Source organism: Sphingobium sp. SA916 (genome assembly GCF_002894065.1).
Taxonomy (GTDB): domain Bacteria; phylum Pseudomonadota; class Alphaproteobacteria; order Sphingomonadales; family Sphingomonadaceae; genus Sphingobium; species Sphingobium fuliginis.
Map to the genome: position 1 here is coordinate 1 of NZ_LXYF01000031.1, position 56,920 is coordinate 56,920.

Here is a 56,920-nt window from a genome sequence, read left to right on the forward strand (position 1 = left end):
GGAAACGGCGACACCGCCATATCCGGCCTCCGGTTCCGCTTCGCTCCACCTCCGTCCGGATATGGCGGCGATGGGCTTAATACACTAACAAACCAATCGGTTCACTCGGCGGGGGCAGATCAAGGCCGTGATCGGGCGCTTCGCCAAACTCTTTGCCGGACGGGGCTATCTGGCGCTGACCCTGCGCCGGCGGCCGGGCGATCAGTTGCGACTCCATAATCTCTCCAATCTCGCTGCACGGCATGCGGTGCCGACAGTGATCACCGGCGATGTCCTCTATCACCATCCGCATCGCCGTGTGTTGCAGGAGGTCATGACCTGCACCCGTCATCGCTGCACCATTGATGAGCTTGGCGCCCGGCGTGAGCTTTATGCCGACCGCTATCTGATGCCGGCTGCAGAAATGCACCGCCTCTACGGTCGCTATCCCCAGGCGCTGGCCCGGACGCTGGAGATTGCCGAGCGCTGCCGCTTCTCACTCGACGAGCTCAAATATCAATATCCGCAGGAAGTGAGCATCGCGGGCCAGACGCCGCAGGCGGCGCTGGAGCAGATGAGCTGGGAGGCGGCAAAGGCCCGTTATCCGGAGGGCGTGCCCGACAAGGTCGCGCGCCTGCTGCGCCACGAGCTGGGGCTGATCGCCGAGCTTGGTTATGCGCCCTATTTCCTGACGGTGAACTCCATCGTCCGTTTCGCGCGTAGCCGGGACATTCTCTGCCAGGGGCGGGGCTCGGCCGCCAACAGTGCGGTCTGCTATGTGCTGGGTATCACCTCGATCGACCCCGAACGCTCCGACCTGTTGTTTGAGAGGTTCATCAGCCAGGAGCGCAAAGAGCCGCCCGATATCGACGTCGACTTCGAGCATGAGCGGCGCGAGATCGTCATGCAATGGGTGTTCGACACCTATGGCCGTGACCATAGCGCGCTCTGTTCGACCGTCATCCGCTACCGCGCCAAGGGCGCGATCAAGGATGTCGGCAAGGCGCTGGGCCTTTCCGAAGATCTGATCAAGGCGCTGTCGAGCCAGGTCTGGGGCTGGAGCGAGGAGGGGGTTCAGGAGCGCCATGCCGAGGAATTGAACCTCAACCTCTCCGACCGGCGATTGCGGCTGGCGCTGGACCTCGCGCGCGAGTTGATCGGCACGCCCCGCCATCTCTCTCAGCATCCCGGCGGCTTTGTCCTTACCCATGACCGGCTCGACGAATTGGTGCCGATCGAGCCCGCCGCTATGGCGGACCGGCAGGTCATCGAATGGGACAAAGACGACATAGATGCCTTGAAATTCATGAAGGTCGATTGCCTGGCGCTGGGCATGCTGACGGCCATGAAGCGCGGGTTCGATTTTCTGGAGCAGCATAAGGGCATCCGCATGGACCTGGCCTCCATTCCACCCGAAGATCCGCGTACCTATGCCATGATCCGCGCCGCCGACACGCTGGGCGCGTTCCAGATCGAGAGCCGGGCGCAGATGGCGATGCTCCCCCATATCAAGCCGCGCACCTTCTATGATCTGGTGATCGAGGTGGCGATCGTGCGGCCCGGCCCCATCCAGGGCGATATGGTCCATCCCTATCTGCGCCGGCGGGCGGGGAAGGAGAAGGTCGAATATCCCAAGCCCGAACTGGAAAAGGTGCTGGGCAAGACGTTGGGCGTCCCGCTGTTTCAGGAACAGGCGATGCGGGTAGCAATCGAATGCGCAGGCTTCACAGCGTCCGAGGCCGATCAGCTGCGGCGCGCCATGGCGACGTTCAAGTTCACCGGCGGTGTGTCGAAGTTCAAGGAAAAGCTGGTCAGCGGCATGGTCGAGCGCGGTTACACCGCCGAGTTTGCCGAGAAGACCTTCGGTCAGCTGGAGGGTTTTGGCAGCTATGGCTTCCCGGAAAGCCATGCGGCCTCCTTTGCGCTGATCGCCTATGCGTCCTGCTGGCTCAAATGCTGGCATCCCGAGGTGTTCTGCGCGAGCCTGCTCAATTCGCAGCCCATGGGTTTCTATGCGCCGGCCCAGATTGTGGCCGATGCCCGCGCCCATCGGGTCGAGGTGCGCCCGGTCTGCGTCAATGCATCACGCTGGGATTGTACGCTGGAGCCGACCACTGGCGACCGGTTCGCTGTGCGGCTGGGCATGCGGATGGTGCGGGGGCTTAAGGAAACAGACGCCGCCCGAATCATCGCGGCGCGGGCGGATGAGCCATTCATGAGCGTAGAGGAGCTATGGCGCCGGGCAGGCGTGGGATCGGGCGCCCTCAATCGACTCGCTGAAGCCGATGCCTTTCGGGGCGCCATGCGCATTGCCCGGCGGGAAGCGCTCTGGGCGATCAAGGCGCTGCGTGACGAGCAACTGCCGCTGTTTGCTGCCGCTGACACGCGGGAAAACGGGTTCGTACAGGAGATTGTCGAGCAGGCCGTTGCCCTGCGGCCGATGAGCGAAGGGAGAGAGGTGGTCGAGGATTATGGCCATGTTGGCGTTACGTTGCGCCAGCATCCGGTGTCGTTCCTGCGAGAGGAATTACAGCGGCAGAAGATGGTACCGTGCAGCACGCTCGATACGACCAAGGAGGGCCGCTACATCTGGCTGGCCGGGCTGGTGCTGGTGCGCCAGCGACCGGGGTCGGCCAAGGGGGTCATGTTCATTACCATTGAGGATGAGAGCGGGATCGCCAATCTCATTATCTGGCCGCGCATGTTTGAACAGAACCGGCGGATCGTCATGGGTGCGCGTATGCTCGGGCTGTACGGGCAGGTGCAGCGGGAGGGCGAGGTTGTGCATGTTATCGCGAAGAAGCTGGTCGACCTATCGCCATTGCTGGGATCTTTGGGGCAAAGAGGGGAGGCGTTTCCTCTTCCCTACGGCCGCGGCGATGGGGCGCGGAGCGGCGGAGGACCTGATCCCAGGGATAGTTCAGCAAGGCAGCCAGCCGCGCGTGATATTCTCGTGCGCGACTTGCATATCGATCATGTGCGAGAGCGACCGCTGGTGAAAAGTCGGAATTTTCAGTAACCGCCAAAGTTGCACCGGCCTTGCGATATCCTCACGGGCGGACTATATTTGGTTCGAATTTAGTCCACGAAGGTCATGCCATGCGATATTCGAGCCAGGTGAAGCCGATCAGCTATCTAAAGGCCAATGCTGCTGAGGTGCTGCTTGACCTCGCAGAACGGCGTCAGCCACTGGTGATTACGCAGAATGGCGAAGCCAAAGCCGTCATCCAGGATGTCGCGTCCTTTGAGGAAACGCAGGAGGCGTTGGCGCTTCTCAAGCTGCTCGCGATCGGTAACCAGGATATCGAAGCAGGGCGGACAAAGGCTGCGCGATCGGTGATTGCCCGGCTTAAGAAGAAGGCAGCGCCCAATTGACGAAGGCTGGGAGGTTTGAGGTTGAACTCACCCGGGGTGCGGAAGACGATCTCGAAGCCATTTTCGATTATCTCTCCGAGCACCGATCGCGTGCTGACGCCGACGCGCTCCTTGATGCATTTGCGGGGAAGATCGAAGCGCTGAAACAGTTTCCGATGCGCGGCAGCGTACCGAAGGAATTGGAGGGGTTCGGGATCAAGGAGTTTAGACAGCTTCTCCTTCATCCATATCGGCTGATCTACCGAGTGGCTGGGAACCGTGTATTTATTCTCCTCATTGCAGATGGTCGGCGGGATATGCAGGCCCTGTTGGAACGCCGACTGTTGGGACGATAGGTCCATGAAATGCGTAACCTGGAGGTCTGATTTCAGGTCAACATGGGGACCTTCGCGACGGTCGGCTTCAAAACGCGGCGCCCTCGATTGCAGACGTCAGGCGAGAGCGAACGCGCCGTCCGTTCAAGCCGACAAAGTAGTCCTTGGCGGCGTGGACTTGCCTTACCGAAACCGGTCATCCATCCATCGTTGTTTTGTGGGGTTGGATCGCAGCTTTCGGGGGAAAGCCGCGCGGAAAGACGGCGAACGCCAGATGAACCAGCATAACCTGATGGTTTCGGTGCTCACCGCCGCGGGCGGTGAGCCGATCGAGAGTCACACGAGACCCGGCTATACGGGCAAGATCGCAGATATCCTGTTCCCGGCGGACGATGTGATCGTCGAGGTTAAGTCGCTCACCACAGATCGGGCCGCATCGGACGAGACGTCGGAGGCGGTTGGCGAGATGTTTTTGCGCAATACGCATATGGGAGCACCGGTAATATCCGGCACTGTGACGGTGAGGTTGCACGATCTGCCGCCCGCGATCGCCATGAACACGCTGCGGATCGCTGGCAAAAGGGTCTTGGCGGAGGCGAAGGCCGCGAACGCGCAGCTCAAAGCGACGAAGGCTGCGCTGGGTCGGCCAGAGGCGATGGGGCTGCTGGCACTGATCACCCCGCCTTTTCGGCTGGATCGGCATTCGATCGTGGCCCTGGTGGGAGACGCGATGCGTGACAATCGGTGCCGCTCCATCGATCAACTCTTCCTGGTCGAAACCCCTCTCGCGGCGCCGGAGCCTTATCGGCGGTGGGGAAACAGCTTCATGTCTTTGCATTCGCGACCCGATGGCGATCGCATCCTACCGCAGCATCTCGCCGAAGCGATCGGACGCGCCTGGGGCGAGATCACCGGACAACCGGCGGGCCCGGGGAATGAAGAGGACTATCACCGCTTCGGAGCGACGTCCTGAACCGCCGACAGAGCTGACATTCAGGGCATTCGACGCGCGCCCTGAAAGCGGTCCCCTTCATAAATCTAGCTCTTAAAACACCATGCCTCCGGTAAATACGGTTCCATCCGAGGTGTTGGCGATCCTGTCTATGGCGTGCGGGGTCAGCAGTCCCAAGCAACTGTTCAGGGTTGTGACCGATGCGGAAGGGGCCCGTGCGCCCTACAGGCTCCAGACCCTCAGGGGGGGGGCTCCCTTCCACAGCCTACTTCATATCATCATATCATCAGACAGGGGGAACGATCACCGCCCGCTGGAGCGCAGTCGCCCAGCCTGCCACGCGAGAGTTCCGGTCGACGCTAACGGCTTTTCCACACTTATTTTCCGTGCTTTAACGCAGAATCCGCTGCTTGGCGGTTCCTTCAGCACGATGTCGTCCGGTTGCCGCGACATAAAAGAGAGTTCGAAGATGCTTGAGCGACTGTCGGATCTGGACGAGCTAATCCTGCGGTGCCGGACGGATGAGGCCCGGGAACATATCGCGGAAGCGGTCGCGTCCTATCGGGGCGGCGCCTATCGCGCGACGATCGTCATGAGCTGGATCGCCGTGGTCTTCGATCTGATGGACAAGGTCCGAGACCTTAGTATTGGCGGGGAGGCGGCGGCGAGTAGGATTCTCGAAACTTTCGAGATCTACCAGCAGCAGATTCATTCGGGCGCGCAGCAGGCGACGAAGCAGGCGCTAGAATTCGAACGGGAGATTCTGCAAAAGGTTTTCAACGACCTTTCCTTGATCGACGCGCAGCAACTGACAGATCTCGAGCGTCTGCGTGAGGACCGCCACCGCTGCGCCCATCCATCGTTCAACCGCGTCGGTGAAGCCTTCCGCCCTCCCGCTGAACTGGCGCGGCTGCACCTGCGTAATGCGATCGCGCACGTACTCAGCCAACCGCCCGTTCAGGGAAAGGCGGCGCTTGAGGCCCTCAAGACCCTCGTCTCGTCAGCCTATTTCCCGACCGATCTCGCCAAGGCAAAGACCCAGCTGGCCAGCAGCGCTCTGGGCCACCCGACGCCCACGCTGGTCAAGAATTTCATCGACGCCCTGATCTTCGGCTATATCGAACTCGACGATGGCTTCCACCAACTGCCGCAGGCGCTCACCGCCTTGACCATCGTGGCCGACACGCACAGGGGTATTGCGGAACCCAGAATTGGCCAGCAGTTCCGAAAGATCTTTCACAAGGCCAATGACGAGGAACTGCCGACCGCTGTGGCGTTCGTTGCCGCGTGGCCGGCAGCATGGGATCTGCTCGATGCAGCGAATCGCGACCGCGTGACTCATTTCATCGAAGGCGCCGACTACAATGAAATCGAGCCTAGTTTTCCGTTTCTTGTGCATATCCCAGACCTGGTGCCGCAGCTCAAGGAGCGTCTGCTGGATTTCAACACCAACCAGCTGGCCGCTTTGCTGGCCGAGGAAGGCCTGCGCCCCATCGTTGTCGATGCGATTATCGCGCGTTATCTCAAATCCAACACTTACAACCACGCCAGGATCAGGCGGACAAGGCTGCTCCTGCCAGTGCTCGATCATCTGACGCCCGACCATATCGGCTACCTCGTCACCAAGGCCGCCGAGAACGACCAAGTCTATGATGAGACCGGCTTTCCACGGCTGCTCAACCGCATCGCGAAACTGAACATAATTCCCTTTGCCGCTTACAAGGTGCTCGTTGAGGGAAGCGGCTTCACGGACGTACTCGACGAGGAAGAGGAGAGCGACGAAACCTAGGTCAGACGACCGGATCTAGGCGGCCAGAGTACGACGTGTATCGCCGACACAGCGGACGTTGAGCCTAAAGATGAACGTCCTCGAAAGATGGCGGCGTACGTACACTAGAAGCCGATGCCCTAATCTCCTGATGAGATCGATGAGAATTGCCTATGTGGGCTCTTTGGCTGCCTTGCGCAATGCGGCGAGCGTATCTTCTGTCGCCATCATATCGTCGACCCGAAGACGGCGGGCTCGCTCGCTGAAGGCCGCTTCGGCGCAAGCGACCCGCGCTTAGTTGGCCCGAACCTTGAGATCGGCGATCGCATCCAGCATGCGGGAGATAACCTGCGCGCCCTCGGGCGTGTCGTCCCATATCTTGCGCATGCTCGACATCGCCTGCGCCCATTCCGGCGCCATGCTCGACTGTTGTGGCTCCAAGCGCGGAACCCGGATTTCCAGCGCCTTGCAGACTTGCACGACGTTGTGGCTGAATGTCTTGAAATGCCCCTCGCAGATCCGGCTGACCTGACTCGGATGGACGAGCGAAATTCTCCCTAATTCCGCGTAGCTTAGTCCTTTCTCTGCGCGCGCAGCAACGATTTTCGCCTTCAGGTCATCAAGCTGCTTGATTGTCGGCTTCATGCAAATTAGCATGCATATAACAAATTAAATTTGCAAGGAGGTTTCGAGTGGACGAAATTCGGTTCTACCGGGCCAGCGAGAAGCCCTATGGCGCCTTCAGCAACCTATATCGTCGCGAGGTGGAATTCGAGGGCGAGGCGTTCGCCACCAGCGAGCATGCGTACCAGGCGGGCAAGGCGCGCAAGCCTGAGGTCCGTAAGTGGCTGCTGGCGGCGCCGTCGCCAGCGCTGCTAGCAATGGCGGCGCACGGCCTATATTATTGGGATGTGGCCCCTGGCTGGTCTACCTCGAAGTTTGACCGCATGCGGGCTGTGCTCAGGGCGAAGTTCACCCAGCACGCGGATCTTCGCGACCTGCTGCTATCGACGGGCGACGCCCGCCTTGTCGAATCGGCTACGGTGGACAATGACGTCAACCGGCTCTGGGGCGAAGTAAACGGCGCGGGCAAGAACATGCTCGGCGTGCTGCTGATGGAGATACGGGACGAACTCCGTCAGGAGGACGAATGTTGCCTCGTCGCCGCTGAATAGGCCTTTGACGGCACGCGCAGGACTTCGCGGGCATAGTTGGGGCCGCAATGCTTGAAGAGGCCGCGTGCGCCGACAAAGGCGCAGTTTTCGGCGGCTAGTCGTTGACCAGCGACTATACCCTCGATCAGCACTGTAGTGCTGAGGTCGTTCGCTTGGAGGCCGGACGAGAGCATCCAGTCGATGACGCCAACGCTCACCATGTCGCCCGAACCGCAGGTATCGAGTACCGCTGGCGCACTTATCGCCGAACACCACACGGCCTGGTCGTCATGGCGGATTTCAAGACCTGCTGCACCGTGCGTGACGATCCGCACACAGTCATGATGCAGGTCCGCCAGGCGCTCGCCAAGCCTGTCGACAGAATATTTGAGGATGGAGACGAGGCCTAGCGCCTCATCGAACAGGTCGTCTTGCTCGACGTCCGAGGGCTCGAAGAAGATGATTGCACCTGAGCGCCGGGCAGCCTTCATGGCTTCCAGGATGCTCTCCGACAGCCGGTCGGCGTAGAAGACGCTGCACTGGGTGAGGATGTGGAGCGCGGAGGCCACCTCGCTCTGTCCGATCGGAACGTAGCGCGGAAGATCCTCGCTCGTCTCGGGGCAGACGAAGGTGAAATCGTGATGGCCCGACGCCGTGTCCAACTCCTGGGCGATGATCGGCGAGCGCGTGCCCGATTGGCGATGGATGTGATCTACGACCGCGCCGGCCTCGACGAACTCCGCGAGCAGTTGCCCGCCCTCATCGTCGTCGCCGAGCATCAGCAGCGGAACGACATTCCGATGCAACATCGCGAGCGACAGGAGTACATTCCCGCATGAGCCTCCCAGCGCTTCGTCGGTCAGGTCGCCATCGGCGTAGATCCTGTCTAGGACGGTCAGTCCTGTGCCAGCTACGTCGAAGCGGTACTGAAGAGAAGTCGCGGTAGTCATGTTCTTGCTATGTACTCCTTGGGTCATCGACTGTCTAGCGACAGCGAAGCTGTGTCGAGGCGAATCTCGCCAGACGTACATTGTACCAGAGCGGCCAACAGTTTGAGAAGGGCCTCCGGTCCCGTTATAGTGCCGCCGAACAGCGACCAGCAACCGTTTGGCGCGCCGCAGACTTCGCCGACGCTAACGCCGTGCGGATGCGAGAGCAGCGCGTGGTCGTTGCCCGAAGCGGCGCCACTATCCCCGAAGCACAGGATTGCTGTCCCTGGGCGTGCCACGTCGCGGACCGCCTCGACGACAGCCGCTTTGCTCGATGACGAGGGAACGATGTCGAAGCTGTGTCCGGACGCCGATATCCTTACCTCGCCGGTCGCGATTAGGGGGCACGCAGCAAGATCGAGCGCGAATCGGTACGGGTGTTTCAGGCGGTGCATGTCCACACTGATCTGCACTGGCCCTGCCTTGAATTTTTTCTCAAGGAAGAGGTCGTTCCGTTTCTCCAGCCACGAGGCGGTGGCGGCGATAGCTGCGCTCTGCGCGGGCGGATCCAGCTCGATCTGGACGTCAGCGGTGCTGATATATCCGCCGTTATAGTAGCCGATGACCATTAAGGAGAGGAGGTCTGCGGGAAGTACCTTGCGAAGATCGTCTCCGACAGAGCCGCCTCTCCCGGTTGCGATCCCCAGTTTCAAGCCCGCCCGGTGCAGCCGGACCAGCTCGTCGACAATTCTCTGATCGGGCAAATCATATCGCCCGTCGGTCGTCACTATGGTCCCGTCATAGTCAAAGACCGCACCGCCAATGTCCGCTTCTTCGAGTGTTCGCAACCGCTCGCTGCCAATTGACGCAAGGCTGGGCTGTTCGGGATACGACGCATCGGCCTTCGCCATTGCCGCGCGTTTGTGACGTAGCCGAGGCGGAAGGTTATGGGCCAGCTTTTCGAGGGATCGGTCGTCGTAGATCGCACGGCCAAATTCGCCGATACCGGGTTTGCCGGGATCGATGCCCAGGGTTTCGCCGATGGCCTCGACCAACGAGAGCCCGTCGATCAGGGCGAGCAGGTTCTCGAGCCTACCGCAACGGCCGTGGTCGACCGCCGTGCGCCGCAAACCATCTGGAAGCACATCGTCGATCGCCGCCCAAGACGCGCGGGACGTACTCCCTGTGAGCGCAAGTACGACCGTGTCGTTGGCCCGATGGTGAAGCCACGCATGCCGTCCGTGGGCGAGATTGCGAAAGTCGGTCGTTTGCACGGGGCAGAGCGTAGCTTCCCAAAGGGACGTGTCGAGCAGCGATGCGACGGGCCGCAACAGCGGATCGGCGGCGATGATCAGGGTGTCGCTGGTCCGAAAGCCCGCCCATTGGTCCACAAGATGGCTGCGTTCACTAATGTCGCGAGCCCCGGTCAGTCGGCCCGCGATCTGTTCGAGGGGCGCAGGGCTTGATGCGGGTTCGCGAGACGCCATCGCACTGGCGAGCAGAAGGCCGACGGTCATCGCAAGAAGCGAGTGCGTCGCGAGATATCCATCCTTGAGGTCTGCGACTGGAACAACATGCACCGCACCGCCGACTTGCCTCACGATCGCCGCGGCGGCGCCATCAGGGTTGCGCGTAACGAGGTTGAGATCAACGCAGGCGCGGTCGATGACCGCCTGCGCCGCCGCGGTCACATCGGGGTTGTCTCCGCCAGCGCTGAAGAGCCACACTTGGGTGGACTTGAGAGAATGATGATCGGTAACCGCGTGCATAGGCGTGGCGACCGACGTCGGCCCCAGTCCGAGCGAGTCTCGGCATCGTACGAAATATTCGGCTGCGACGACCGAACCGCCGGATCCGATCGCCAAGGCGTGACCACAGTTTCCCCGCATGAGCGATGTCGCGATCGGGGCGGGATCGAAATCGGCAAAAAGGTCGAGAGTGGCGGGCAGCGCATCGAGCTTGGAACTGAACCTGGGCGTGCTCATTCTTCGCTATAGCCCGCGTACAAGGGCCCCGACAGGACGAGGTGCACCATCATGTCCGGAGGATCGCTTGGTGACGGCTTCGCCGCGCTGAAGTCGTAGCTTTCCGTCTCGACATATTGCACCGACATGCCGTGTTCGATGGCGGCCATCATCGCCCCTGCCGCCAGCACCTTGCTGCCCAAGGGCGAGAGTACCATACGGGGGTCATAGGTCCCTTCCATTGTCCGGTCGATCCGTTGCTTCAGGGTGGACAGGGTTCGGTAGCAGTCGAGAGGGTTCTTCTCGGACGCGTAGACGATGTCGCGGGGGTCTATCTCCCATTCATCGACGAGCTCGGTCTGGAACTCGGTGAGGAGATCGTCGGCGCGGCGCGGATTCCGAGCGGGAAAGGGCAGCACCGGACATATCTTGTACCAGTTCCCGCTCGATGCACCGATCTGCGTCAGGGTGGAGGCTCTGCCCCGCGCGAGCTGCGGTATCCAGACCGGGGCAACTTCGAGCGCGCTCATCCCGACGTCGGGTGCGAAGCCCTTGACCGGACTAATGCGGCTCGACGGGACGCTGGATATTTGGTCGTCCAGTTCCGGGTTCGACACGATCATCAGGTGGAAGGCGCGATTGCCGTCCTCCTCGCATTCCTCGAGGAGGAGCTTGGCTGCCGGAAAGCCAATTCCGATGGAAAGCGCGCTAAGATCCAGAATTACGTCCGTGACGTCGGCCGGGATCGGGTTGGCAAGAATCTCCGAGACCAGTCGGGCACCCCCAACAGGAGCACCGTCGTCTGCGAATACCGGCAGCACGAAAACCTTGGAGGCCGGAACAATGGCCTTTAACGCCGTCTCGTTCGCATCCGCGCGTTTTACGAGCTCGTCGGTCGCGCCTGGACGTTCCTCACGAATGTAGTAGGCGGATAACCGCTCGTCGAGCGTGTCCGCTAGCAACTGGGACACGCGCTGCGAACGCGGATCGAACCCGGCGGCTGCAACCAGCAAGACGCGGCGTGATGGATCGGCGAAATAATCCCGGATGAACGAAGCGACGTCGTCGTCGAAGTTCGTGATGCAGTTTGACCAATGTTCACGCATCGGCCAGCCCCGCTGCGTCGCGTAGATATCCCACTCGCCTTTCGAGGAATCCGCCTCGATTATAGGTCAGGCCGTGGACGAGGCTCACCGTGCCGGTCAGCTCGATCAGCGTCCAAAGCTTGCCGCCCTGACCGTAATCACGTTCGATCGTTATCGCTCCGTTCGCGATGGCGTGCTTCAGCACCGCGCCCAACTCATCATCCAGCGACAGGGCCTGCATTTCGTCTTCCAGGATACCGATCGCGTTGGCGCCGGCCCCTAGGGGCGCGTTCGGGAGCAGAGATTCGGCAAGGCAGTCCTTCGCGATATGATCAACCATGGCGCGCACCCGGGAGGCGTGCGGGAAAGCCCAGCCATCCATGATCGCGCGCGCCTTGTCGGAGAGCACCTTCTGCTGGGTCTTGGCTGGCAGAGGAAGATCTTCGTTGCGGATCGCGCGGGTCTCGATGTTCGCGACGAGCGCGCCGGCGAACTGCAGAAAGATTTCGGCATTTTCGTTACTGGCGTCGCAAATATCATCAATCCCGAAATGGAACGGACGTCCTAGTTCGTGGTAGAGGTGCAGGCGGGCGCCGTGCGCGACGTCTGCGTCTGCCTTCAACGGTGTTTTCGGCTCGGGATCGAAATCTTCGAAGAGGGACGGCGCGGACCGTGCAATGCGCACAGCATAACGGTGGATAAGGATGCGCACCATCGCGAGCGCCACCTCCGGCCCATGGTCGTATGAGCGCGAGCGTTTCAGATAATCGGCGACGATTGCGTCGATCTCCTCCCGACGGGAGGCGGCAACGCCACGTTTGGCCTGCTCGCGTGCGATTTTCTCAGTGAGTGACCGCAATTGAGCCGGGGTTACGGTTGGCGGCTCGGAGGGAAGAAGGCGCTCGATGTCGGTCGCCCCCCGGTTGCGAAGCGCCTCGACAAGCGGGAGGTACCGCTTCGCCATGTCCTTGGCCATCGTTCGGAACTGCCGCCGAGCGGCATCCTTCTTGCCGTCTTCGACCACCTGCATGCGGATGTCGACGAAATCGCGGCCCTGCGAGCGCCCGTGGGATGGCTGCGCGCCGGGAGAGCGGAGCACCGCGCCGGGACTCAGGGCGTCGAGGCGCATCATCATCCATCTGCCGAACTTCATCTCGCGATGCGACAAAGTCTCGAACATCTCCTCAAGCTGATCGTGATGAAGCGCGTGAACGTCGTCCAGCATCACCAGCGGCGTCACTTCGATGGGCTCGCCGTCCCATTCGATTCTGATCCGTTGAATGGCGTCGAACGGCGCGTAGGGGGCTGTTGCATCCTCTGGCAGATCGCTGAGCTTCGGTGGCCGCAGGCCAGCGCCGATCGAGTAGATCGCCCGCTGGACGGCGAGGGCGCGGTCGCGGACGCCCTGGGCAGTTAAGCCGCCGATTTGCTCAAGATGAGCCTCGTACGAAGCCCGCGGCACGAAGGTTATACCATCGAGGTCTCGGGTTCGGTTGGCCGTGAGGTTCCGGATGAGGCCGAGCATCGCGCGGGCCTGGACTAGCCAGAAGGCGAGCTTGGTCTTTACGGCGTTCTCGTACGGCAGTTCCCAGAACTCGCGATACTCGGATTCCATCGGTACGCGCACGGCGGCGATATGGGGGATGGCATTCTGGAGGAAGCCAGCCTCGGCGAGAGCGGCAGCCAGGGTACGATTGGTGGCGTTCGTTCTGTCCTTGAGGATCGCCTCGACCATCCTGAACTCGGCGAGCGTCGCAAGCATAGTCTTGCCGCTTCCGGGCGAGCCGATGATGCGAACCGGCACCTCGAACATATCGTCCTTATGCTTGTTCTTGGCGAGGAACGTCGTGAGCGGCGACGGGCTGACGATTGACAGGAACGATGCGTCGTCTCGGACATACTCGGTTGCCCGGCGGAGGAAGGGGTTTGCCATTCTGCTTATCCGTGGCGATCGCGGCGCAGGAACAAGGGCCGCATGGGCGGGCCCTGCGTTCCCTCGGTGTCGGCCCAGAGGATGGATATCGAATTGTTGGGAGTGTTGTGCTCGAGGACCAGGGGGAGCGCGCAGTTCGCATATCCGTACTTCATGTCGGTCTGCCCGGCCTCCCTGCAGTGTTTCTCGAGCCGCATGAAGAGCTCATCATCGTAGTAGGTATCGCACAGCCCGAGATAGGATGTGTCGCTTGAGTTGGCAGCGAGCATTGTGCCGGTCGCGGCATCTGCAGCGCCGATGCGCAGATCGCCCGGTAGCCTCAGACCCTCCGTTATGAACGCTGTCCCATAGCTGCGACTGGAAAGTTTGATCGCTGCCTCGGCGATCCGGCCTTCGAGCGCCTCTCTCGCCTGGGCGGTGGATATATAGTGATGGATATGCAGTGTATAGCCGTCTGCCAGCGGGAAGTCGTTCTTGAGTTGGGCTCGCGCGTTTGCGACGATCTTTTCGAACTTGGCGAGTTTTCCCTTCGCTTCCCCGCCTTCGGGAAAGCGTATGAAGGTGGTGCCCGAGGCGGTGAAGTCGTCGATCAGATAGACATCGTCGAAGCGGGCGTCCGCGGACTTAAGGTCGTCCTTCAGGTCTTTGCCAAGGCCCCGCCATTTTTCATCATCGACGTTCATCATCGGCACGACCTGTTCCTGGGACAAGCGCCCGGAGTTGGCGCGTCGCAGGACGTCGATACGGCTTCCGTCGCTCAGCCCGACAAAGAGACAGCGACGCAGTCGATCGGAGAATGCGTTCGCGCCCTCCTTCGTCGCCCAGACCTCGTAGGGCTTGATGCCCATTGTGTTGGCGACTGCCTTGCGCAGATAGGGCGTCACCACCTCGGGGATGAAGGTCTCGATCACGCGCTGCATCTCGGCGGTCGAGATATAGACTAGGCGCCGCCGAACCAGGGCGTAAGCTGTCTCGCGGTCCGCCGGGTCGAAGTGGCGCAGCCATGAAACTAGGCTCTCCAGAAACCGTACGCCTGCGCGGAAATCGGAATAGCCGTCATACTTCATCGAGGACATCAGGCGCAACCAGGCATATTCCCTGGTCGCGCGCTCATTATCCCAAGCCATGACGGTAGCGATCAAATTGAGGGCAAGCGTATTGATCATTGGGAGGCGCCCGCGCTCGCTTCAAAATGAAGAACGGCCCGTCGCTGCGCGCTCGTGAACTGAAACTGGTTGATAATCATTGCCCCTCTAGCAAGAAACTGCCTCGCCGATCGCGCCCGATCAAGCGTTACCATCACGAGATCAATCAGATTCGCCAAGATCGCTCATTTTCTCCTCGATTTCTATCACGTAGCCGTCGCCTTGGTTGGCGCGGGATGACAGCACGACAGATTGAAACCGATCAATGTCGGCGTCGGAATCTCTCACGGGCCGAAAAGACGCTCTGCCGTCCCTGCGATCCACCCGGAAATTGGTGTTGTCCTCGATCAGATCGCCGATGTGGCTCAACCTCGTCCTCCAGTTTCACGCGCAGATTTAAGCGGGCGCAATGATATTCCTTCGGTCGGCAGGTCTCACCCGGGCGTCAGCCGCGCGGTCCGCGAGCAGACTATGAGCCTTTTCGCGCCGCGCGTCATCGCGACATAGAGGTGTCGTCGATCCATTTCGCCGGGATCGAGGATGACTGCGGTGTCCGCCTCCAGCCCTTTGAGCAGCAGAGTGCTGCCGACGGTGCGTTTTGCGAGCGGCCTGCCGATCAAGCGCGATCGCTCACGTTCCTGAATGGCTGCAGCGGCGGGCGAGAGGCCGGGGTTGTCGCCGCAATTCTTGAGCAGGCGCAGGGCGCCGCGCAGGATCGCGGGGCGGTGGGTGCGGACCCCCTGTTCCCGCCCAATTTCAACGAGCAGGTCTGCCGCCGTTCGATAGCACGGCGTTTCAGCTAATCTAATGGCTGCCGATTCGACAGCTGAAGCTGGCTGCCGCTCGCGTCCCGCGCGCAGGGTGACGACCCGGTTCAGCAGGTTGGTACCGCCGGTATTGGTCATGACCGATCCCGCAAATGATATAAGATGCTGCAGCAAACCCGCGGATGTAAAGTCGAGGCCATCCCCAAATGTAATGAGATCGCGCATGTCGACATTCTCTACCGTGACAGCACCGTGGATCTGACTGGCAAATTGTCTTTGGCCGGCAGGGTTTCGGGAATCAGCGATAATAAGAACCTTCTCTCCATCTGCTGCGGCTACGGCACCCGCCCTTAGGCGGCGCTGGTGGTCCTCGCTCCCATCGAGGTGAACCCAGGACACATTGGCGGGCGCCGCAGAGAGATCGACTCCGTGCCCGGCGATCAGGGCATGGCGTACATCGAGGAGGTAGCGTCCGAAGGTTGCCTCGCCTGCATACATCCAGCGCCAGGGGGCGGTGAGCTCAGCTGCGATGGGAAAATGCGCGCAGACCTGTTGTTCCCAGTTGGCGAGAGCATTGCCCTGAAAACCGAAGATCGCCTGCATGGGATCGCCCAGGACGCAGGTGCGCAGGCTTTGCGCTGCATAGTAGACGATCGCGTGCTGGACCTCGGAGCAATCCTGATACTCGTCGACGATCATGCGATCGTAGGTGGCTGCCAGCACGTCGTTGATATGCCCATCGCGCAGCAAGGTCCCCGCCGCCTGCCTGATTGCCGGATAATGTAATCTTGGGTTTGCAATCGTGAGAATGGCCGGGTCGTGTCCGCCCCGCTTGGGGAACAGCGTCAGGAGCCGCATGCACCAGCCATCGATGGTCGCCAGGCGATAGTGTGAGGGGACAACGCCAGCTTTGTCGAGGCGGGCCCGCAGAGCAGCGACCCCTGCATTCGTATGGGTGAGGACAAGAATGGGTTTAGCGCCGACATGCCGGGTCAGGGCCTGCGCGATAAGATGGGTCTTGCCGCAACCAGCGGGCGCGGTGACCGTGCCGCGATCGATTGCAAGGAGGTCGATGTCAGACACCATGGCACCAATCGAACAAGGCCGCGATGTTGCCGCGGAAGTCGGCGCTCATGTTCTGGAAGTCGGGACCGATGATGTCGCGGGCGGCATCCTCCATCCAGCTTACTGTCTTGAACCAAGCGTTCTTTTTCCCCTTTGCCGCAGTGGCTAGGGTCTGGCGGCTCCACGGCGTGACCGGTCCTCGGCAAACCGCGAGGGCAAGCGCGTTCTGCGATGCGGCGCGGATATGTTCATCGATCAATCCTTCGCCGTGGAGTTCGACCGCGCGCTCGAGGAGTTGATGGACGGCGGTATCGCTCACACCCAGGAAGATCGCCTGTTCGAGCGCTTGCCCAGCCGCCCATTTGAAGAGCCGCCCGTTCTGAAACGTAAACAGCGCTTCCTCGCCGACATCGGGCTGAACGTCGTCGTCGCGCAGTGTCGCGATACGGAAGCCAAGGTTAAGCAGGACGTTGGCGCGGCCATAGATCTTGTTGACGCCCCCGGCATCGACCAATGCTACGCCGCGGGCATTGAGCGAGGTAGCGCCCTGCGCTGCAAAGCACAGATCCAATCCGCGCATCAGCCCAACCTCGCTGGCGCCTTCGCAGACGAGCACCGAATGCGAGAGAAAAGCTTCCGGATGCACGCGGATTGTCCCCTGGATCTGGTCGCCGGCGCCGACCAGATCCAGCTTGTGGCCGGCTGCGAGCTTGCGCAAGACCCACAGCTGGTCGCCTCGCAGCTCGCGTAGCGCTACGGGAGAATGCGTCGTCAGGAAGGCTTGGATGGGCGGCGGGTTTTCCTTCGCGCCGATCGACCCCAGAAGGCGGATGATCCGGTGGGGCTCCAGGCCATGCTCGAGCTCGTCGATCAGGAGTACGCTCGACTCTTGGGCCGCCCTGCGCTGAAGCCCAGCTACCAGTAGGCGTGTTGATCCTACACCGAGCGCGCGCAGCGGTATGCCATCGTCACCGTGGAGGGCGACAGTACCGCCGCTAAAGGACACGGAATGGGCATCGAGCATCGCCTTCAACTTTTCGCCGGCGGGAATGCCGAGTTCTCGGGCGGTATCGGCGACGATCTTCAGCGTCTCGCCAAGCTGGGCATCGGCTAGATCGCCAAAGGCCTTGCGGGCGTCTCGCGCAGCACTAGCGAGGGCCGCTGACGTATCGGCCTTTTCGTCGGTGAGGCGGTTGAGTACCGAACCGCGCCGCCAGGCCAAGTTGCTTTCCGCGAGCGCGCCGATCCGGGTGGGCGACAAGCGCATGCGGTCGCCCCAGGTCAGATTCCGCGAGAGGCCTTGCGCGTGGGCGCGATCGGACACGAGCGTCCAGACGGGATCGAGATCACTGCCGACCGACAGCTTGATCGTCAGGACCGTTTCCTTCCCGGCTTCGGGTTCATCGTCGATGATCCCGTTTGCAGGATCGAAGCTACGAACATAGGCGCCGTATGTGTCGATGCTCTTCAGGGCATCGGATAGGTCGCCGATCGTGATGCTGATCGAAATTGGCGCTGTCACGTTGAGGGCGTGGAAATCGGCGTCGGTGAACGGCGCACTCCGACGCGCTCCGAGACACAGGTCGATCGCGTCTAGGACAGAGGATTTGCCTCCGTCGCCCGGGCCGATCAGGCAATTGATCCCGGCGCTGGGAAACCAATCCAGCTTCTGGATGCAGCGAAAATTTCTGATTCCGATGTGGCGAATCCGCGCCATTGCTCCCTCCTGCAATTGAGAAGGCATTAACCCTTGAAGTAAATGCTGGCCAGTGCGACCAGCCAAATACAATTCAGAAAAGACACGTTGCAACAGTGGCTTGCATTCTGAAACCCGTTGCGCTGGCTGCCGGCGGCTACACCTTCGGCAAGGAAAACGGTGCCGGGATGCGTCGAAGATCGCTGACCGTCAGGGCTTCCCTCCAGATTCATCACCACCCCGAAGCGGAGGCTCCCGATTGCACGCCAGGACAGCCGAAATTAAGCTCTGCGCTGATTACGCGCCCCTTCTCGCAAAATCGCGTGATAAAAATCACCCACTAGGATGCTATAACAAACTGAATTTTTGTAAAATCTTCGGGCGAGGGATCGAACCCTCCACCCAACCTTGACAAGGTTTCCGCCCAAAGTCTGCTTCGGGTGCCAGGATCTAGGGCGCTCATACCCGCTCGGGCGCGGATGCTGACGTTCGGCGTCGATCAGCTGGAACGGCAGATGTCGCTTCTCCGCGCTCCGAAGGAGACGTTCCGGATCGTCCAACAAAGCGGACATGATGACCGGCCTGAGCGCGGCAATGAGATGTCCGCTACCGGCGAGCGAAATTTGGCACTTGAGCGGCAAGGAAGGGTCGACCTTTGCACATCGCTCCGTGCAGAAATAAGCCGACGACAGAGCAAGGGCTGCGTGAAATTTCCTACAGACCGGCGATACCTCTAGGGTGAGGCCCCACTATTTTCGTTAGATGGGGTGGGGACAGTGACGTAGTAGCCCGTGGATCTCGGTCGAAGGTATGTCGGCTCCGACGGTGCGCTCACCGGGTTGGGAAATTGCGGCTTTTGCACGGTTCACGCTTGTGGCTCACCGACTCTCCCCTTGGATCTTTCGAGAGGGTTCGGGATGCGATCGTCAAACTTAGGTGCAGCAATGTTTCTGGCTGTATTCTCATTTCCAGCAGCACACGCAGATCAGGGCGCGCCCTCCGGATCGAATGCTTCGGCCTATGGTACTTACGGGCTTGATGAAGATGGCATGGACCATGAAGCGTCGCCGGGTGAGGATTTCTCCCGCTATGCGAATGGAAACTGGGATGCGCGCACGGCGATCCCGGAGGACAAGGCCAGCTTCGGCATGATCAACCTTCTGGAAGACCTCTCGCGCGAACGCACAAGGGCAATTCTGGACGCGGCCCGAAAAGACCCTTTGAACAAGATTGGGGCAGCGTATTCGAGCTATATGGGTCGTGCTGCCGTTGAGAAAGCGGGTCTAACGACAATCGCACCATGGCTCCGGGAAATCAGCGAATTGCGCGACAAAGCTGGCCTGGAAAACCTCGTTGCGAAGGCCAATCGCATTGGTGTTGCCGGTCCTTTTCGCCTCTACGTTGGGCAGGACGATAAAAAGCCAGACAGCTATATCATCAAGCTGAGTCAGGGCGGCTTGGGCCTGCCGGATCGCGATTATTATCTCGAGCAAAGCGACAAAATGGCCGCGATCCGGACGGCATATCGTGCGTATCTTACACAAATGCTGACTCTGATTGGGGAAACTGACGCCGGCAGCCGAGCTGACGCTCTGATGACGTTTGAGACGGCAATAGCGAAGCTGCATTGGTCACGGGTCGAAAGCCGCGACGTCGATAGGGTCTACAACAAGACCACACTCGCCAAATTGACGGTGGACGCGCCCGGGTTCGACTTCCCTGCCTATTTTGCCGCGAACGGCATCAAACCCGCCGAGATGATTGTCGCGCAGCCCAGCGCCATTGCGGGGGAGGCGGCGCTCATCGCGAAGACTCCGCTTCAGGTTCTGAAGGATGCTTTGCTCGTGCGAAGCATCCATACCTATGCCGATTTCCTGCCCGACCATATCGGGGACGAGGATTTCGCCTTCTACGGTACAATCCTAGCTGGTACGCCAATGCGGCCGGAACGTTGGAAGCGTGGCATCGATTTTCTCAAGGGCGCTTTGGGAGAGGAGGTTGGGAAGGCCTACGTCGCGCGATATTTCCCGCCTGAAACGAAGGAGGCGATGGACGCACTGGTCCAGAATGTGATCGCGGCCATGGGCCGCCGGATCGATAAGCTGACCTGGATGAGTGATACCGCGAAAATCAGGGCTCGCCGCAAGCTGGCCGCGTTTACGGCCAAGACCGGTTATCCAGACAGATGGCGCGATTATTCGGGTCTCATGATCAAGGCGGGCGATCTGTTCGGCAATGCAGTTCGCGCCAACCAGTTTGCCTTCGACTATCAGGTGGGAAAGCTTGGCAAGCCGATATATCGTTGGGAATGGGGCATGACGCCCATGGAGATCAATGCATATGCCAATTTCGGCAAGGTGGAGATCGTCTTTCCCGCTGCCATCCTGCTACCGCCCTTTTTCGATCCCAATGCCGACCCGGCGGTCAACTATGGCGCGATCGGCGCTGTGATCGGCCATGAGATCAGCCATCATTTTGACGATCAGGGTTCAAAATATGATGAGACCGGGAAGCTCAACCCATGGTGGAGTGAGGCCGACGTCGCCACCTTCAAGGCGCTCAGCGGACGCCTTGTCGATCAATTTGATCGTTATGAGCCTTTCCCCGGTGTGCATGTGAAGGGGGCCATGACTTTGGGTGAGAATATCGGCGATCTGGCAGGCTTGGCTGTTGCTCTCGATGCCTATCATACTTCACTGGGCGGTAAGCAAGCTCCGGTCATAAACGGAAAGACCGGCGACCAGCGCTTCTTTCTCGGATGGGCGCAGGTGTGGCGGATCAAATATCGGGAGGCCGCCCTGCGCCAACGGCTCGTCACGGATTCCCATTCGCCCGCTCAATACCGCATTTCCACGGTTCGAAACTTTGATGAATGGTATGCCGCGTTTAAGCCTGAACCCGGTGAGAAGCTCTATCTTCCGACCAAGGATCGGGTCAAAATCTGGTGATTGAATCTAAGGCCGGGGTGAAGCCCGGCCTTGTCATGGGAGGGTGTCAGCGGCGCTCTTAGTCACGATCCCAGTCGCTCTTGGCAAATGTCCTTTACCAATCCTTGGAGTATAGTAATCCGCTCACAAATCCATTCCAGTTCCTCGGCAGTGATTTTATAATGCTCTGAGTAACGTGCGTTGACATAAGCACCGCGCAGCAGTTCGAAACAACGCTGCGTGAATTTTGTATCCCGCGGCCACGCTTGAATCAACCTTGCATCCAACTGTTCGCACTGTGACCTGAGCAAATTAATCTTGTGTGATTTTGGTGCGTACAACGTACTAACGAGGAGAAAGCAGTCATAAAGTCGTTCAGTGGTCTGGTGCAGAACGAACGCGGCTTCGTTTTCATTTCCTTCCGAAAGTGCGTGTCGAGCCATGCTGAAAAATGCTGTTGCGCTCGGAAACCATTTGTCAAAATGCTTTTGTGCCTCTGCTCGTGCTTCGTCCGGCGGCAAAGTAACTGGCTGATCGAACGGATTGTCAGGTGCTTCATAGAGAGCAATACCATCACGGAGGATGTCTCGAAAGAAGGGGCGACCCTTCTTCAGTTGTTTATTCACGTCGGTCAGGCTGTGGGTAATGATGTGCGCCGGAACACTGAGCTTCTTTGAGATGGTGTGGGCCCGGAGTAGATGGTCCTCGGCCTTGCTCCAATATTCGATCGGATCCGCGAGTTCCTCATGGTTCACAACGACCAGCACGTCATAATCGGAGAAATAACCACCGACCGGGTCTTCTACCCAGTCGCCGCGCGCATGTGATCCATAGAGGATAACCTTGAGGATCCGACCGGCCTTGCGATGAGGGGCATTACGCCCGGCGATCGTGTCCTCAAACTCTTCGAACAATATGCGACGGATTTCGCCGAGCTCCCGCTGTTTACGTTCGGGCAGATGATCGAGAGACGTCTCCATTCCCCCAGATTCCCCCTTTGGCGTAGAAAAGCCAAGAAAAATATGTGCCTTGTATCAATCAGGCCGCTTGGTAATCATCGCATAAAAGCGGATCGCCGCATTCGAAGCCTCAGTGTGTCGGACAGTTCGCGCGTATCGAATCATTCGCGGATCGGGAGAGCTTTTCGCCGCAACTCGGCATTTAGCCGCGGAGTTTCCGCAGCTAAATGCCGAATCTCCGCAGCTAATTGGCGAAGAACCCGCAGATTGCTGCGCAGGAACAGCTCAGCCATTATTTTTTCTGCGCTTTGCGCGGCGCAGTTAGACAGTCGCGGCGGCTGCGCTATGGAGGAGATGTCGGGTGCCGTGAAACAGGACGCGTGTCCCATGGGCCGGGGGATCGGCGGGCTTTTGGCCTGGCCGGTCGGCAGCGGCGCGACGTCCAAATAACGGGTCCTTGTACAGGATTTCCAACACCCGACCCCTTTTTTCAAGCCCTTGCCAGCCGATTCTCGATACGGAATTCTCTTTGGTGCCGTCGGGAGGCCGATGGCGGGGCGTGGAAACCCCTGTACCGAAGATCGGCGAGTCAGACTTGGTGCTGGCATGGCCGATCCATGCGCGCGCCCTTTGCGCGATGCACCGGCATGGAGCTTTTCCTTTGCCGTCCTTATGGGGCGGCACGCCCTTCGTAATTGAAGGAAAGGCGCGGGTAATGACCGGCGAGCAAGGGAAAACGCCGTGGCTGCCAATGGGTAGCCGGCAGGACGGGATGGTCGACAGGCTGTACCGCAATCATGCGGGCTGGCTGCTCGGAAGGCTGCAACGCCGGTTCGCGGGCTCTGGTCTTGAAGCGGAGGATTTGGTGCAGGACACCTATATGCGGGTAGCGCGCTACAGCGAAGAGGAGGCGGAGCGTCGGCCCCGCGCGCTGCTGCTCCGGATCGGGCTCAACCTTGCCTTCGATCAAATGCGCCGCAACAAGACCCGTCCCGCACCGCTGGCGGCTAATGATCCCGATCCTTCCTGGGACATAGAAGACTGTGGAGAGCAGGAATATTTCCTCGGCCTCAAACAGGCCGTCCAATCTTTGCCACCGGATCTTCGGACGGTCTTTCTTTTGTCGCGGTTCACCCGCATGACGAATGCAGATATCGCGAAAAGGCTGGGAGTTTCGGTCAAGACCGTTGAGGGACGGGTGAGCAAGGCACTTATATTGTGTGCACAACGGCTGTCGGACTGAGGGTAGGGATGACGATGGGCAGCGAAGAAGATAAAAAAATCGAGGAAGACGCAGCCTATTGGGTTGCGCGCTTCAATTCCCGCGTTGCGGACACGGCCGAACTCCAGCAATTCTTTGCCTGGAAGAAAGATCCGCGCCATGCCGCCGCCTATGAGCGACTAAATGGGCATTGGGAGAGCGCACAGAAGCTCGGGAAAGACCCGCAAATTGCTGCTCTGGTCGATGACGCAATCGAGCGAACCGCGCCTCGGTCAGGCATCCGTCGACCAATGTTGTGGGTGGCAGGCACGGTTATTGCCGGAGCTATGACCCTTGGCACATTCCTCCTCCGGCCAGTGGCGATCCATTATGAAACGGGAATTGGGGAGCAACGCCTGGTTCGCCTGGAGGACGGCACGAGGCTCCATCTCGATAGCGCAAGCGCCGTCGACATAAATTTCTCGTCAGGGCATCGACGCGTCGCCCTGATCAGCGGCCGGGCGATGTTCGATGTTGCGCATGACAAGAGCCGTCCCTTTGATGTGGATGCGGGCGTGGCGACCGTGAGAGCGCTCGGCACCCGCTTCGAGATCGATCGCCAGCAATCGGATGCCAATATCCTTCTGATCGAGGGCAAGGTGCGGGTGGATGCCGCGCAATGCCCGTCCGACAAATGCACCGATCAGTTGTTGCCGGGCGACATGATGATGGCGCGGGAAGCGGGACTTGGCGAGAAAGAGCGGGGCAATGTCGAGGCGATCACCTCCTGGACCACCGGCCGGCTCCAGTTCGAGGGCCGATCGCTCGCCGCCGCAGTCGATGAAGTCAATCGTTATTCCAAGGCGCCTATCATCCTGGAGGCGCCGGATCTCGCGGATGAGCGCGTCAACGGCGGATTTGCCGTTGGCGACCGCGATGCCTTCATCCGGGCCGTGATCGCGCTCTACCCGTTACGCGCGGAGCCGCAAACCAATGGCACTATCCGTCTTGTCCCTGACCCTGTGCGATCCTGATTTAAAAATTTCACATATCGTCCAGGGTTACCCCCGTTCCTCTACGTTACAGAATTAGGCGACAGGGGAAGGCGGGAGACCCGCTCCTCGGTCCGCCGGACCAGCAGGGGAAGGGAAACCATGACAGCCAGGAACGTCCATCGTATGGATTCGCCGAAACGGGCAAGGTCTGCACAGCGTCGCGGCCTACTCCTGTGTGCGGCCTGGGCGTTGGCGAGCGTTCCCGCGATGGCACCGGCGGCCTATGCGCAGGAGGTGCATCCGCGTTTCGACATCGCGGCGGGTTCGCTCGATCAGGCGTTGCAGCGGTACATGGTGCTGACGGGCCGCCAGATTCTGTATCGTAGCCAGTTGGTAGAGGGCCGTCGCACCAGCTCGGTCGTGGGATCGATGGATGCCGACAAGGCGCTGCACAAGCTGATCGGCGGCTATCCGATCACCGTCAGCCATCAGGGCCGCAATGTCTATGTGCTCTCGCCGCGCGGGGCGCCATCGCCGCAAGGACAGGGTCAGTCCCAGCATCGACCGGTCCCCCAGCGTCTACCCCAGGCAATCGCGCCTCGGCCGAAGCCGGTTCGCGCGCCGGACATGGCAGCAGCTGGGATTGTCGTTACCGGCACAAATATCCGCTCGGCAGCGCCGCCCTCATCGCCGGTGATCAGCATGACGGCCACCGACATCGCCCGCTCCGGCGCGGGTACGGTTGCAGAGGCGCTGGCGCTGCTGCCGCAGAATTTCGGCGGCATGGCCAATGAGGATACCAGCCTTACCGGCTCGGACCGCGTCAGCATCAACCCCGGTCTTGGGGCGAGCATCAATCTGCGCGGTTTAGGCTCAGACGCAACTTTGACCCTGGTCAATGGCCGCCGGACCGCGGGCGCGGGCGGGAAGGGCGATTTCACCGATCTCTCCAGCATTCCTGCAGTTGCGGTCGAGCGGGTCGAGGTTTTGGCTGATGGCGCGTCGGCTCTTTACGGCTCGGACGCGATCGGCGGCGTGGTCAACATCCTGTTGCGCAAGGATTTCGAAGGGGCTGAGAGTCGGCTGCGCCTCGGCACGGTGACGCGAGGCGGCAGTGAGGACATCATCGCCGGACAGGTGGTGGGTGCCCGCTGGGCGACCGGTCATATCCTTGCGGCCTATGAATACCAGCATCGCGGTCGCCTCCCTGGATCGGCGCGCAAATATACGCGCTCAGCCGACCTGCGGCAGCTCGGCGGCCATGACTACCGCCAATATTTCTCGGCTCCCGGCACCGTTGTGGTGCTAGACCCCGTGAGCCGCACCTATGTCCCTGCCTATGCCATTCCCGACGGACAGGATGGCACGGATCTTGAGCCCAGCGACTTCCTACCCGGCGCCAGTCTTTCCAGTCCGCGCGCCCATGTCGACCTGCTCTCGAAGCAGGACAGGCACAGCCTGTTCGTGAGCGGGGAACAGGAACTGACCGCCGGCCTCACCTTTTATGCCGAAGGCCGCTATTCCGATCGCAAGTTCGATGCGAAATCGCAGCCGTCGCTCACCATCATGAGCGTGACCCGCGCCAATCCCTGGTTCGTTTCGCCCACCGGCGGTTCGTCAGTGGCGATCGCCTATGATTTTGGCAGGGATATCGGCCCGATCCTCACCAGTGGCCGGGTGCGCAGCCATTCGGTGACAGCGGGCGTCCGGGCGGAACTGGGCGGCGACTGGCAGGTCGACGCCTATATGTCGCACGCCCGTCAGGTTGATCGGCAGCTGAGCGATCATCTGCTCAACAGCAGCGCGCTCAATGAAGCGCTGGGCCTCACCGCCGATAATCCGCTAACCGCCTATAGCGCGGCGCGCGACGGCTATTTCAATCCTTTCGGTGATGGCAGCAGCAACAGCGCCGCCATCATCGATTTTATCGGCAGCGGCTTCATCCGCCAGCGCTACAGCAGCGAATTGCTGAATGGCAGCATGATCGCCGACGGCACGCTTTTCGACCTACCCGGCGGGCCGCTGAAGCTCGCCTTCGGGACGCAGGCGCGCGAGGAGCATTTCTCCCGCTCGGTCCAGACCTTCGCCTCGGGCGTCACGCCGCCCGCGCCGGTGACGCCGAAGGCGAACCGGACGATCGTTGCCGTATTTGGCGAACTGGCCGTGCCGATGGTCGGCCCGGGCAATGCGCGCCCCGGTGTTGAGCGCCTCGACCTGTCGGTCGCGGTCCGCCATGAGCGCTATTCCGATTTCGGTTCGACCACCAATCCCAAGATTGGGTTGGTGTGGGAGCCGGCGCAAGGATTGCAGCTACGGGGAAGCTGGGGAACGTCGTTCCGCGCGCCTGCGCTCCCAGAGATTTTCGACCCGTTCCGCGTCTCCTACACCCAGCTCCCGACCACGGGTGGTGGCAACCTGCCGGTCCTCACCCAACGCGGCGGCAATCGCAGTCTCGAACCAGAAAAGGCCAAATCGCTGACTGTCGGCTTCAGGGTCCAGCCCAAGGCTGTGCCGGGCTTTGGCTTGGAGGCCAGCTATTTCCAGACGCGCTTCTCCAACCGGATCGGACAGCCGGTCACCGAGAATATTCTCCAGGCGCTCACCAACCCCATCTATGCGCCCTATGTAACTCTGATCGATCCCGCGCATAACGCCGCCGATCTGGCTCGCGTGCGGGAACTGCTCGCGGTGCCAGGGTCGAGCGTGCCGACGACCTTCGCCCCGGAATCCTTCCGCGCGATCCTCGACGGGCGCTATGTCAACTCCGCCCGGGTGGATGTGCGCGGGGTCGATATCCAGATGCGTCAGAGCCTCACCCTGGGTTCGAACCGGCTGAACATCTCGGTCAACAGCATGATCCTCATTGATTATAAGGATCAGCTCACGCCTGCTTCACCCATGATCGAGCGAGTAGGGACGTTGGGCAATCCCGTAGACTTCCGCCTGCGCGGCACTCTCGATTGGGCGCGAGGCGACGTCGGGGCAACGCTTTCGCTCAACCATGTTGGTCCCTACACTGACAACATCAGTGCGCCCGCGCGTCCGATCTCGTCGTGGAACGGCGTCGACCTGCAATTGCGCTATGAACCGCGAACAGCGGAGGGTTGGCGCAAGGGGCTGAGCCTGGCTGTCACCGTGCAGAATCTCTTCGATAGCGATCCGCCCTTTGTCGACCGCAATTTGGGCTTTGCCTACGACCCGGCCAATGCCGATGTGCTGGGCCGCTTCGTATCGATGCAGGTGAAAAAACGATGGTAGCGCCGCGCGGCTAGGCCGCCGCTTCGCTCAGACCCCACCAATCAGGAATCCGTGACATGCGTTTCCCATGGCTGGCGGCGCTATGCCTGGCGATGGCCGGCATCGCCGACGCACGCCCCTATGGCGTGGACGATATGCTGCGCGTCGAAAGCTACGGCCAGGCGCTCATCGATCCCGACGGCCGATGGGTGGTGATCGATCGCTATCGCCGCTATGACAGCGCCGCGAGCTACCGCTATGACGGCTTTACCCGGCGGGGGCTGGGGGTCGTGATGCGTCTCGACCTTCAGCATGGCGGGCGTCTTGAACCGCTTTTTTCGCAGGATGATGGCGCGGGCTATTGGATCGCAAGCCTGTCGCCTTCGGCCAAGCGCCTAGCGGTTTTCAGGCTGAAGGACGAGATGCTCTCGCTCGGGATCGTCGATATGGCGACGCGGGAGGTGCGCTGGCTCCTGCAGCATCCCGTGACCTCACTGTTGCATCCGGCACCAGACTGGCTGGACGATCAGCGCCTGTTGTTGGTTGCAGCGGACAGTCCGGCGCTGCCGTGGCCGTTCGCGACGGGTAGCCGCTATCAGGCCGAGGTCATCCCTCTCTGGGCGCGCACGGCACGGGGGCAGGAGCCCGGTGTCTCAGTCGTTGGCGGCACAGGCGAGGCTGCGCCGCTTCCGCAGCGTCGACTTCTCATGATCGATGTCGAAACCGGACAGACCACCCAGCTTGGCGATGGACCGATTGCGGATGTCGCCATTTCTCCTGACGGCGCCTCGATCGCGCTGCTCCGCGAGGGACCGGAGCCGGTCATCCCTTTGAACGTCCCGGTTCGGTCGAGTGACCAGAACCGGCAATATCGACTGTCGGTCCTGCGCACTAAGGGCGGATTGGAACGGGAGGCCTGCATCGGCTGCGACATCCAGCCGGGTTTCCTCGAATGGGCACCGAGGAGCGACCGGCTGATGTTCTTTGCGCGAGCGCCCGGCCAAGATTGGGCGGCAGGCGAGCTACGTCTGTTTGACGCGCGGACTGGCCGCATTCGTGCAGCTTTCGACGACGTGACCCCCTTCCTGCCGCCCGACGACAGCGGCGTGCGTTTGGTGCGCGCGGGCTGGTGGGGCGAAGTTCCACTCGTCTTTGGCCAGCGGGGCGGGAGATCGAGCCGCTGGAGTGCTCCGCGTGCCGCAGCCTCCATCAACAAAGCTCTGGAGCGGCTGCCCTGTCAGCCACCATTGCTGCAGGCGGGGAGCGCCCGACTGCTCCTCGCCTGCCCTGATGGACTATGGACGATGGACCGCACTGGAAATTCCAGGAGGATCATAAAAGGTGGGCCGATCAGCATGCCGCGATCGACGAGCGAAAGCTTCGATATCGGCATTCGCGCCAACCATCGTTCGATTACTGCCATTAGCGACGATGCCCCCATTGTCATCCCGCAGGGTGCGCAGGCGCAGCTTCGTTGGCTAGGCTGGGCCAATCGAACGACTGATCACACAACCGATCCGATCACGCGCCTGCTTTTCGGCAGCAGGCGTGCAGGTATCGCGCTTTTGATCACGCGCGATGCCTGCGGTGTCGGCCGGCTCATGGCCTCGGGGCCGGCCGGCATTCGCGAGATCGATCGGACCAACGCCCATCTGGCAGATGTCGATCTGCCTGACATGCGGCCGCTGACCAACCCCGCTACGGGCCTTACGGATTGGCTGATCCGTCCAGCAGGAAATAGGAGCAAGCCATTACCGCTCATTGTCGTGCCCTATCCTGGGATGACCTTCACCATGGATCGTCGACCGGCCGTTGCGCCCGACATGGTCGCCGCGTCAGTCAATCCATTGCTGCTCACGAGCCTTGGCTACGCCGTGCTGATGCCCAGCCTTGTCGATGCGCGGGATGGCATGGACCGAGGTGCGACCCTTGGCACGCAGGTTGAGCAGGCGGTAGATCGGGCCATTGCGACCGGCTTAATCGATAGTGAGCGGGTGGCAGTCTACGGCCATAGCTTCGGTGGTTACACCAGCCTCAAGATCGCCACCCAAAGTCATCGCTTCCGCGCCTATATCGCGAGCGCGGCACCTTCTGACCTTGCGATTCAGCATGGCGCGCTGTCGCCGGCCGACCGGGTTGCACTTGAGGAGGGGTTTCCGCTGACGGTCGGCTTTGGTTGGGCGGAGGGCGGGCAGGGGAGCATGCAGACAGGGCCGCAGGCAGCGCCAGAACGCTATCGGTTGAGCAGTCCCTATTATCAGGCCGATGCGATCAGCGATCCGGTGCTGCTTATCCACGGTGATATCGATCCGGTACTCGCCATCAATTCCGAGCGGATGTTCACGCAGTTGCACCGTCGCGGCCGCGACGTGACCTTGCTGCGCTATTGGGGCGAAGCGCATAACCTTCGCAGCCCCGGCAATATCCGCGACATGTGGCAGCACATTGCCGCTTGGCTTGGCGATCGGCTGGCGGTCGGAGGAAGCCTCAAGCCCAGCGCTGCGCCCACAATTCCATCGCCACCAGCGTTGCGAGCAGCGAATGATCACCGCGCCAGAGCAGCGCTTCACCGTTCAGCATTGGCTCCAGCGCTGCGCGGTCGATAATATTTTGCCGCACCAGATGACCCTCGCGCAGAAGCGGCCCCAGGCGGTCGAGCTGAAGAGCGATGGCCCGGCTGTAGAAGCCGGTGGCCTCACCCTTTGTACGACGCTCGCGCACCGCTGGCGGCAGCCAGTCTGCCAAGACGTCGCGCGCGCCGCCCCGGTCGCGCTCGTCGGGAACCAGCTCCCATGTCGGCACGCGAAGGCAATGCTCGACCACCGGTTGCGACAGCATGGGATGGGCGAGCCGAAGGCCAGCGGACGTCAGCGTCGGTGCGTGGAATATCTGGCAGTTGGAGAGCATGGCGATCTGCAGCCGCTTGCCTGGCGGCAGTCGCTTCGCCTCCTCCATCCAGGGATGGAGCGGCAGACCTGCTTCCAACTGGGCACGCAGCAGCGCTCCGGCCAAAGCCGGCTGGAAATTGGCGGCCGCGCGCATGGGGAGTGGGCGCAGCGATCGCCAGAGCGACGACCAGATGGATCGGTTGGTCGATGCGGCGCTCTCAGCGAGCAGGCGCCAATAGGTCGGCCCAGGCCCTTTGGCGCGCAGCCGGTCAGCCGCGATGTGGGGACCGCGTGGCTGGAACAGCACCGCGTCGCCGCCCTGGCCGCTCAATATTGTCGTTGCGCCGACAAGGTCGGCGGAGCGCACCGATGTCTGGTCGGCAATATGGTCGAGACCATAGACGAGCGGCTGCTCTGGTCGCGATCGCTCCATATGCGCCATATAGTCGATCTCGCTGGGGTGGATACCGACCTCTACCAGGGGCACGTCCCAGTGATCGGCGACCGCGCTGGCAAAGCGGCTCTCTCCGCCTCCGGTCGCGCCCGGCACGAGATTGAGCGCGTGGATCGCCGGTCGGTCTTTGCGTCGGGCGAGGCCTCCCAGAATGAGGGAAGAATCAAGGCCACCCGACAGTTCGATCGAAACCGGGCTGGAGCCATTGCCCCAACCGGCAATGCAATTCGCCAGGACGCGCGGGAGATCGGCAAGGGGCGCCGGATCCTGGCGGGCGATCGCCGTCGGAGACCAGATGCCCTGCGTGGTGATGCCGTCCTTGCCGACATGATAGATAGTTCCCGGCAGGGGGATGGTGACATCCGTCAGCGCGCTCAGGCTTCCCACCCGTTCGGGCAAGGCCGTCAGTGTTGCGAGCGCGGACCAGTCGACCACGGGTCGCACGCCTACGCTGTCGAGCAATGCGTCGGGCAGGCCGCTCGTGATCAGCGTCAGACCATCGACCTTCCAGATATAGGCGCGCAGCGCCCCCGACGGATCGCGCATCAAGCTTGTCTGTTGGCGTTCCGGGTCGTGAATGAACGCGACGTAGCGGCCCCAGCACAGCCGGGTGATCGCGGACATAGCTTCGACGGGATCGGTGGAGGTCTCCAGCGCGGCGGGCAGCGAATCCTTCGGCAGCGTTCCCGGCAACAGGGAGCCGAGTACCTGGGTTCTGCCCTCGCGCGCAGCGTGCAAGGCCCATCCCGGATTCGGAGCGCCCGCCAGCAGCAAAAAGCCGGGGTCGTCTGCCTGCACCATGAGGTCGGGGAGGCGCGAGCGCAGCGCTCCGCCAATGGTTCGAGCGCGCTCCATGGTTGAGGCACCCGGTGGCGCCAGGAGTGCGCAAAACCGCAGGGGATCAGAAGCGGGCAATGGGGTCGTACCAGCGGACATGATCGGCCCAGTCATTGAGAACACGCCCCTGCCATTCGACCCAGCAATGGGCTTCGAAGGGATAGGTGCGAACGCCAAAAATCCATTCTGCCGCTACGCCGCGCTTGCGCAGCAGGCGGAGCAGGAGCCAGGACTGAACAAAACAGCGACCACTGCGCGGCAGCAGAATCCGCAACTGCCTGAAACGCTGAACGAGACGTATGACCCCTGCATCATCCAGCCTCACTTTCGCAGCGGTACGGATCGGGCGGCGCAGCAGCGCCTTGCGGCGAAGCCCATAGTGGACGAGGCCCAGGATCACAGCGGGAATGAGGGTCAGGCTGGCAAGGGCGTTGCCGCGCGGCGGCATGCCATCGACCGGCCATGTCGGATCGAGTATGGTCGGGACATGGTTGTCCACTGCGCGGAGCAGCCCTGCATCGATCACTTCACGGATGACGGGATTGCCGGGATCATGGTCATCACCGCGAAGGGCGAGAATGACATCCTCGCCATCAGCGCCCTGCAGACACAGATAGCTGTCGTCGGAAAGGTCGAGGAGGATGAGGTCTTTGCCGACATCGGCGGCACGAACATGGGGTGCAGTGGTGAGTGGCATGGAAAGCAGCCCAGGAAAATGGGGAGCGGCGTCAGATTTGGAGCCGCTCCCGTTGAAGGTCAGGGCCAGCAGAGGACAGGCATGAAGTCTTCGCTCTCGCCCATCTGCGTGATCGCACGGGTATCGCGCGAAACGCTGCCTAGGCGCCGAAGGCGCAGGGTCAGTGGCTTGGTCATTACAAACCTCCTTGGGGGTATGAAGGTCATCGTCCCGGCGGTGAGCCGCGAAGGTCACAGTGCGCCGAGCTATTTCATGAAAGGGAGGAGCGGCCTCCACAAAAGAAGGCCGCTCCCGGTGGGGTCAGGCGTAGGACAGGACGGGCAGAAATTCTTCCTGTTCGCCGGTCTGAACGATCGCCTTGGTGTCGCGGGAGACGCTGCCGAGGCGCCGCAAGCGAATGGTCTTCACTTTGGTCATCACGAACCTCCTTCATTGGATTTGCCGAACATCGGCATGTTCATGAGGCGCCCCGGCCCGAAGCTATTCAAATGATATTGAGACTATTTTCATTGTGTAGCCGATCGTGCGAGGGAATCGTGTCGCCGCGCGATTTCAAGGGCGGCTTTGCGACGGCGGCTGTAATAGGCGTTGGTAAAGCGCTGGAGGAGTCGCCGATCGCCCGCGGCAATAAGGGCGAGAAACTCAGCGGACTCAGCTGTCGGGTTGAACATTGTCGCTTCGGCGGGTTGCACGGGCGCCAGCCTTGCATCGAGATTGGCGGCGATCAGGCAGAGCAGTGAATTCGCGGTCTGGCCAGCGAGCGTCACCAATATGGTCCCGCTGTCGAACAGTGTTTCCTCAGCGCCATTGCCCGCGACGTTAGCGGACAGAACGACCGGTTCACTCAGCAGCGAAACCGCCGTGCTCTGCGCGACAGTGTAGAGCTCGCTCAACTCCACCGGGCCAAGCCGGGGTACGAAATAGCCAAGGCCGCGCCGCTCATCGAGCAGGCCTTCGCCCGCGAGGCGGGCCATGGCTTCACGAACCGGCGTTGGGCTGAATTTGCAGCTTTCTGCGCACCTGGCGACCGAGACATGTTGGCCTTCGGGCCAATAGCGCTCGCGTAGTGCCTGACGGATGGCTTTATAGGCTTGTAGATACGCCCTGTCTTCTGAGGTGCCCATGAACATTCTGCGTCCCTTCCAATTCGGAATCATGGAAGTTGCGGTCATGCAAGCCGCTGGCGAGGACAATTTGATCCATATGGGGTTAAATGGAGCACGTTTCGGATATTGGGGTCAAAGCCCGCAGTTGTCTGCCGATTTCCCGCAGCTATTTGCGCATATCACGCCAAAAAATGGCGCGGATTCGGCATTTAGCCGATCCATTTAAAATCAACGGTTTATTTGTGCCTGATTTTCTGGTTTTCTTGTGCAACTGGCGTTGCTCCCTGTCAGCGCCGGGCCAGCCGGAATGCATGGGAAAGATGTGGAGATGAGGGAAAAATCGACCGAAGAGACGCTCGACGTGGAGCTGATCGCGAAGGCCATGCGCATGATCCGCACGGAGCGCCGTCTGAAGCCATCCGAGGTCGCGAAGGTCATGGGTCTCCCTGTGCGGTCCTACGAGCATCTGGAATCTGGCAAGGGGCGGATAAGCTATGAGCGGGTCTGCCGATTTGCCGAGGCAACGAATAGCGATGCCGATGCACTGTGGTCGGTTCTCCAGATCGGGTCGCCGGAGTTTGCTCTGCTCTGCGCTGACAATAAAGGGATGAGTATCGTCATTTCTTTCATGCGCGAACTCCATGAAAAACTCGGCGAGGATATGATATTCCTGGAACCCGGCGCCATGATTGGCGGCATGTCTAGGCTCGTCAATGAATGGGTCGCGCACGTCCGCCAGCGCGACACTTATGCCGAGAAATGGTTGGAGCTGCAGAAAGGCAAATCGCGTAAGTCCGCCGCTTTGCCGGCTGGGTTGAGAAAGGGGCGGCTTGCCGAAACCTGAGCGAGCCATCATGTTCGGTGCATCTTTTCGTCGGAATAACATTTCAAACCAAAAGGGCTTTTTTGTGAAAGTTTAGGTCTCCGCATTGGGCTAACAGCGATAGCTGCCTGCACTTTGGCGCAGTGGATCGCGACGGTTCGGGATCCGCATAGATAGAGCCAACGTGATCCCGACCACCGTCCTCAGAGTCGACGGCCGTCGACCCGAATGCCAGTTCGAACCGCGCCTTTCGAATCTGTCTGCCCTCCAATCACTTGTAGTGGTGCGGCAGGCCGCTATGTCAAAAATTGCGCATCTTATGTTATCATGCTATGCCGCTGAGGGACATGAATGGAGGGTCGGGTGAACGTTTCTGTTGGCGAACGCTGGGAAGGCTTTGTGGAAACCGTGGTTAAATCCGGCCGTTACGGTTCGGCAAGTGAGGTTGTGCGCGAAGGCCTTCGCCTGGTCGAGGAACGGGAGGTCAAGCTAATATCGCTGCGAGACACGCTGAACGCTTCGATCGCCGCGCGTGGCGAACATGACGCTGACGATGTGCGGAGTCATCTGACGCGTGTGTCGGAAGAATTGAACCGCAGCAAAAAACTGAGTGCGTCGCCTCGTCTATCTGACGTCAGCCAGAAACGATCTGGCTGACGTCCTGCGTCGTATCGCGGCTGAAAGCGGGGATCTGGCGGTCGCTCAAGCCTTTGTCGAAAAACTCGTGGCCCGATGCGACAATCTTGCCGATCTGCCCGGTACGCTTGGAACCCATCGCCCTGAATTGCGGTCCGACATCCGGTCTCTTCCGCATCAGGGGTATGTCATTTTCTTTCGTTACGGCGAGGAGCGTGTGGAAATCGTGAATGTTCTCAATGGTCGCCTGGACATCGAGCGTTACTTCGAAGGCCACTAAAGATGAGAATTATGCTGGGCGTAAACGCCGGAGATTTTTGCGGCTGTCCGACATCGATTGACTGCTGATGAAAGAACAGCCCCGACAATGCGGGGCTGCCTTCAAAATTGCAGGTCTATTTGGCGTCCGGCGATCAGCCGTTGGCCGGGGGCACCTCCGCCTTGGCCTTCGCATCCCCATTCAACGCCGGGGCGGCTGTCTTGGCGGCCTTTTTCGGGGCATCCGCAGGTTTGGCCGCCTTAGGCGCAGCAGCCGGCTTGGCCTTGGGCGCGGCTTTCGCCTTGGGAGCGGCAACAGTCTTCACTTCCGGCTTGGCGGCAGCTTCAGTCTTTGCAGCGGGCTTTTCATCCTTGGGTGCGGCGATCGACAGGCGCTTGCGCGCATCAGCCTTTGCCGGTGGGGCCTTGGCCTCTGCGGCAGGCGCTGATTTCACCGGGGTGGAACTCTTCGGCGCGGCCGTTGCCGCGGCCGAAAGAGCAGCAGGCTTCGCCTTGGCATCACCATTCACGGCCTTCTTGGCGGGAGCGGGCTTGGGCGCTGCCTTGACCGGGGCTTTCGACTTTGCCGGAGCGGGTGCGCTCGGGGCGGCAGCGGCCGGCTTCACTTCGGCGGCGGGGGCAGCCGGAGTAACGGACTTGCGGCCAAGGCCGATCTTCGAGGCAACGGCGCGGCGCGCGTCCGAGTAGCTGCTGGCGACCAGCGGATAGCTTTTGGCCAGATTATAGCGGGCGCGATATTCCTCCGGGGTGAGGCCATGCGAGGCGAGGTGGCGCTTCAAAGTCTTATACGGCTTGCCGTCAATCAGGCTCAGAATGTGATCGGGCGAAGACAGGCTCTTACGTACCGAGACAGCCGGCGTGTAAGTCGGCGCTTCGGATTCTGCCGGGGCCGGATTGAGTTCATTGACGAGCGCGGCGCGCGTCGACTGGATCAGGCCGGCAAGGTCGGCACTCGGTACCGTATTGTTGGAGACGAATGCGCTCACCAACTGAACAGTGAGGGTAGTGATATCGGAAGAATTGTTGTCGGCCATGCTCGCGGACCCGTCTTCGAGGGATGTTCTGCGCCTCATGCGCGCAATCCAGAAAAATGTAAATCTCCAATTGCATCGATCAAGACGAGATGAGTGAACGACTTGGCGTCTGCCATGGTTCCAGTTGCGTCTGTCCTGTAAAAAATATGGTGAATCAGATTAAAGTCATGACAGGATCATGTCGATCAACATTGGCCCTATTCGTCGGCGCTCCGCGTCCTTCGGTGTGACTGGCAAGACAGGCGCGATCTGTTGCATGCGTGGCAAGGTGACGGCCTTCGCCGCGAGGTAGACATCGTCGTGAAAACCCATCGCCTCGATGATCAATTGCCGTACTTCGCCGGACTCCCGCGAACGAGCCTCGATCATGAAATCGGGCCTGCATGGTCCGAAGTCGGTTAGTCGATCGAAGACCGGCTTTTCGATCGAGAGATCAATATTCATGCGATTGAGATGCTGCTGGGCTTCCAAAAGCTGTCGCAGGACCAGTCGTTCGAACTCGCTATCTACTGGAACAAAGCGGCGTCCTGAGTAGATGGGCTGTGCATAGGCGCGCAGTGGCGCGAAGCCGCGGGACTCTGGATATTGCCCGATAACGACCAGGGCGAGATAGGGGCCTTTGATGACATTGGTCCGCACCGATGGCGACTGCACGCGATTGGCAATCAGCACCGGATCGCAGCCGGGCACATCGATACTGCTGCCTTGGAAGGCAGGGGCGAACAGGGTGAGGAAAGCCTGGGGCGCATGGCCGTGCGGCCATCGCTCGGAGAGCCTGCGCAGCGAGGCATAGACCTGTTTGCTGTGAAGCGGCCCGGCATGGGTCCAGAACGCGCTCGCCAGTTCCATGCCAGGCGCGATCTCGATCTTGGCGGCGGCCTGTCCCAAGGCTTTGAACTCGTCCCCGATCGACATGGGACGGTGTTGGTGACTGATAGGCTGGCAATGGTTGAGGCCCGCAGCGTCGATCAGTCGCCAGAGTAAGCGCGCGAGACGGGGGATCGACGCGTTTCGCGTACGGTCATCGGTCAAATCCTCTTCCGGCTTTTGGGCGAGATTTTGAGGGGCGGGGCGCAAGACCTCGAAAAAGCCTGCGGGCGGATCAGCCGGGTTGAGAGGGCTTCGCACCTCGGTAATGCGGTTCGTCGCCTGGTCGCGGAAGAAGGGGCAGTCGGTCCGATGTTCGGGCCGCTTCGCACTGGTGAGCCGCCGCAGATAATAGGTTTCCGCTTCGCTCAAATAGGCCGGCGTCAGGATGGGCGGCGGCTGACCCTCCTCCAGGCAATCACAGGCAATCCACTTCTCGCCAATGCGCGCCTGCTGGACGAGGAGAATGCCCGCCTCCTCATCATGATGATCACCCACGCCTTCATACCAGCGGACGAGCGCCATGCGGACAGGGGGAGGGAGGGCTATGCGCCGTGTCTGGAGGCCGTCGCTATTGCGATCAATTAACCACATGAGGGCCTCGCCGAGCGGCACCGAGGGGAGGGGTGTCCGGATGCTCCGAATTGACAGCCGCCATGGCGCTGATCTCCACTTGGGCTTCAACAGTCAGGAGGATGGTATGCACAAGGCGTTGCTGTTTGCTGGAATGATGCTCGTGGGGACCGATGCCGCAGATGCTGCGCCTCCCAGGAATGTGCGGATCGTGCAGATGATCACGATGGGCGGAAGTCCATCTGTAGATGGGGAAAACGGACCGAATGCGATGACCGGCGCAGTCGTCGAACGCCTTGGTGAAGGGCACGTCGCGCTTGCAGGTGGCCCTCATCGTCGATCGGTCGAAATCGAGATGGCGAACAGTTTTGCGGAGCGGGGGCCGGTGCCCATTGATAGCTGGAACGACCTTGGTCGCGGCGGCCCGGCGAACACCGAAACGCCCACGGGTGCCCTGACAATCCCGTCGTGGATGACCCGCTCGCCGCTCTATCCTTCGGCGGCGGCGCGCTGGGTACCGGCTTGCCTGCCCATTGCCTACCGCCCGACAGGGTTTCTCAAGGCGGACGCGGAGAACCGGCGGCAGGGCTATTATGGCCTGATGAGCCAGGTTGCCTGCGAATTCGGCATCCCGGTCGGCCTGTTCGACGCGATGATCATCCAGGAGAGTCGTTATCGCCATCATATTTTCTCGTCCAAAAATGCCTATGGATTGACCCAGCTCATGCCCGACACAGCAGCGGAATTGGGGGTCGATCGCTACGCGGCTGACCAGAATTTGCGCGGTGGTGCGCGCTATCTGCGCCGACAGCTCGATCGTTTCGGTCAGGTCCATCTGGCGCTTGCCGCCTATAATGCCGGGCCTGGCCGGGTTCGCAACGCGACGATCCCGCGCATCCGAGAAACCCGGCTCTATGTCGACGCCATATTGCACAATTGGTCGCTGCTGAGCGGTGTCGCGGTACCGAACCGGCGCATGGAAACGCTGCCGATGCCCGGCGATGGGTGGGACCAAGGCCCATACCGCATCGTGCGAGTTTCGACATTTCAGGAACGGATCAGAAGCGCAGATCGGTGAGCGCATTGCGCCGTTCAACGACGCGGGTGATCTCATGCGCCATGCGCTTGGCAACCGCGTTGGAGAAGGGCTCCGACCATCCACGGCGCAGCTCCGTGCCGTCAGCGCCTTCGATCTGCGCCAGAGCGTCGAGCAGCTTGCGGGGGAGATCGAGATAGAATTCCGCGAGCAGGGGCAAGAGCCGGTTCAGCCGGCTATCGCCATATAATCCGATATGGATGAGTGCTTCGCCCCTGAGCCAGGCCTGCAGGATATGGATGTCGAGCGCGTCGAGCAGCATTGCAAGCTCGGGCACGGTGATCGGCGGCCGCTTGGCCACATTGCGGTGCAGAACAGCGCCCAGGCGACTTTTGCCGATGCCTGTCGCGCCGGAAAGATCGCGGACACTCAGGCGCTTGTGCGCCATATCTTCGAGGATAACGGCAAGAAAGCCCGCCTGCACATCCGCGCGCCTGTCATTGGACCTGGAACTGGATTGATTGGGGTCATCACCGTCAGATTGCCATACCATGTCTTTCTCCCTGTTGGTCGCTCGTTACTTTTCCCCCGGATTTGCGCATAGTTGGGCTAAGAAATGGGCTGCCCGACCCATCGTTCTTGGCCCAAACGGAAAGCTGCTGGCCCTTGAATTCAAGGGACCAACTGACTTGCCGCAGTGCAAGATGCGGCCCGGCGAATTCGATATTCAATCAATTTTCATGCGATTGCGGGAACCGAGTCAAAGGAGCGAGCCCGAGCATCCTGTTTTGCCGCCGGAGCAAGTGAAGTTCTGGTCGGTTTCGATATCATGACGCCCTGAGATGGATGATATCTTCAAATCGGCAAATCCGTGAAGACTGTCCGAATCAGCTTCAATGCAATATTCAACTGTCCGCAATCGCGGGCAGAAATCCGCGAGATCGGACAGTTGCCCGCGAGCGCGGACAGTTTCGCGCAATTTTCTGTCGAGGCTCACGGGATTGTCCATTTATTTTCTGATTTGAGGACTTTTTCGCCGCTTCCTTCTTGGTGAAGAGCCGGAACGCACCCAGCCTTTCTCTGGAGCACGGATCAGCCGCGCTCGGAACATAAGGAACATCTCATGCAGTCTGTTCTGAAACAGGCCGGGCGCTTGGAGATGGCGGTGCTCGCGCTCGCTTTTCTCGGCTTTGCCCTGCTGCTGATGGTTGGCCCCGCCTTTGCCGGCGCCGACACGACCTTCGATACGGCGGAAAACACCTTCACCGGGTTTCTCGAAGGCTCGGGCGGTCGGATCATCACCATCCTCTCGCTGGTCGGCGGGGTCGTGGGTCTCGCATCGGGCCGTTTCTCGCTGGGACAGATCGCCATCCCCGTGGGCGTCGGCGTGGGCGCGGGCACCGGCGTTCCCATCGTCACCTCCACCGTCACCGCGACGATCTGAAGCTTCAAGTGGTCCATAGTGGCTTTCAGCCACGCCGGACCGACAAGAGGGTGGTGTATGGCACAGGACAAATATGTGATCCCGGCTCATCTGGATGATCCTGAATTGATAGGGCTCTGGACGCTGGATGAGTTCCTCGCGCTGATCATACCGTTCACGTGGGGTATCCTGACCCAGCATATCTTCATTGGCGTAGCGCTTGCGGGCGCGGGTTGGTGGGGACTTAAAAAGGCAAAGGCTGGCCGGGCGGGATCATGGCTTTTGCACCTGGCCTATTGGCATCTTCCGGCCGGTTTTACGGGCCTGAGAGCCACACCACCTTCCTATCTCCGGCTGATGGCAGGCTGATATGGACCTTAGCTACCAACATTCGCACCACCAGCGAATCCTGCGGCAACGCAATCTGCTGTTCGCGGCCGTCGCGGCGCTCGGGGCATTCAGCCTGCTGCTGCTGACCATGACCCTTTTTCGCGGTCGGGAGATCGTGCTCCAGCCGGTCCTGCGCTCGCCGCTCACCATTTCCAGTTCGGGCGTCAGCCGGGACTATCTGGAGATGATCACGCGTGATGTCGTGGTGCTGACCCTCGATCGCAATCCGCAAAATCTCGAATATTGGATGGAGAGCGTGCTCGCCATCGCTTCGCCGCGGGCACAGGGCAAACTCAAGGCCGATCTTATGCGCATTGTCGAGGAGCAGCGCGGGTCGTCGATATCGCAGTTCTTCACCATCCAGTCGATGACCATCGATACGAAGGCGCTCAGCTCGGAGGTGACCGGCGAACTCCACACCATCGTCGGCAGCAAGGTCGTCTCCAAACAGCTGCGCACCTTCCGCTACCGCTGGGAATATGCGGGCCTCACCCTGAGGCTCATCGGCTTTGGCATGGTGGAGGATGAGAAGGGCCACCGTGAGAAGGGGAGGGCGTCATGATGTCGGCTTATGTCATCGGCAGCGCAGCGGGCGGCCTTGCCTTTCTCTCCCGTCTCCAATGTTTTGCAAGCCGGATGATCGGCCTGCTCCTGCTCGGGCTGGCGATGCTCCTCATCAGCGCACCGGCCTTTGCCGACCAGAATATCGTGGCGGCCGACAGTGCGCAGGTCGATTGCCAGGCATCAGCCAAGGACCTGACCCGCATCAGCCTGGTTGAAGATGAGTTTGCCAGCGTGTCGAAAATCTCGACCGGCAACCCGACCGAGGATTTCTCGGTGGTGAACGAGCCTGTTCGCGGCGACATCTATCTCTCGGTGCCCGACGGTTTCCAGAAAGGTGCGCTGTCCTTCTTCGGAACGAGCAAGCGCGGCTATGTCTACAAGTTCCTCTGCCGGATCACAGGCGATCAGGCCGCGCAGATCTTCGTCACCAATCCCGCCATCGCTCGTGAGAGAGCGGAGGAGAATAGCCCGCAGGGCAAGATCGGACCGCAGGACGCGGCGGTTGCCTTGATGCAGGCGATGGCCGCCAATGGCTCGGCGCCGGGCTACGAGATGCGGCAGCGTTCGCTCCGCCCTGTCTATGTGGGCACGCTCAAGGTGCAGATGATCGCGGAATATCGCGGCGCGGATTTGACCGGCAAGGTGCTGCGCATCGAGAATAAGGGGGCGGCGGCCATCGAGCTTAATGAAGCGACGGTTGCGCCGTCGGGCACGCTGGCCGTCTCGATCGCCGAGCCGCGCCTCGGCCCCGGCAAGATCACGACCGCCTATCTCGTATCGCAAAATGGGAGGCCCTGATGGCATTGGCTGATCTTTTTTCGCGCAAGCGCCGGACGCTCGATGCCGATCAGGAGGCGGGCGAGGGCGTCTCCCCTGTCAGCGCTGACCTCGCCGGCAACGAGGCCGTCCGCCGCAAGCAGCAACTGCTTCTCGCCGGCGCAGCCGGCATCGGCCTCATCGCCTCCTCCTTCTGGATCTTCAGCGGTGACGAGAAAAAGGAGGATCCCAAAGCCACAAGCGGCGAAGAAATCGATGTCTCGACCAAGGATCTGGTGAACCGCAACCTCTCCCAGCAGGAGTGGATGGCGATGTCGGAAAACCAGTTCCAGGCCCAGGAAAATCAGCTGAAGGCCGTGGGCGGCCAGCAGCGGCGGATGGACCAGCTCGCCTCGCAGGTCGAGGCGCTGAAAGCCCAGAACCAGTCGATGCAGGCCGACGGGCAGCGGGTGCTGACCGCTTATCAGGCAGAAAATGAGCAATTGAAGCGCCAGATTTCCGAGCGGCGCACGGCACAGCCAGCGATGGCAGGCCCTTCCGCGCTCTACGGCCCCAATGGCCCGCAAGTCTATCAGCGGCCCGATGCACCGGGCGACGCAGGTGCGGTGCGCGCCGATGCGCTCCCCCGCGGCAATGAGGTCAAGATGGTGAGTTTCACCAGCAGCGATAGTGGGATCGCGTCCAAGGTCGCCAAGGGCAATACCGTCTATACCGACAGCCCCAATTATCTCCCGCCCAACAGTTTCGCTCGCGCGCGGGTGATTGTCGGGGTCGATGCAAGCGCGGGCGTCAACAGCCAGACCGATCCGTTGCCCGTCGTGCTGCGCATCACCGGTCCCGCTCGCTCGGTCTTCGCCAATGGCAAGCTGCTCACGACCAAAATCGAAGGCTGTCTCATCAATGGTGCCGCGCGCGGCGATCTCTCGAGCGAGAAAGTCTATGTGAAGCTCCAGAAGATGACCTGCCCGCAACCGGGCGGCCGCTATGCGGTGTCCGAGGTCAAGGGGTTCATCGCCTTTGGCGGCAAGACGGGCGTGCGCGGCCGGGTGGTGTCGCGCGAGGGATCGCTGGTCACCCAGGCCTTCATGGCGGGCCTGGTGGGCGGCTTTGGCCGCGGCTTTTCGGCCAATGCGAACAGTGTGTTCCAGGGCACCAACATCTCGACCAATGGCAAGCGTGACAAGCTCTCGACCGGGGACATCCTCGAAGGCGGGCTTGGCGAAGGCGTCGCCCAAACCGGCGACATTGTGTCCAAATATCTGATCGAACGGGCCGAGCAATATCAGCCGGTGATCGAGATGCCGACCGGCATCGATGTCGAGATCGTCTTCCTGGAGGGTGTTTATGTTCGCAACTAGGCTGCGGCGCCTTGGGCGCTTCCTCTCATATCGAGCTGCATCGATCGGGTTAGCCTTCGGTTGCGTCGGCCTCGCGAGCCTCAGCCTCGCGGCCGATGTTGGCGGCGCGGAGGGCGGGGTCAGAGAGGCGCTGAAGGCCCGGCTCCCCAAGACCCAGGTTGGCGCAGTCGATTGCCAGAAGGTCAGTGGCTTGTGCGAAATCACCGCCGGCGCCAATCTCTTCTATGTCGATCCCGCCGCACGCTACCTCATCATCGGCCGTGTCTATGACATGCAGACCCGCCAGGACCTGACGGCAGCCAAGCTGCTGGAGATGAACCCCGACATGCTGGTGGGCGCGGCAGCCTCGGCCAATGCGGCGGCGAACCTGACGGGCGAGGATGCGCAAAAGGCCGCCTTCGCCGCTGCCGCCAAGGGTGGCCGGATGGAAAAGCCGACACCGGAACGCCGATCGCCCAAGCTCTCACTCGAAAGCCTCGGCAAGGACGGCGCCATCATCTGGGGCAATCCGCAGGGCCAGAGCCTCACCATCTTCACCGATTTTCGCTGCAGCTATTGCCGCGCGCTGTCCAATGTCCTGCGTTCGATGAACGTCAAGGTGATCGAGCGGCCGATATCGGTCCTGGGCAGCCGCGACATTGCCGACCGCGTCTATTGCGCGAAGGACAAGGAGCGGGCCGTACACGCCGCCTATGCCGGAGAGCCGCTGGCGGGCGGCGCGACCTGCGACACGTCGGGGCTTGATGCCAATGAGGCTTTTGCTCACAAACACGGCCTCAATGGCACGCCGGTCATCGTCCGCAGCGACGGTGCGGTGCTGGAAGGGTATCGCCCGCGCGAATTTCTCGAAGCCTGGCTTAAGGACGCACGGTCGTGAGCGGGGCCGTCACGACAAGGCCGCTGGCCGCGATGATCAGCAGCGTCCTGGCTTGCCTTCTTTCAACCGGCTGCGCGAGCCTTGGCGGTAATGTGAAGGGCAGTTTCGCCTGCGCCGCGCCCGATGGCATTTGTGCGCCGAGCGCGGTCATCGATGATCGAGCGCTCGCCATGATCACCGATGATCCCTCGGCCACGCCGACCCCAGCAGGGCCCTATGAGGAGCAGCGCAAGAGTCCGGCGGCCACCAAGGTCGCGGCGGCTGAGCCGGTGCGCATGGCGGTCAGCGCCGACGCCACGCGCAGCCGCGAGCGGTTGATGCGCATTGTGTTCCCGGCTTTCATCGATGAAGGCGGTCGGCTCCATGAAGCGAGCGCCATCCGCGCCGTGGTCGCCCAGGGAGAATGGCAGAGCGCGCCCGAACCTCAGGAAGCGGTCCTGCCGCGCAACGCGTTTTCGGCCGCGCCGCAGATGCAGAGCCTGGCCGAGGCCGTCACTACCACCGAACCACCGCTCGCCGTTGATCCCGATCTGCCGACGCCGGCAGCCGTCGAAGCGGCGCGGGCGCGGAAGGCGGATCCCGTAGCGGCCATCAAGGCTGATGTGGCGCGTCGGCTTGGGACCGCCGCGCGGGCCGGTTCGCCGTCGGTTCCGACACCTTCCGCGCCGCAAGCGGCCTCATCTACCCCAGCGGCGCTTCCGAGCAAGCTGGTTCCGGCGAAAGGCGCCGCCGCAGTTTCCGTGCCCGCGTCGCCTAAGCCGGTCGTCCAACCCATCGTGCGGGCAACCGCCTTTCCTGCCGCCATCCCGGAGGATGAATGATGGCTGATCCCAATATTTTCGAGCGCCTGATGGCGGGGATGCTGGGCGACACCAAGCGCCCGGACAGCGGCCGCCCGGATCTCGGCGTCCCGATGCTGGCGCATTGGTTGCCCTACCGCAGCTACGACGCGAAGAGCGGCATCTTCTACAACAGCGCCTCGCGCGGCTTCGTGCTGGAGGTGGCGCCGATGGTGGGCGCGGATGAGCGCAGCGGCGAGATCCTTGCGCAATTCCTCTCCGAAGCGATCCCGACGCCCGGCTGCCTGCAATTTCACCAATGGATGAGCCCGCGCGTCGGCGAGCTGCTCTCCAAATGGTATGTGCCGCGTTACCGGGCGCACGGGATTTACGAGCGCATGGCCAAGCACCGGGTCGAGCATATGACCCAGGGCGTCTGGACCTCGCTCTCGGCCGACGCGCCCTTTGGCCTGCGAAACCACCGTGTCGCCATCTCCTATTCGACGCCGGAAAGTTCGCGCGTCTCCAACGAGGAGATTGTCGGCGTCATGGACGGGCTCATTTCCGCGCTGGCCTCGATCAACGTCACCGCCCGCAAAATGGACCCGCCCGCGCTCATCGCGTGGATCGACGACATCACCTCGCCCACCACCGCGCCGGGCGACGACGCGGTGAGCTATAATGCGTTCGATCCCATCGCCGACCAGGCGATCCGGCGCGATGTCGAGATGCGGGTTGAGGCGGATCGCATATTGCTGCGCACCGAGCGCTTCCGTCCCACCGGCCGCGAGATCGACGGTACCCCCGAGATCGGCGAGATTTACCCCGACACCTTCGATGTCCGCTCCTTTTCGGTGCGCAACTTGCCCCAGCGCTGGGCGCCTTGGGATGTCGCGCGGCTGATCGGCGACATGTTCACCGACAAGCTGCGCATGCCCTGTCCGGTCGCCACCAATCTCTGCATCGATTTTCCCGATGTCGAGGCAGCGTCCAGCAAGGCGGGCTTCAAATTCATGCGCACGACCAGCCTGGCCGACAGCAAGTCGGCGCGCTTCCTGCCGCAATTGAAGGAGCAGAGCCAGGAATGGCGCTATGTGAATGACGAGATGAAGCAGGGACGCAAGCTCGTGCGCCTCTTCTATTCGGTTACGGCCTTCTCGCCCAAGGGGAAGGGGGATACCCATGAGCGGGTCCTCAAATCCGTCTATCGCGCGGCGGGCTGGGATCTGCTCGACGATCGCTATCTCCAGGTCATGGGCCTGCTCTGCGCCATGCCCATGACGATGGCGAACGGCCTTTCCAAGGATCTCGAGCGCATGAAGCGGATGCGCACGATGCTGACCACTACGGCCGCCAATCTGGCGCCGATCCAGGGCGAGTATCTGGGCGGCCGGACGCCGCATCTGCTGTTGATCGGCCGGCGGGGCCAGCCCTTCTTTTGGTCACCCTTCGAGAATGCGGCGGGCAATCATAATGTCGCGGTGTTCGGCAAATCGGGGTCGGGCAAATCGGTCGCCCTCCAGGAACTCTGCGCCTCGCTCTGCGGCGCGGGCGCGCGGGTGGTGGTGATCGACGACGGTCGCTCGTTCGAGCACAGCGCCAAGCTCCAGGGTGGCGCCTTTGTCGAGTTCACCATGTCCTCGGGCTTCTGCCTCAATCCCTTCAGCATGATCGACGCCGATCTCGCCGCGCGCGACGAGGATTATCAGCTCGACTGCATGGCGATGCTGAAAGCCATTGTGAACCAGATGGCCCGCCATATCGACCGGCTGAACGATACCGAGCGGGGCCTCATCGACGGGGCGGTGAATGAGGTCTGGGAAGAAAAGGGGCGATCCGGGTGCATCGATGATGTGATCGCGGCGCTCGACCGGACCGGCAACGAACTTGCCAATGCGCTGGGCATCGCCATGCGGCCCTTCTCGTCGCGCGGTACGTTCGGCAAATTTTTCGAAGGCGAGGTGTCGTTCGAACTGTCGGCGGACCTCACCGTCTTCGAGCTTTCCGATCTTTCCGCGCGCGAGGAATTGCGCAGCGTGGTGCTCACCGCGATCATGTTCCTCTCCCAGCAGATGATGCGCAAGATTGACCGATCGATCCCCAAGGCCTTGCTCCTGGACGAGGCCTGGCAGATGCTGCGCGGCGGCGCGATGGCGGACTTCATCGAGACTTATGCGCGCACCTGCCGCAAATATGGCGCGTCGCTGGTAACGGCGACCCAGTCCTTGAACGACTATTATAAGTCGCCAGGATCGATCGCGGCACTCGAAAATAGCGACTGGTTCGTCATTCTCCAGCAGAAGCCGGAAACCATTGCCGACTTCAAGAAGCATGACCGCTTCGAGATGGATGACTATACCGATGCATTGCTGCGGTCGCTGAAACGCAACGGTTTTGAGTATTCCGATATCATGATCAAGGGACCCGAGACATTGGCGGTCGGCCGCCTCGTGCTCGATCCCTATAGCGCGACGCTCTTTTCATCGAGCCCCAGGACCTTCGCTGCGATCGAACACCTGGTGGCGCAGGGTCTCACCATGGAGCAGGCGATCGAGCGCGTCGCATTCCCGGACATGCCGGAAAAATGGTCGGCGGACCCGGGCGATCTTCCCCTGACAGCGGAGTGATGGAGTCATGCGAGAACTGACAATCAGTGCTAGTGAGGAGATCGTGCGGAGAGCGGAGCGGCGGCGGTCGCGCCAGTTTTGGGCGGGCCTGGCAGCGCTGACGCTGAAACTGGCGGGCTTTTTGGCCACGACCCTGCTCCTGAGCTGGGGTCTCCTTGCCCTGTTCTTCTTCGCGATCGGCGGCTTTTCAATCGATGGCATGGTGATCCAGCTCCATAATTTCACCACGCGCTATTTGGCGGCCGATCCTGCGCGGCTTGCCGCTTTCCGGCACTTGGCCGTCGCCATCTATTGCGGCGCGGCCCTTCTCCTCATGATCCTGCGCCGCCATCATATCCTGCCCGCGCCGCAGAGGAGCGCCCGCCATGGCTGAGCAGCAGGAACTCGATCTGCCCGCGCCGGACCCCGTCCTCCGTCCACGCCGTACCAGCCTGTTTGCAGGCTTCACCCGCGGCCAGCTTCTGGGTGGCGCGGCGTTGGCCGCGGCCCTGGTCTGGGGCATGTGGGTCACCAAGACCTTGCTCGCGCCACCGGCCGAGCGGATCGTGTCGGCGCGCCTCTCGACCATTGTCGGCGAATATGTCCAGGCGCAGGCGCATTCGGCATCCTCGCCCGCCCAGGTCGAGGCCGAAATGCGCCGTTTCATGGGCACGCTCGACCAGGAGTTGCAACGACGCTCGCGCCAGGGCGAGATCGTCATGGTGGGCGAGGCGGTCCTGTCCAAAAATGTGCCGGACATCACCGAGAGCATCAAAAAGGCCGTCTATGCCTCGGGCATCGCCATGCCAAAGCAAGCGAGCGCCCAGCAATTGCTGAGCCTTCAGCGCGAGACCGGTGGTCTTGAAGGGCCAATGCCAACTCCACAATCGCAGGCGTCTGCTCCGTCGCCGATGCCCGCCATGCCGTCGCCCGCCGGAGCCTCGTCACCATTCGCGCCCGTGCCTCTGGCAGGTGAGTATCCCGGCGGGATGGGCGCTTCGGTCTCAAGCTTTGGAGGGCACGATGGCGCTGGTGGTCAGTGATAGCCCGCGCGTATCGGGCTGGCGTCCGCGCAAGCGGCTCTGGGCGCTGCTCGGCATCGCCGTCATCGGCTATGGCGCCTGGCAGGCCCTTCACGGTTGGCGCGAGCGCCATGCGGTGCTGATCAACCTCACCGACTCGCTGCCCAACTGGGCGTTCCTGATCCACCGCACCAAGGTTCCGGCGCGCGGTGACTATATCTTCTTCGATCCGCCCGCCAATGCGCTGGTGCGACGGCACTTCGGGAACCCAACGCCGCTATTCGGCAAGATTGTCTACGGCATGCCGGGCGATGTCATCAGCCATGACGGCACCGACGTTCGCATCAACGGTCGGCCGGTCGCGCATAGGAAGGCGCGTACGCGCCTCGGCGAGCGGCTAACGCCGGGACCGACCGGCGTGATCCCGAATAGCTGCTATTATGTCGGCACGCCGCACAAGGACGGGTTCGACAGCCGCTATGGCGAGATTGGTCTTGTCTGCGCGCGGCAAATCTTCGGGGCAGGGGTGCCCGTGCTGTGAGGGTGCTGCTCACCGTCCCCATCGCCGGCGCTGCGCTGGCGGGTGCCCTGCTGATCATCGGCCCAATGCGTTCGGAAGCGCGGGACTATGGCGCGGTCGGCCAAACCTTCCCGGTCATCGAACCCGATCTCCTGGCCACTATCGAAGCGCGGCTGAAACGCGCCGAGGCGAGCGGCGAACTGGCGCGGATGAACGCGGCTTTTGCCAAGAGGGTGGAAGCCAAGGTCCGCCGGCCCGATCCCGTGGCCGGAATCACGCCTGCGCAGGCGGCGCGCAGCTGGCAGTTCGATCCGACGGTCACGCTCGAGCAGGATATCAGGGACCAGAAGGGGACACTTATTGCGGCGGCGGGGCAGAAGATCAATCCGCTCGATTTTGTGCGGCTCACCCAGGCGCTGGTGTTCGTCAATGGCGACGACGCGGCCCAGATGACCTGGGCGACGACCCGGTACAGCGACGCCAAGGCGAAGATCATCCTGGTCAGCGGCTCACCGATCGATGAGATGACCAACCGCAAACGCCGTTTCTATTTCGATCAGGAGGGGCGGCTTACCGCCAGGTTCGGCATCCAGCACACGCCCGCCGTGGTGCGGCCTGCGGACCGGGTCATGCAGATCGAAGAGCTGCTGCTCGACGCGAAGAGGGCCGGATGATGCCGCTCTGGCTCGATCTCCTGCGCACGCCGATGGCGGCGCCCGAAACCCGGTTCCTGCGGGCGATGCGGCATGTCTGGCAGGGTCTTTACCTCGCCCTCGCCACCACCATCCTGCTGCTCGACCCATTGAAGCAACTCCTCGGCAGCAGGGCCTCGCTCCTCATCGCCGGGCTCATGCTCCTCACCGCCACCCACAGCCTCATCTATCTCCGCGTCAAGAATCGGGCGGACACGGAGTGGCTCACCCAAGCCGGGGAGGGCGAATGATGCGCAGCCTTCGCGCCTTGCTGATGATCCTCGGCCTGCTGGCGGCGTTCGCTCTCACCCCGCAGCGCGCCGAGGCAGCGGGGCCGACCTGTCACGGCAAATTCGCCAATCCCATCACGGATGTCTGCTGGTCCTGCCTGTTTCCTCTTTCGGTCGGCGGCACGAAGATCTGGCCGGGCAACCGGCCCGATACCGGCAATCCCGCTTCGCCCATCTGCGCCTGCGCCGACCCGCTCCCGCGCATCGGCATTTCGGTCGGCTTCTGGGAACCGGCACGCCTCGCCGATGTCACCATGAAGCCCTGGTGCTTCCCCAATCTCGGCGGCATCCGCGTCGCGCCCGGCTTCGATATCGGCCAGGGCTATATGACCGGGCCCTCGATGGTCGGGGGGCGCTCGCAAAGCACCGCCAAATGGCATGTCCACTGGTATGTCTATCCGCTGCTCTATTGGATGGAGGTATTGACCGACTTCGTCTGCTTCGAGCAGGCGAGCTTCGACATCGCCTATATGACTGAGGTCGACCCGCTCTGGCAGGATGATGCGCTCTCGGGCCTCATCAACCCCGAAGCGATCGTCTTTGCCAACCCCGTCGCGCAGGCCGCTTGCGCCGCGGACTGCATCGCGGGCACCGTCGGCGTGCCGCTCGATCCGCTCTTCTGGTGTGCGGGCTGCCAGGGGTCCATGTATCCCATGAACGGAAATATTCCCTCATCGATCGGCCATGTGCAATCCTCCCGGCTCGCCCTGTCGCGCTTCGCCTACAAGATGCACCGCCAGGCGCTGGCCTGGGGGACGATGGGGTCCAAGGGCCTGTGCAAGAAATATCTGATGCCGATCATGCGCAAGCAGCAATATCGCTTCCAGATGGTGAACCCAATCCCGACGGTCTCGGGACGTTTCGCATGTTCGGCGATCGGCGCCTCGACCTTTCCGCCCGACGCGGGCCGGGCCTTCCCCGCCGTCGGCGAGGATATGGGCTATCTGGTCTGGCGCAAGCGCAACTGCTGCGTGTTTTAGGGGAGGGACGCCATGCATCTCGCCAGGATCGGGCTTGCCGCCCTTTTCGCCACCGCCGGCCTCTCGGCACTGCTCGCCCAGACTGTCGAGGGGATCGACGTCCAGGCGGTCAAGAAGCGCGCGGCGGACATGCAGGCGGAAGCGAATGCCTTTGTCGATGAGGTCAAGGATCGGGGCGACGCATTCCGGGAAGAGGCGCTCAGCGTGCATGAGTACGGCACGGAAAATATGAAGCGGGTCGCCGCGAGTGATCTCCCGACCGGACCTGCCGGCCCCATCGACTTTGACGCGATCGTCGAGGGGGCGGCGCAGAATCTCACCGCCAAGCCCGGCGAGGCACCGCAGTTCATCGCCTTTGCCAGCCTCTCCATGCCGCCAGCGTCTTTAAAGCAGATGGTGCGGGATACAGCGGCGGCCGGCGGCATCGTCGTATTTCGCGGTTTTCCCGGCAACAGCATGAAGGTCTTCGCCGGCCAGCTTGGGAAAATCGTGGACGAACAGGATATGGCGAATATCGGCATCGATCCACGTCTCTTCCGCGCCTTCGATGTGGCGGCGGTCCCGACCTATGTCGCGGTCTCCTCCGATTTTGACGTCTGTGCGGGCTTTGATTGCCAGACACGGGTGCCGCCGCATGACCGGATGACGGGCAATGTGACGGTCCGCTATGCGCTCAGCAGCTTTGCGGAAGGCCATGGGCCAGGCGCACAGGTTGCAGGAATCGCGCTCGCTCATATGGACCGGGCAAAGCCGTGAGATACAGGGCCGCGCTGCTGCTGCTGATCAGCGCTGCGGCCGCGGCAGCGCCATTATACGCGCAAATGACGCAGGAACAGGCGCGGGAAGAGGGGAAGGGTCTCGGCAACGCCATGCGGTCGAACGGCGCGCTGGTGCCCAGCGAGCAATCGCAGGCTGAGGCCGTGCCGGGCTATGCTGGGTCGAGCCTGCAGCAGGGGGACTATTTCGATGACCCTGAGAAACTCGAAAATGACAGTGCGGCGCTCAAATCCACGAGCGAGAGCTACCGGATCACCACGGACGCGGATCGAACACGGGCGACCTTCGACAATGACGAGATCAAGTCGACAGCCAGCAGGGCGACCACGATTGAGAATGATCCGGGCAGCTATTTGCAGGGCCAGGAGATCGGCGGCACGAGTGGCAGTTGCACCGCGCTGCCGCCGGGCGACGGGCAGTCCAGCAGCTATGAGGCAACCTGCAATGCCGGCGCCAGCGTTGACCAGAGCCAGCCCAGCTGCACCGTGCCCCAGGTTCCGCAGTTTGAGGAGAAGACGGCATACCGGTACAGCTGCGGCTACTGGTATAATGAGGTGTGGCATAAGCAGATCCGATGGGATCCCAACACGAGCAGCAGCAGTTGCACCGGCTTTGAAACCGCCCCGACGTGTAGCCTCGAAAGCACGAGCTTCACCGTAGAGCGCCGCTATGTGGGCCGCCTCAATAAGGATCGCTCGCTTTATCAATCCAACACCGTGCGCACCTATAGCTGCACGGCGCCCGCAGCGTCGACAAACGGCAAGAAATATTGCGATGCCTTCGGCTGCTTCACCCCGGCGCCGGTGGTGGACTTAGGGAGCGGCACGACCAAGGTGCATGTCGGAACGGCGGATGACCTGGCTTCCTGCGTTGCGCCGGTCCGCAATGGACAATGCACGCTCACATCGTCGGTCTGCACGGACAGCGAACCCAGGACCCGGATGGTCGATGGGGTGAGCGTCACACAGGATTGCTGGGCCAAAGCGAACAGCTACCAATGCACCATTATCGGCGAGGGCAATGACTGCGCTGATCTGGAGGCCAATGCCCAATGCAGCTTCCTGCGCAAGGAATGCATCGATGACGAGGAGGATCCGGCCTACGACCCTGGCGCCTGCAAGGTCTTTGAAAATGTCTATCGCTGCCCGGTGCCGCAGAGCGAACGGGGTGCGGAGAAGCAATATATTTGCGGCGGCGACGTCTACTGCATCAACGGCGACTGTGAACCGATCGTCCGTGAGGCCTCGACCGAGTTCAAGGACGCGCTGGTGGCGCTCCACTCGATCGACCAAGCCGGCAAGGAGTTTGACGAAAATAATTTCACCGTCTTTTCAGGGGAACGGGACAGCTGCCACAAGCCGGTATTTGGGCTCATCAACTGCTGCGCGGGGAAGACCTCCGGGCTGTTGACCATCGGCGCGGGCGCGGCGGCGCTTGCCGGCGGCCCCGCCGCGATCGCGGCGTTGGCGACGCCTTTCTTGACGCTCTTCGCCTGCTCGCAGGGCGAGATGAAGCTCGATATCAAGGACCGGATGGGCTTTTGCCACAAGGTCGGCACCTATTGCTCGTCCAGCATCCTGGGCATCTGCAAGACCAAGCGTACCGCCTATTGCTGTTTTGAGAGCAAGCTCTCGCGCATCCTGCAGGAACAGGGCCGTATCCAGCTGAACAAGCCCTGGGACAAGCCCAAGAAGGAGCAGTGCAAGGGCTTTACCATCGAGGAGTTTGCGAGCCTCGATCTCTCGGTGATGGATTTTACCGAAGTCTATTCCGAGTTCATGGACGCGGCCAAGCTGCCTGATGAAGTCCAGACCATGACGGACATTCAAGCGAAGATACAGGGATATTATGATCTCCATGGCCAATGAGATGATGGCGCCCCGCGCTCCCTTTGGATGGGACATGACCGCCTTCGAGCTTGCCATCTTCATCTGCGTCTATCGCAGCCCTTCGCCGATGCGCGCGCAGGAGATTCACGATGGAGTAGGGCGATGGTTCGACTGCGGGATTCCGGGTGAGTCCCTTGCCGATAGCGTCGGCCACATGACCGGGCGCGGCTGGCTCATCAAGCGCGGCGACCGGTTTCGCGCAACCATCCAGGGCCGCGACATGGCCCGACCGCTCATGAACGGCATCATCCGCATGCTCGACCAGGGCACGCGGCTGCTCGATGTCGCGCTGATGATGTCGGTGCTGCAGCTCACCAAGGGGGAACTGGACAGCGCGCCCGGCGGCCATTGAGGTCGCGTGTTTAAGGCAAGGAGGGTCGATAAAATGGCGATGAAAAGCGTGCTTGTGGCGTGGATGCTGGCATCGGCCATAATTTCCGCTCCCGTCCACGCGGACGAACCCGGTGCGGCGACCGATGGCGTGGAGCAGTCCGATGCGGGAGACGATTTCTATTGCCGGGAACGCCGCCTCGGCCAGTGGTTCTATTGCGTCAGGCCCAAGGCTGAACCGGAAAAGCCAGCGCAAACGCCCCAGCAAAGCGCCGCCGATCGGATGGCGGCGATCACGAAGGAACTGGATGAGCTCAAGGCACGAGCGATCCTCGAACCGACAGAGCAGAATGTCATCGCCTATGTCCGTTTCCAGCGGGAGCAACTCGATCGCGCCTCGACCTTCTCAGACACCTGGCAGCGGGCGCTCTGGCAGAACCCCGATCTCGATTACACGCTTCAGCGGCCGGTCAGTACGGTCGGCAAGCGCGCCTGGCTCGATAATCGCAAGGCCGATCGAGACGCAGTGCTGGAAACATTGGGGCAGCGCTACGGGCTTTTCTATTTCTACGCGCAAAGCTGCGGCGCCTGCGAGATATTCGGGCCGATCCTCAAATCCGTGGCCGACAGCCATGGCATGGCGGTGATGGCGGTGTCGATGGACGGCGGGCCGAACCGCGATTTTCCCGATTATGTGGTGGATGCGGGCCAGCGCGTGCGCATGGGTGTGCCGGGCAACGAGACGCCGGCGCTGGTCCTGTTCGACACCGCGACCAAGCGGACGGTCCCCGTCGGGTTCGGGATGCTGAGCGCCGACGAGATCATGGATCGGATATTCATGCTGACCAACACCAAGGTGGGGAGTGATTATTGATGGCACAGCCAAGCAAAGACAGCAGGCTCCGTTCTCTACTTCAGCGCGGGGCTGCTGCCGTCACCCTGATGACGGCGGTGCATCTGAGCGTCATCGGCGTTGCCGACGCCAATGTGGCGTCCGAGATGAACAGCTTCTTCAATGATGCGGGGGGCGCTGCCAACATCACCGGGCCCACCGCCTTCCAGGGCCAGTCGGCGGGCTATTATTCGCTGGGCAATGTCTGGACGCGCTTTCCGCAGAAAAGCGTCTCGCCCTTCAACCTCCAGCTTCCGAGCGCGCGTGCGGGCTGCGGCGGCATCGATCTTTTCTCAGGTTCCTTCTCCTTCATCAACGCGTCCGAGATCGTGGCGATGCTCAAGGCCACCGCCAACAATGCGCTGGGCTTTGCCTTCAAGCTCGCGATCGATTCCGTCTCGCCTGAAATCGGCAAGGTCATGGACGAGTTCAGCCAAAAGGCGCAACTGTTGAACCAGATGAACATCTCCAGCTGCGAGACCGCGCAGGCGCTGGTCGGCGGCATATGGCCGCAGATGGACACGACCCGCGCCACTATCTGCGAGGCGGTCGGCAACAGCCAGGGTGTCTTTTCCGATTGGGCCGCCTCGCGCCAGGGCTGCAATAATGGCGGGAGCCGCGACAGCACAATCGCGGGTAATTCCGACGCGGCGATGAAGGACCAGCTGGTCGGCGAGAAGCATAATTATACCTGGGAGGCGCTCAGCAAATCCGCCAAATTCGGGGCGTTCGACCAGGAATTTTCCGAATATGTGATGACGTTGGTCGGCACGATCGTCACGACGCCCTCGACCGATGCCAGCGTCGGCGGCAAGGTGGTGATGTTCGGGCCTGCCGAGGATGCGGTGGTGACGGCGCTGCTCGATGGCACCGAAGGCGGCTCGGCGGTCAAGATTCTCAAATGCAATGATGGGGATTGCTATGATGTGGGTGAGCAGACGTTGACCATCCCCCGGGCGAGCGCCCTTCGCCCCCGCATCCAGCAGATGATCGATGACATGTATGGGAAGGTCCGCTCCAACACGGCGCTCACCGCCGCTGAACGCCAGTTGCTCAACCTCGCCACCGTCCCGCTCTACAAGATCCTGACCGTTTACGCCTATGCGCATACGCAGCTCACCTATGGCGAAACCGAGGCGCTGTCGGAGATCGTCGCGGTCGACCTTCTGAACGCCATGCTCGACAATATGATGGACCGGGTCGAGCAGTCGAAGGTCCATTATCAGACGGCCGACCAGGCGACCGCCGATCAGTGGAAGCAGCAGATCACCGCAGCCCGGCAGCGCTTCTCCCAGCGCGAGATGAAGCTCAACACCAAGCTCCAGGTGACCATGCAGGTGATCAACCGGACCATGGCACTGGAATCTACGCTCCAAAACAGCATGTCGCCAGGCATGGCCGCGGCATTGAGCTTCTCACGCGGGCTGTCCGCCCAGGGCCTCAACTAGGCGGGAGGGACGGGCGATGCTGGAGGTCTTCACGGTCGGCGGCGGCGAATATCTCGTCAACACCTTCAACGCCGTCGCGGCCTGGTCAGGCGGCGGGGGCTATCGCTCTATGATCCGCGTCGCCATGGTGATGGGCCTTATCTACTCGCTGTTCGTCGTCGCCTTCACCCTGAACTACAAGGCCTGGCTCAACTGGTTCCTGCAGGCGACGCTTATCTATATGTGCTTGATGGTCCCGACGGTCAGCATCAAGGTGACCGACCGCATCAATCCCAGCCTTGCCCCTGCCACCGTCGAAAATGTGCCGTTAGGCCTCGGCGTACTGGCAAGCTTCACCACCCAGATCGGCGATTATCTGACCCGCACGGCCGAGACCGTGTTCGTCATGCCAAGCGAGCTCAATTATTCCACCAACGGCCTCATCTACGGCGCGCGGCTCTTTGACGCGACCCGCAATTTCATCATCCGCGATGCTGAATTTTCGACGAACCTTGAGCAATATATGAAGCAGTGCGTGTTCGGCGACATCATGCTCTATCAAAAATCGCTGACCGATTTGGCCAAGGCGACCGATCTCTGGGCGGCGATCGCCACCGAGGCGGAATCGCGCTCACAGGAATGGCTCGAACGC

The 56,920-nt window shown here is 61.6% G+C and carries 55 protein-coding genes and 1 pseudogene (1 of these 56 cut by a window edge); 38 read left to right on the forward strand and 18 right to left on the reverse strand.

The window, feature by feature from the left end:
- The 6 genes and pseudogenes from A8G00_RS08925 to A8G00_RS08950 all read left to right on the forward strand — a co-directional run.
- A pseudogene (locus tag A8G00_RS08925) lies at nt 1-88 on the forward strand (integrase catalytic subunit); the annotation flags it as partial.
- 39 nt (nt 89-127) lie between these two features.
- A complete protein-coding gene (locus A8G00_RS08930; RefSeq protein WP_253257946.1) occupies nt 128-2,998 on the forward strand; it encodes an error-prone DNA polymerase in 2,871 nt (956 codons plus the stop codon).
- A gap of 80 nt (nt 2,999-3,078) precedes the next feature.
- Nucleotides 3,079-3,354 (forward strand): type II toxin-antitoxin system Phd/YefM family antitoxin, encoded by a 276-nt coding sequence (locus tag A8G00_RS08935; RefSeq protein WP_061939988.1) that lies wholly within the window; start codon nt 3,079-3,081, stop codon nt 3,352-3,354.
- A complete protein-coding gene (locus A8G00_RS08940) occupies nt 3,351-3,689 on the forward strand; it encodes a type II toxin-antitoxin system RelE/ParE family toxin (protein WP_061939986.1) in 339 nt (112 codons plus the stop codon). The genes A8G00_RS08935 and A8G00_RS08940 overlap by 4 nt, the downstream gene beginning before the upstream one ends.
- Nucleotides 3,690-3,942: 253 nt before the next feature.
- Nucleotides 3,943-4,641 (forward strand): hypothetical protein, encoded by a 699-nt coding sequence (locus tag A8G00_RS08945; RefSeq protein WP_061939984.1) that lies wholly within the window; start codon nt 3,943-3,945, stop codon nt 4,639-4,641.
- Between the two features lie 448 nt (nt 4,642-5,089).
- A complete protein-coding gene (locus A8G00_RS08950) occupies nt 5,090-6,409 on the forward strand; it encodes a hypothetical protein (protein WP_061939982.1) in 1,320 nt (439 codons plus the stop codon).
- A gap of 273 nt (nt 6,410-6,682) precedes the next feature.
- Here the strand turns inward: A8G00_RS08950 and A8G00_RS08955 are convergent, their stop codons facing one another.
- Entirely contained in the window at nt 6,683-7,033 is a 351-nt protein-coding gene (locus tag A8G00_RS08955; protein WP_061939980.1) for a helix-turn-helix transcriptional regulator, read from the reverse strand.
- Between the two features lie 47 nt (nt 7,034-7,080).
- On the opposite strand from A8G00_RS08955, the gene A8G00_RS08960 reads away from it, so the two are divergent.
- Nucleotides 7,081-7,563 (forward strand): NADAR family protein, encoded by a 483-nt coding sequence (locus tag A8G00_RS08960; protein WP_061939978.1) that lies wholly within the window; start codon nt 7,081-7,083, stop codon nt 7,561-7,563.
- Here the strand turns inward: A8G00_RS08960 and A8G00_RS08965 are convergent.
- From A8G00_RS08965 to A8G00_RS09000, 8 genes are all read right to left on the reverse strand, one after another.
- Nucleotides 7,527-8,492 (reverse strand): PfkB family carbohydrate kinase, encoded by a 966-nt coding sequence (locus A8G00_RS08965; protein WP_061939976.1) that lies wholly within the window; start codon nt 8,490-8,492, stop codon nt 7,527-7,529. The genes A8G00_RS08960 and A8G00_RS08965 overlap by 37 nt on opposite strands.
- 23 nt (nt 8,493-8,515) lie before the next feature.
- Entirely contained in the window at nt 8,516-10,456 is a 1,941-nt protein-coding gene (locus A8G00_RS08970; RefSeq protein ID WP_061939974.1) for an HAD hydrolase family protein, read from the reverse strand.
- Nucleotides 10,453-11,541: a hypothetical protein gene (locus tag A8G00_RS08975; RefSeq protein WP_061939972.1), complete on the reverse strand. Its 1,089-nt coding sequence runs from the start codon at nt 11,539-11,541 to the stop codon at nt 10,453-10,455. The genes A8G00_RS08970 and A8G00_RS08975 overlap by 4 nt, the downstream gene beginning before the upstream one ends.
- Nucleotides 11,534-13,453 carry a hypothetical protein gene (locus A8G00_RS08980; protein WP_061939970.1) on the reverse strand — a complete coding sequence of 640 codons (1,920 nt, stop codon included), beginning with the start codon at nt 13,451-13,453 and terminating at the stop codon, nt 11,534-11,536. The genes A8G00_RS08975 and A8G00_RS08980 overlap by 8 nt, the downstream gene beginning before the upstream one ends.
- Before the next feature lie 5 nt (nt 13,454-13,458).
- Complete coding sequence (locus A8G00_RS08985) at nt 13,459-14,619, reverse strand: hypothetical protein (RefSeq protein WP_061939967.1); 1,161 nt, start codon at nt 14,617-14,619, stop codon at nt 13,459-13,461.
- Nucleotides 14,620-14,760: 141 nt separating this feature from the next.
- Complete coding sequence (locus A8G00_RS08990) at nt 14,761-14,967, reverse strand: hypothetical protein (RefSeq protein ID WP_061939965.1); 207 nt, start codon at nt 14,965-14,967, stop codon at nt 14,761-14,763.
- A 65-nt stretch (nt 14,968-15,032) separates the two neighbouring features.
- Nucleotides 15,033-16,451, reverse strand: coding sequence for a UvrD-helicase domain-containing protein (locus tag A8G00_RS08995; RefSeq protein ID WP_061939963.1), 1,419 nt, complete (start codon nt 16,449-16,451; stop codon nt 15,033-15,035).
- On the reverse strand, nt 16,441-18,147 hold the full coding sequence (locus A8G00_RS09000; protein ID WP_061939961.1) for an ATP-dependent endonuclease: 1,707 nt from the start codon (nt 18,145-18,147) through the stop codon (nt 16,441-16,443). Before A8G00_RS09000 ends, A8G00_RS08995 begins: the two co-directional genes overlap by 11 nt.
- A 95-nt stretch (nt 18,148-18,242) precedes the next feature.
- On the opposite strand from A8G00_RS09000, the gene A8G00_RS25460 reads away from it, so the two are divergent.
- Together A8G00_RS25460 and A8G00_RS09005 are read left to right on the forward strand one after the other, a co-directional pair.
- The gene (locus A8G00_RS25460; protein WP_216365603.1) at nt 18,243-18,470 is read left to right on the forward strand and encodes a hypothetical protein; all 228 of its coding nucleotides are present in this window, start codon (nt 18,243-18,245) and stop codon (nt 18,468-18,470) included.
- A gap of 600 nt (nt 18,471-19,070) precedes the next feature.
- Entirely contained in the window at nt 19,071-21,074 is a 2,004-nt protein-coding gene (locus tag A8G00_RS09005; protein WP_099187118.1) for a M13 family metallopeptidase, read from the forward strand.
- Between the two features lie 62 nt (nt 21,075-21,136).
- On the opposite strand, the gene A8G00_RS09010 is transcribed toward A8G00_RS09005, so the two are convergent.
- Together A8G00_RS09010 and A8G00_RS24740 are read right to left on the reverse strand one after the other, a co-directional pair.
- Nucleotides 21,137-22,033 carry a HEPN domain-containing protein gene (locus tag A8G00_RS09010; RefSeq protein WP_103000485.1) on the reverse strand — a complete coding sequence of 299 codons (897 nt, stop codon included), beginning with the start codon at nt 22,031-22,033 and terminating at the stop codon, nt 21,137-21,139.
- 140 nt (nt 22,034-22,173) lie between these two features.
- A complete protein-coding gene (locus tag A8G00_RS24740; protein ID WP_139111426.1) occupies nt 22,174-22,458 on the reverse strand; it encodes a hypothetical protein in 285 nt (94 codons plus the stop codon).
- A 113-nt stretch (nt 22,459-22,571) separates the two neighbouring features.
- Here A8G00_RS24740 and A8G00_RS09020 point away from each other — a divergent pair, with 113 nt between their 5' ends.
- The 4 genes from A8G00_RS09020 (at nt 22,572) to A8G00_RS09035 (ending at nt 30,051) form a co-directional block, all read left to right on the forward strand.
- Nucleotides 22,572-23,255: an RNA polymerase sigma factor gene (locus A8G00_RS09020; protein WP_139111427.1), complete on the forward strand. Its 684-nt coding sequence runs from the start codon at nt 22,572-22,574 to the stop codon at nt 23,253-23,255.
- A 14-nt stretch (nt 23,256-23,269) separates the two neighbouring features.
- Nucleotides 23,270-24,247: a FecR domain-containing protein gene (locus tag A8G00_RS09025; RefSeq protein ID WP_062017348.1), complete on the forward strand. Its 978-nt coding sequence runs from the start codon at nt 23,270-23,272 to the stop codon at nt 24,245-24,247.
- Between the two features lie 228 nt (nt 24,248-24,475).
- Nucleotides 24,476-27,466, forward strand: a complete 2,991-nt coding sequence (locus A8G00_RS09030) for a TonB-dependent receptor (protein ID WP_052757587.1) — start codon at nt 24,476-24,478, stop codon at nt 27,464-27,466.
- A gap of 56 nt (nt 27,467-27,522) precedes the next feature.
- Entirely contained in the window at nt 27,523-30,051 is a 2,529-nt protein-coding gene (locus A8G00_RS09035) for a S9 family peptidase (RefSeq protein ID WP_046766258.1), read from the forward strand.
- Here A8G00_RS09035 and A8G00_RS09040 read toward each other — a convergent pair.
- The 3 genes from A8G00_RS09040 to A8G00_RS09050 form a co-directional block, all read right to left on the reverse strand.
- Complete coding sequence (locus A8G00_RS09040) at nt 29,933-31,588, reverse strand: asparagine synthase C-terminal domain-containing protein (RefSeq protein WP_065846167.1); 1,656 nt, start codon at nt 31,586-31,588, stop codon at nt 29,933-29,935. The two genes, A8G00_RS09035 and A8G00_RS09040, sit on opposite strands and share 119 nt — an antisense overlap.
- 100 nt (nt 31,589-31,688) lie before the next feature.
- Nucleotides 31,689-32,321, reverse strand: coding sequence for a lasso peptide biosynthesis B2 protein (locus A8G00_RS09045; RefSeq protein WP_046766257.1), 633 nt, complete (start codon nt 32,319-32,321; stop codon nt 31,689-31,691).
- Between the two features lie 506 nt (nt 32,322-32,827).
- The gene (locus tag A8G00_RS09050; protein WP_061938806.1) at nt 32,828-33,451 is read right to left on the reverse strand and encodes a GntR family transcriptional regulator; all 624 of its coding nucleotides are present in this window, start codon (nt 33,449-33,451) and stop codon (nt 32,828-32,830) included.
- Here A8G00_RS09050 and A8G00_RS25100 point away from each other — a divergent pair.
- The 4 genes from A8G00_RS25100 to A8G00_RS09065 all read left to right on the forward strand — a co-directional run bounded on the left by A8G00_RS25100 (nt 33,444) and on the right by A8G00_RS09065 (nt 35,166).
- Nucleotides 33,444-33,653: a hypothetical protein gene (locus A8G00_RS25100; protein ID WP_046766255.1), complete on the forward strand. Its 210-nt coding sequence runs from the start codon at nt 33,444-33,446 to the stop codon at nt 33,651-33,653. The two genes, A8G00_RS09050 and A8G00_RS25100, sit on opposite strands and share 8 nt — an antisense overlap.
- A gap of 102 nt (nt 33,654-33,755) precedes the next feature.
- Nucleotides 33,756-34,271 carry a helix-turn-helix transcriptional regulator gene (locus tag A8G00_RS09055; protein ID WP_052757586.1) on the forward strand — a complete coding sequence of 172 codons (516 nt, stop codon included), beginning with the start codon at nt 33,756-33,758 and terminating at the stop codon, nt 34,269-34,271.
- 342 nt (nt 34,272-34,613) lie between these two features.
- The gene (locus A8G00_RS09060; RefSeq protein ID WP_076605794.1) at nt 34,614-34,907 is read left to right on the forward strand and encodes a type II toxin-antitoxin system ParD family antitoxin; all 294 of its coding nucleotides are present in this window, start codon (nt 34,614-34,616) and stop codon (nt 34,905-34,907) included.
- Complete coding sequence (locus tag A8G00_RS09065) at nt 34,861-35,166, forward strand: type II toxin-antitoxin system RelE/ParE family toxin (protein ID WP_076605793.1); 306 nt, start codon at nt 34,861-34,863, stop codon at nt 35,164-35,166. The genes A8G00_RS09060 and A8G00_RS09065 overlap by 47 nt, the downstream gene beginning before the upstream one ends.
- Before the next feature lie 133 nt (nt 35,167-35,299).
- Here A8G00_RS09065 and A8G00_RS09070 read toward each other — a convergent pair whose 3' ends face one another.
- Together A8G00_RS09070 and A8G00_RS09075 are read right to left on the reverse strand one after the other, a co-directional pair.
- A complete protein-coding gene (locus A8G00_RS09070; RefSeq protein WP_046766253.1) occupies nt 35,300-36,199 on the reverse strand; it encodes a MucR family transcriptional regulator in 900 nt (299 codons plus the stop codon).
- 165 nt (nt 36,200-36,364) lie between these two features.
- A complete protein-coding gene (locus A8G00_RS09075) occupies nt 36,365-37,660 on the reverse strand; it encodes a hypothetical protein (RefSeq protein WP_061938803.1) in 1,296 nt (431 codons plus the stop codon).
- Nucleotides 37,661-37,910: 250 nt separating this feature from the next.
- Between A8G00_RS09075 and A8G00_RS09080 the strand changes: the two genes are divergently transcribed.
- Nucleotides 37,911-38,717, forward strand: coding sequence for a lytic transglycosylase domain-containing protein (locus tag A8G00_RS09080; RefSeq protein ID WP_235600915.1), 807 nt, complete (start codon nt 37,911-37,913; stop codon nt 38,715-38,717).
- Here the strand turns inward: A8G00_RS09080 and A8G00_RS09085 are convergent.
- Complete coding sequence (locus A8G00_RS09085; protein ID WP_099187117.1) at nt 38,698-39,123, reverse strand: hypothetical protein; 426 nt, start codon at nt 39,121-39,123, stop codon at nt 38,698-38,700. The genes A8G00_RS09080 and A8G00_RS09085 overlap by 20 nt on opposite strands.
- Before the next feature lie 312 nt (nt 39,124-39,435).
- Nucleotides 39,436-39,684: a hypothetical protein gene (locus tag A8G00_RS24745; RefSeq protein ID WP_139111428.1), complete on the reverse strand. Its 249-nt coding sequence runs from the start codon at nt 39,682-39,684 to the stop codon at nt 39,436-39,438.
- Nucleotides 39,685-39,798: 114 nt separating this feature from the next.
- Between A8G00_RS24745 and A8G00_RS09090 the strand changes: the two genes are divergently transcribed.
- From A8G00_RS09090 to A8G00_RS09185, 20 genes are all read left to right on the forward strand, one after another.
- Entirely contained in the window at nt 39,799-40,119 is a 321-nt protein-coding gene (locus A8G00_RS09090) for a hypothetical protein (protein WP_046766251.1), read from the forward strand.
- A 57-nt stretch (nt 40,120-40,176) separates the two neighbouring features.
- Nucleotides 40,177-40,467 (forward strand): type IV conjugative transfer system protein TraL, encoded by a 291-nt coding sequence (gene traL / locus A8G00_RS09095; protein ID WP_046766250.1) that lies wholly within the window; start codon nt 40,177-40,179, stop codon nt 40,465-40,467.
- Between the two features lies 1 nt (nt 40,468).
- On the forward strand, nt 40,469-41,050 hold the full coding sequence (locus A8G00_RS09100; RefSeq protein WP_046766249.1) for a type IV conjugative transfer system protein TraE: 582 nt from the start codon (nt 40,469-40,471) through the stop codon (nt 41,048-41,050).
- Nucleotides 41,047-41,850 carry a type-F conjugative transfer system secretin TraK gene (locus A8G00_RS09105; protein ID WP_046766248.1) on the forward strand — a complete coding sequence of 268 codons (804 nt, stop codon included), beginning with the start codon at nt 41,047-41,049 and terminating at the stop codon, nt 41,848-41,850. Before A8G00_RS09100 ends, A8G00_RS09105 begins: the two co-directional genes overlap by 4 nt.
- Entirely contained in the window at nt 41,850-43,187 is a 1,338-nt protein-coding gene (locus tag A8G00_RS09110; RefSeq protein WP_046766247.1) for a TraB/VirB10 family protein, read from the forward strand. The genes A8G00_RS09105 and A8G00_RS09110 overlap by 1 nt, the downstream gene beginning before the upstream one ends.
- Nucleotides 43,174-44,064: a DsbC family protein gene (locus A8G00_RS09115; RefSeq protein WP_103000486.1), complete on the forward strand. Its 891-nt coding sequence runs from the start codon at nt 43,174-43,176 to the stop codon at nt 44,062-44,064. The genes A8G00_RS09110 and A8G00_RS09115 overlap by 14 nt, the downstream gene beginning before the upstream one ends.
- Entirely contained in the window at nt 44,061-44,885 is an 825-nt protein-coding gene (locus A8G00_RS09120) for a hypothetical protein (RefSeq protein ID WP_061938797.1), read from the forward strand. Before A8G00_RS09115 ends, A8G00_RS09120 begins: the two co-directional genes overlap by 4 nt.
- Nucleotides 44,885-47,470 (forward strand): type IV secretion system protein TraC, encoded by a 2,586-nt coding sequence (gene traC / locus A8G00_RS09125; RefSeq protein WP_046766244.1) that lies wholly within the window; start codon nt 44,885-44,887, stop codon nt 47,468-47,470. The genes A8G00_RS09120 and traC overlap by 1 nt, the downstream gene beginning before the upstream one ends.
- Before the next feature lie 7 nt (nt 47,471-47,477).
- The gene (locus A8G00_RS09130) at nt 47,478-47,843 is read left to right on the forward strand and encodes a hypothetical protein (protein WP_046766243.1); all 366 of its coding nucleotides are present in this window, start codon (nt 47,478-47,480) and stop codon (nt 47,841-47,843) included.
- Nucleotides 47,836-48,492: a type-F conjugative transfer system protein TrbI gene (locus A8G00_RS09135; protein ID WP_046766242.1), complete on the forward strand. Its 657-nt coding sequence runs from the start codon at nt 47,836-47,838 to the stop codon at nt 48,490-48,492. Before A8G00_RS09130 ends, A8G00_RS09135 begins: the two co-directional genes overlap by 8 nt.
- Nucleotides 48,473-49,012 (forward strand): S26 family signal peptidase, encoded by a 540-nt coding sequence (locus A8G00_RS09140; protein ID WP_046766241.1) that lies wholly within the window; start codon nt 48,473-48,475, stop codon nt 49,010-49,012. The genes A8G00_RS09135 and A8G00_RS09140 overlap by 20 nt, the downstream gene beginning before the upstream one ends.
- Nucleotides 49,009-49,665: a type-F conjugative transfer system protein TraW gene (gene traW / locus A8G00_RS09145; RefSeq protein ID WP_253257947.1), complete on the forward strand. Its 657-nt coding sequence runs from the start codon at nt 49,009-49,011 to the stop codon at nt 49,663-49,665. The genes A8G00_RS09140 and traW overlap by 4 nt, the downstream gene beginning before the upstream one ends.
- On the forward strand, nt 49,662-49,934 hold the full coding sequence (locus A8G00_RS09150; RefSeq protein ID WP_319024297.1) for a hypothetical protein: 273 nt from the start codon (nt 49,662-49,664) through the stop codon (nt 49,932-49,934). The genes traW and A8G00_RS09150 overlap by 4 nt, the downstream gene beginning before the upstream one ends.
- A complete protein-coding gene (gene traU, locus A8G00_RS09155) occupies nt 49,931-50,953 on the forward strand; it encodes a conjugal transfer pilus assembly protein TraU (protein ID WP_046766239.1) in 1,023 nt (340 codons plus the stop codon). The genes A8G00_RS09150 and traU overlap by 4 nt, the downstream gene beginning before the upstream one ends.
- Nucleotides 50,954-50,965: 12 nt before the next feature.
- On the forward strand, nt 50,966-51,709 hold the full coding sequence (gene trbC / locus A8G00_RS09160; protein WP_046766238.1) for a type-F conjugative transfer system pilin assembly protein TrbC: 744 nt from the start codon (nt 50,966-50,968) through the stop codon (nt 51,707-51,709).
- Nucleotides 51,706-53,598 carry a conjugal transfer protein TraN gene (locus A8G00_RS09165; RefSeq protein WP_046766237.1) on the forward strand — a complete coding sequence of 631 codons (1,893 nt, stop codon included), beginning with the start codon at nt 51,706-51,708 and terminating at the stop codon, nt 53,596-53,598. Before trbC ends, A8G00_RS09165 begins: the two co-directional genes overlap by 4 nt.
- On the forward strand, nt 53,588-53,971 hold the full coding sequence (locus A8G00_RS09170) for a hypothetical protein (protein WP_226869716.1): 384 nt from the start codon (nt 53,588-53,590) through the stop codon (nt 53,969-53,971). Before A8G00_RS09165 ends, A8G00_RS09170 begins: the two co-directional genes overlap by 11 nt.
- 33 nt (nt 53,972-54,004) lie before the next feature.
- The gene (locus A8G00_RS09175) at nt 54,005-54,823 is read left to right on the forward strand and encodes a conjugal transfer protein TraF (protein ID WP_046766236.1); all 819 of its coding nucleotides are present in this window, start codon (nt 54,005-54,007) and stop codon (nt 54,821-54,823) included.
- A 65-nt stretch (nt 54,824-54,888) separates the two neighbouring features.
- On the forward strand, nt 54,889-56,289 hold the full coding sequence (locus tag A8G00_RS09180) for a conjugal transfer protein TraH (RefSeq protein ID WP_046766270.1): 1,401 nt from the start codon (nt 54,889-54,891) through the stop codon (nt 56,287-56,289).
- Between the two features lie 16 nt (nt 56,290-56,305).
- A protein-coding gene (locus A8G00_RS09185) for a conjugal transfer protein TraG N-terminal domain-containing protein (RefSeq protein WP_046766235.1) crosses the window boundary here: on the forward strand, nt 56,306-56,920 show its 5' end (the start). The gene runs 2,193 nt beyond the window's last position; the window shows 615 of its 2,808 coding nt (coding positions 1-615); its start codon is at nt 56,306-56,308; its stop codon lies beyond the right edge, outside the window.

What these genes read in the sequence shown, in the direction of transcription:
- A8G00_RS08935 (WP_061939988.1), top strand. Translation starts at nt 3,079, where the DNA reads ATGCGATATTCGAGCCAGGTGAAGCCGATCAGCTATCTAAAGGCCAAT.
- A8G00_RS08945 (WP_061939984.1), top strand. Translation starts at nt 3,943, where the DNA reads ATGAACCAGCATAACCTGATGGTTTCGGTGCTCACCGCCGCGGGCGGT.
- A8G00_RS08950 (WP_061939982.1), top strand. Translation starts at nt 5,090, where the DNA reads ATGCTTGAGCGACTGTCGGATCTGGACGAGCTAATCCTGCGGTGCCGG.
- A8G00_RS08955 (WP_061939980.1), bottom strand. Translation starts at nt 7,033, where the DNA reads ATGAAGCCGACAATCAAGCAGCTTGATGACCTGAAGGCGAAAATCGTT.
- A8G00_RS08965 (WP_061939976.1), bottom strand. Translation starts at nt 8,492, where the DNA reads ATGACTACCGCGACTTCTCTTCAGTACCGCTTCGACGTAGCTGGCACA.
- A8G00_RS08970 (WP_061939974.1), bottom strand. Translation starts at nt 10,456, where the DNA reads ATGAGCACGCCCAGGTTCAGTTCCAAGCTCGATGCGCTGCCCGCCACT.
- A8G00_RS08975 (WP_061939972.1), bottom strand. Translation starts at nt 11,541, where the DNA reads ATGCGTGAACATTGGTCAAACTGCATCACGAACTTCGACGACGACGTC.
- A8G00_RS08980 (WP_061939970.1), bottom strand. Translation starts at nt 13,453, where the DNA reads ATGGCAAACCCCTTCCTCCGCCGGGCAACCGAGTATGTCCGAGACGAC.
- A8G00_RS08985 (WP_061939967.1), bottom strand. Translation starts at nt 14,619, where the DNA reads ATGATCAATACGCTTGCCCTCAATTTGATCGCTACCGTCATGGCTTGG.
- A8G00_RS08995 (WP_061939963.1), bottom strand. Translation starts at nt 16,451, where the DNA reads ATGGTGTCTGACATCGACCTCCTTGCAATCGATCGCGGCACGGTCACC.
- A8G00_RS09000 (WP_061939961.1), bottom strand. Translation starts at nt 18,147, where the DNA reads ATGGCGCGGATTCGCCACATCGGAATCAGAAATTTTCGCTGCATCCAG.
- A8G00_RS09005 (WP_099187118.1), top strand. Translation starts at nt 19,071, where the DNA reads ATGTTTCTGGCTGTATTCTCATTTCCAGCAGCACACGCAGATCAGGGC.
- A8G00_RS09010 (WP_103000485.1), bottom strand. Translation starts at nt 22,033, where the DNA reads ATGGAGACGTCTCTCGATCATCTGCCCGAACGTAAACAGCGGGAGCTC.
- A8G00_RS09025 (WP_062017348.1), top strand. Translation starts at nt 23,270, where the DNA reads ATGGGCAGCGAAGAAGATAAAAAAATCGAGGAAGACGCAGCCTATTGG.
- A8G00_RS09030 (WP_052757587.1), top strand. Translation starts at nt 24,476, where the DNA reads ATGGCACCGGCGGCCTATGCGCAGGAGGTGCATCCGCGTTTCGACATC.
- A8G00_RS09035 (WP_046766258.1), top strand. Translation starts at nt 27,523, where the DNA reads ATGCGTTTCCCATGGCTGGCGGCGCTATGCCTGGCGATGGCCGGCATC.
- A8G00_RS09040 (WP_065846167.1), bottom strand. Translation starts at nt 31,588, where the DNA reads ATGGTGCAGGCAGACGACCCCGGCTTTTTGCTGCTGGCGGGCGCTCCG.
- A8G00_RS09045 (WP_046766257.1), bottom strand. Translation starts at nt 32,321, where the DNA reads ATGCCACTCACCACTGCACCCCATGTTCGTGCCGCCGATGTCGGCAAA.
- A8G00_RS25100 (WP_046766255.1), top strand. Translation starts at nt 33,444, where the DNA reads ATGAACATTCTGCGTCCCTTCCAATTCGGAATCATGGAAGTTGCGGTC.
- A8G00_RS09050 (WP_061938806.1), bottom strand. Translation starts at nt 33,451, where the DNA reads ATGTTCATGGGCACCTCAGAAGACAGGGCGTATCTACAAGCCTATAAA.
- A8G00_RS09055 (WP_052757586.1), top strand. Translation starts at nt 33,756, where the DNA reads ATGAGGGAAAAATCGACCGAAGAGACGCTCGACGTGGAGCTGATCGCG.
- A8G00_RS09070 (WP_046766253.1), bottom strand. Translation starts at nt 36,199, where the DNA reads ATGGCCGACAACAATTCTTCCGATATCACTACCCTCACTGTTCAGTTG.
- A8G00_RS09075 (WP_061938803.1), bottom strand. Translation starts at nt 37,660, where the DNA reads ATGTGGTTAATTGATCGCAATAGCGACGGCCTCCAGACACGGCGCATA.
- A8G00_RS09080 (WP_235600915.1), top strand. Translation starts at nt 37,911, where the DNA reads ATGACCGGCGCAGTCGTCGAACGCCTTGGTGAAGGGCACGTCGCGCTT.
- A8G00_RS09085 (WP_099187117.1), bottom strand. Translation starts at nt 39,123, where the DNA reads ATGGCGCACAAGCGCCTGAGTGTCCGCGATCTTTCCGGCGCGACAGGC.
- A8G00_RS24745 (WP_139111428.1), bottom strand. Translation starts at nt 39,684, where the DNA reads ATGGACAATCCCGTGAGCCTCGACAGAAAATTGCGCGAAACTGTCCGC.
- A8G00_RS09090 (WP_046766251.1), top strand. Translation starts at nt 39,799, where the DNA reads ATGCAGTCTGTTCTGAAACAGGCCGGGCGCTTGGAGATGGCGGTGCTC.
- traL (WP_046766250.1), top strand. Translation starts at nt 40,177, where the DNA reads ATGGCACAGGACAAATATGTGATCCCGGCTCATCTGGATGATCCTGAA.
- A8G00_RS09100 (WP_046766249.1), top strand. Translation starts at nt 40,469, where the DNA reads ATGGACCTTAGCTACCAACATTCGCACCACCAGCGAATCCTGCGGCAA.
- A8G00_RS09105 (WP_046766248.1), top strand. Translation starts at nt 41,047, where the DNA reads ATGATGTCGGCTTATGTCATCGGCAGCGCAGCGGGCGGCCTTGCCTTT.
- A8G00_RS09110 (WP_046766247.1), top strand. Translation starts at nt 41,850, where the DNA reads ATGGCATTGGCTGATCTTTTTTCGCGCAAGCGCCGGACGCTCGATGCC.
- A8G00_RS09115 (WP_103000486.1), top strand. Translation starts at nt 43,174, where the DNA reads ATGTTCGCAACTAGGCTGCGGCGCCTTGGGCGCTTCCTCTCATATCGA.
- traC (WP_046766244.1), top strand. Translation starts at nt 44,885, where the DNA reads ATGGCTGATCCCAATATTTTCGAGCGCCTGATGGCGGGGATGCTGGGC.
- A8G00_RS09130 (WP_046766243.1), top strand. Translation starts at nt 47,478, where the DNA reads ATGCGAGAACTGACAATCAGTGCTAGTGAGGAGATCGTGCGGAGAGCG.
- A8G00_RS09135 (WP_046766242.1), top strand. Translation starts at nt 47,836, where the DNA reads ATGGCTGAGCAGCAGGAACTCGATCTGCCCGCGCCGGACCCCGTCCTC.
- A8G00_RS09140 (WP_046766241.1), top strand. Translation starts at nt 48,473, where the DNA reads ATGGCGCTGGTGGTCAGTGATAGCCCGCGCGTATCGGGCTGGCGTCCG.
- A8G00_RS09150 (WP_319024297.1), top strand. Translation starts at nt 49,662, where the DNA reads ATGATGCCGCTCTGGCTCGATCTCCTGCGCACGCCGATGGCGGCGCCC.
- traU (WP_046766239.1), top strand. Translation starts at nt 49,931, where the DNA reads ATGATGCGCAGCCTTCGCGCCTTGCTGATGATCCTCGGCCTGCTGGCG.
- trbC (WP_046766238.1), top strand. Translation starts at nt 50,966, where the DNA reads ATGCATCTCGCCAGGATCGGGCTTGCCGCCCTTTTCGCCACCGCCGGC.
- A8G00_RS09170 (WP_226869716.1), top strand. Translation starts at nt 53,588, where the DNA reads ATGGCCAATGAGATGATGGCGCCCCGCGCTCCCTTTGGATGGGACATG.
- A8G00_RS09175 (WP_046766236.1), top strand. Translation starts at nt 54,005, where the DNA reads ATGGCGATGAAAAGCGTGCTTGTGGCGTGGATGCTGGCATCGGCCATA.